At 54.1% G+C, this 57,671-nt stretch carries 48 protein-coding genes (2 of these 48 cut by a window edge); 28 read left to right on the forward strand and 20 right to left on the reverse strand.

Annotation, left to right across the window (positions count from 1 at the left end; genetic code table 11):
- The 9 genes from rlmN to I6L53_RS05920 form a co-directional block, all read left to right on the forward strand.
- A protein-coding gene (gene rlmN / locus I6L53_RS05880; protein ID WP_042317603.1) for a dual-specificity RNA methyltransferase RlmN crosses the window boundary here: on the forward strand, positions 1-1,123 show its 3' portion. Its footprint begins 44 nt before the window's first position; the window shows 1,123 of its 1,167 coding nt (coding positions 45-1,167); the start codon falls outside the window, past its left edge; the stop codon is at positions 1,121-1,123.
- 287 nt (positions 1,124-1,410) lie between these two features.
- Positions 1,411-2,403, forward strand: a complete 993-nt coding sequence (gene rodZ, locus I6L53_RS05885; protein ID WP_042317604.1) for a cytoskeleton protein RodZ — start codon at positions 1,411-1,413, stop codon at positions 2,401-2,403.
- A gap of 26 nt (positions 2,404-2,429) precedes the next feature.
- The gene (gene ispG, locus I6L53_RS05890) at positions 2,430-3,548 is read left to right on the forward strand and encodes a flavodoxin-dependent (E)-4-hydroxy-3-methylbut-2-enyl-diphosphate synthase (RefSeq protein ID WP_042317605.1); all 1,119 of its coding nucleotides are present in this window, start codon (positions 2,430-2,432) and stop codon (positions 3,546-3,548) included.
- A gap of 110 nt (positions 3,549-3,658) precedes the next feature.
- The gene (gene hisS / locus I6L53_RS05895; protein ID WP_042317606.1) at positions 3,659-4,933 is read left to right on the forward strand and encodes a histidine--tRNA ligase; all 1,275 of its coding nucleotides are present in this window, start codon (positions 3,659-3,661) and stop codon (positions 4,931-4,933) included.
- 13 nt (positions 4,934-4,946) lie between these two features.
- Positions 4,947-5,567 carry a YfgM family protein gene (locus tag I6L53_RS05900; protein ID WP_042317607.1) on the forward strand — a complete coding sequence of 207 codons (621 nt, stop codon included), beginning with the start codon at positions 4,947-4,949 and terminating at the stop codon, positions 5,565-5,567.
- 10 nt (positions 5,568-5,577) lie between these two features.
- Positions 5,578-6,756 (forward strand): outer membrane protein assembly factor BamB, encoded by a 1,179-nt coding sequence (bamB, locus tag I6L53_RS05905; RefSeq protein ID WP_042317608.1) that lies wholly within the window; start codon positions 5,578-5,580, stop codon positions 6,754-6,756.
- Between the two features lie 118 nt (positions 6,757-6,874).
- Positions 6,875-8,347: a ribosome biogenesis GTPase Der gene (gene der / locus I6L53_RS05910; protein WP_042317609.1), complete on the forward strand. Its 1,473-nt coding sequence runs from the start codon at positions 6,875-6,877 to the stop codon at positions 8,345-8,347.
- 132 nt (positions 8,348-8,479) lie between these two features.
- Positions 8,480-9,541 (forward strand): DUF2786 domain-containing protein, encoded by a 1,062-nt coding sequence (locus I6L53_RS05915; protein ID WP_042317610.1) that lies wholly within the window; start codon positions 8,480-8,482, stop codon positions 9,539-9,541.
- A gap of 42 nt (positions 9,542-9,583) precedes the next feature.
- Positions 9,584-9,805, forward strand: a complete 222-nt coding sequence (locus tag I6L53_RS05920; RefSeq protein WP_042317611.1) for a zinc ribbon domain-containing protein — start codon at positions 9,584-9,586, stop codon at positions 9,803-9,805.
- Between the two features lie 36 nt (positions 9,806-9,841).
- Here the strand turns inward: I6L53_RS05920 and xseA are convergent, their stop codons facing one another.
- Positions 9,842-11,206, reverse strand: a complete 1,365-nt coding sequence (gene xseA / locus I6L53_RS05925; RefSeq protein WP_042317612.1) for an exodeoxyribonuclease VII large subunit — start codon at positions 11,204-11,206, stop codon at positions 9,842-9,844.
- Between the two features lie 161 nt (positions 11,207-11,367).
- Here xseA and guaB point away from each other — a divergent pair, with 161 nt between their 5' ends.
- Complete coding sequence (guaB, locus tag I6L53_RS05930; protein ID WP_042317613.1) at positions 11,368-12,834, forward strand: IMP dehydrogenase; 1,467 nt, start codon at positions 11,368-11,370, stop codon at positions 12,832-12,834.
- Between the two features lie 68 nt (positions 12,835-12,902).
- A complete protein-coding gene (guaA, locus tag I6L53_RS05935; RefSeq protein ID WP_042317614.1) occupies positions 12,903-14,480 on the forward strand; it encodes a glutamine-hydrolyzing GMP synthase in 1,578 nt (525 codons plus the stop codon).
- Positions 14,481-14,592: 112 nt separating this feature from the next.
- On the opposite strand, the gene I6L53_RS05940 is transcribed toward guaA, so the two are convergent.
- Entirely contained in the window at positions 14,593-14,784 is a 192-nt protein-coding gene (locus I6L53_RS05940; RefSeq protein WP_012906630.1) for a YfgG family protein, read from the reverse strand.
- A 349-nt stretch (positions 14,785-15,133) separates the two neighbouring features.
- On the opposite strand from I6L53_RS05940, the gene I6L53_RS05945 reads away from it, so the two are divergent.
- The gene (locus I6L53_RS05945) at positions 15,134-17,380 is read left to right on the forward strand and encodes a bifunctional diguanylate cyclase/phosphodiesterase (protein ID WP_042317615.1); all 2,247 of its coding nucleotides are present in this window, start codon (positions 15,134-15,136) and stop codon (positions 17,378-17,380) included.
- A gap of 7 nt (positions 17,381-17,387) precedes the next feature.
- Here the strand turns inward: I6L53_RS05945 and ppx are convergent, their stop codons facing one another.
- The 4 genes from ppx to purM all read right to left on the reverse strand — a co-directional run bounded on the left by ppx (position 17,388) and on the right by purM (position 22,863).
- On the reverse strand, positions 17,388-18,929 hold the full coding sequence (gene ppx, locus I6L53_RS05950) for an exopolyphosphatase (protein WP_042317616.1): 1,542 nt from the start codon (positions 18,927-18,929) through the stop codon (positions 17,388-17,390).
- Positions 18,930-18,933: 4 nt separating this feature from the next.
- Positions 18,934-21,000, reverse strand: a complete 2,067-nt coding sequence (gene ppk1, locus I6L53_RS05955) for a polyphosphate kinase 1 (RefSeq protein ID WP_042317617.1) — start codon at positions 20,998-21,000, stop codon at positions 18,934-18,936.
- Positions 21,001-21,187: 187 nt separating this feature from the next.
- On the reverse strand, positions 21,188-21,826 hold the full coding sequence (purN, locus tag I6L53_RS05960; RefSeq protein ID WP_042317618.1) for a phosphoribosylglycinamide formyltransferase: 639 nt from the start codon (positions 21,824-21,826) through the stop codon (positions 21,188-21,190).
- Entirely contained in the window at positions 21,826-22,863 is a 1,038-nt protein-coding gene (gene purM, locus I6L53_RS05965; protein WP_042317693.1) for a phosphoribosylformylglycinamidine cyclo-ligase, read from the reverse strand. Before purM ends, purN begins: the two co-directional genes overlap by 1 nt.
- Before the next feature lie 262 nt (positions 22,864-23,125).
- Between purM and I6L53_RS05970 the strand changes: the two genes are divergently transcribed.
- The 4 genes from I6L53_RS05970 to I6L53_RS05985 all read left to right on the forward strand — a co-directional run bounded on the left by I6L53_RS05970 (position 23,126) and on the right by I6L53_RS05985 (position 27,545).
- Positions 23,126-24,556, forward strand: a complete 1,431-nt coding sequence (locus I6L53_RS05970; protein ID WP_042317619.1) for a 6-phospho-beta-glucosidase — start codon at positions 23,126-23,128, stop codon at positions 24,554-24,556.
- Between the two features lie 181 nt (positions 24,557-24,737).
- A complete protein-coding gene (gene upp / locus I6L53_RS05975; RefSeq protein WP_046484979.1) occupies positions 24,738-25,364 on the forward strand; it encodes a uracil phosphoribosyltransferase in 627 nt (208 codons plus the stop codon).
- Between the two features lie 95 nt (positions 25,365-25,459).
- Complete coding sequence (uraA, locus tag I6L53_RS05980) at positions 25,460-26,749, forward strand: uracil permease (RefSeq protein ID WP_042317621.1); 1,290 nt, start codon at positions 25,460-25,462, stop codon at positions 26,747-26,749.
- A 94-nt stretch (positions 26,750-26,843) separates the two neighbouring features.
- Positions 26,844-27,545 carry a DnaA inactivator Hda gene (locus I6L53_RS05985; protein ID WP_216525655.1) on the forward strand — a complete coding sequence of 234 codons (702 nt, stop codon included), beginning with the start codon at positions 26,844-26,846 and terminating at the stop codon, positions 27,543-27,545.
- An 89-nt stretch (positions 27,546-27,634) separates the two neighbouring features.
- On the opposite strand, the gene I6L53_RS05990 is transcribed toward I6L53_RS05985, so the two are convergent.
- From I6L53_RS05990 to celB, 3 genes are read right to left on the reverse strand one after another with little or no spacing between them, the layout of a single operon-like run.
- On the reverse strand, positions 27,635-29,068 hold the full coding sequence (locus I6L53_RS05990) for a leucyl aminopeptidase family protein (RefSeq protein WP_042317623.1): 1,434 nt from the start codon (positions 29,066-29,068) through the stop codon (positions 27,635-27,637).
- Positions 29,068-30,024: a glycosylasparaginase gene (locus tag I6L53_RS05995; RefSeq protein WP_042317624.1), complete on the reverse strand. Its 957-nt coding sequence runs from the start codon at positions 30,022-30,024 to the stop codon at positions 29,068-29,070. Before I6L53_RS05995 ends, I6L53_RS05990 begins: the two co-directional genes overlap by 1 nt.
- A 3-nt stretch (positions 30,025-30,027) precedes the next feature.
- Complete coding sequence (gene celB, locus I6L53_RS06000; RefSeq protein ID WP_042317625.1) at positions 30,028-31,347, reverse strand: PTS cellobiose transporter subunit IIC; 1,320 nt, start codon at positions 31,345-31,347, stop codon at positions 30,028-30,030.
- A gap of 157 nt (positions 31,348-31,504) precedes the next feature.
- Here celB and I6L53_RS06005 point away from each other — a divergent pair, with 157 nt between their 5' ends.
- Complete coding sequence (locus I6L53_RS06005; RefSeq protein ID WP_042317626.1) at positions 31,505-32,350, forward strand: helix-turn-helix domain-containing protein; 846 nt, start codon at positions 31,505-31,507, stop codon at positions 32,348-32,350.
- Here I6L53_RS06005 and arsC read toward each other — a convergent pair.
- Positions 32,347-32,706, reverse strand: a complete 360-nt coding sequence (gene arsC, locus I6L53_RS06010; protein WP_042317627.1) for an arsenate reductase (glutaredoxin) — start codon at positions 32,704-32,706, stop codon at positions 32,347-32,349. The two genes, I6L53_RS06005 and arsC, sit on opposite strands and share 4 nt — an antisense overlap.
- Positions 32,707-32,718: 12 nt before the next feature.
- Positions 32,719-34,182 carry a beta-barrel assembly-enhancing protease gene (gene bepA / locus I6L53_RS06015; protein WP_042317628.1) on the reverse strand — a complete coding sequence of 488 codons (1,464 nt, stop codon included), beginning with the start codon at positions 34,180-34,182 and terminating at the stop codon, positions 32,719-32,721.
- A gap of 222 nt (positions 34,183-34,404) precedes the next feature.
- On the opposite strand from bepA, the gene I6L53_RS06020 reads away from it, so the two are divergent.
- Positions 34,405-35,469: an AI-2E family transporter gene (locus I6L53_RS06020; RefSeq protein ID WP_042317629.1), complete on the forward strand. Its 1,065-nt coding sequence runs from the start codon at positions 34,405-34,407 to the stop codon at positions 35,467-35,469.
- Between the two features lie 139 nt (positions 35,470-35,608).
- Here I6L53_RS06020 and bcp read toward each other — a convergent pair whose 3' ends face one another.
- A complete protein-coding gene (gene bcp, locus I6L53_RS06025) occupies positions 35,609-36,079 on the reverse strand; it encodes a thioredoxin-dependent thiol peroxidase (RefSeq protein WP_012906615.1) in 471 nt (156 codons plus the stop codon).
- Positions 36,079-36,651: a glycine cleavage system transcriptional repressor gene (locus tag I6L53_RS06030; protein ID WP_042317630.1), complete on the reverse strand. Its 573-nt coding sequence runs from the start codon at positions 36,649-36,651 to the stop codon at positions 36,079-36,081. Before I6L53_RS06030 ends, bcp begins: the two co-directional genes overlap by 1 nt.
- A 145-nt stretch (positions 36,652-36,796) precedes the next feature.
- On the opposite strand from I6L53_RS06030, the gene dapA reads away from it, so the two are divergent.
- The 6 genes from dapA (at position 36,797) to ypfH (ending at position 43,340) form a co-directional block, all read left to right on the forward strand.
- Positions 36,797-37,675, forward strand: a complete 879-nt coding sequence (gene dapA / locus I6L53_RS06035) for a 4-hydroxy-tetrahydrodipicolinate synthase (protein ID WP_042317631.1) — start codon at positions 36,797-36,799, stop codon at positions 37,673-37,675.
- Positions 37,676-37,691: 16 nt separating this feature from the next.
- The gene (gene bamC / locus I6L53_RS06040) at positions 37,692-38,726 is read left to right on the forward strand and encodes an outer membrane protein assembly factor BamC (protein ID WP_042317632.1); all 1,035 of its coding nucleotides are present in this window, start codon (positions 37,692-37,694) and stop codon (positions 38,724-38,726) included.
- A gap of 112 nt (positions 38,727-38,838) precedes the next feature.
- Positions 38,839-39,552: a phosphoribosylaminoimidazolesuccinocarboxamide synthase gene (purC, locus tag I6L53_RS06045; RefSeq protein ID WP_042317633.1), complete on the forward strand. Its 714-nt coding sequence runs from the start codon at positions 38,839-38,841 to the stop codon at positions 39,550-39,552.
- Between the two features lie 125 nt (positions 39,553-39,677).
- A complete protein-coding gene (ypfJ, locus tag I6L53_RS06050; RefSeq protein WP_042317634.1) occupies positions 39,678-40,544 on the forward strand; it encodes a KPN_02809 family neutral zinc metallopeptidase in 867 nt (288 codons plus the stop codon).
- 14 nt (positions 40,545-40,558) lie between these two features.
- Complete coding sequence (locus I6L53_RS06055; protein ID WP_042317635.1) at positions 40,559-42,568, forward strand: tRNA(Met) cytidine acetyltransferase TmcA; 2,010 nt, start codon at positions 40,559-40,561, stop codon at positions 42,566-42,568.
- 73 nt (positions 42,569-42,641) lie between these two features.
- Positions 42,642-43,340 (forward strand): esterase, encoded by a 699-nt coding sequence (gene ypfH, locus I6L53_RS06060; RefSeq protein ID WP_042317636.1) that lies wholly within the window; start codon positions 42,642-42,644, stop codon positions 43,338-43,340.
- Positions 43,341-43,377: 37 nt separating this feature from the next.
- Here ypfH and I6L53_RS06065 read toward each other — a convergent pair whose 3' ends face one another.
- The 3 genes from I6L53_RS06065 to I6L53_RS06075 are packed head-to-tail and all read right to left on the reverse strand — an operon-like array spanning position 43,378 to position 45,092.
- A complete protein-coding gene (locus I6L53_RS06065; protein WP_012906607.1) occupies positions 43,378-43,578 on the reverse strand; it encodes a YpfN family protein in 201 nt (66 codons plus the stop codon).
- A 26-nt stretch (positions 43,579-43,604) separates the two neighbouring features.
- Entirely contained in the window at positions 43,605-44,732 is a 1,128-nt protein-coding gene (gene dapE, locus I6L53_RS06070) for a succinyl-diaminopimelate desuccinylase (protein WP_042317637.1), read from the reverse strand.
- Positions 44,733-44,735: 3 nt separating this feature from the next.
- Positions 44,736-45,092, reverse strand: coding sequence for an ArsC family reductase (locus I6L53_RS06075; RefSeq protein ID WP_042317638.1), 357 nt, complete (start codon positions 45,090-45,092; stop codon positions 44,736-44,738).
- Between the two features lie 389 nt (positions 45,093-45,481).
- Here I6L53_RS06075 and ypfM point away from each other — a divergent pair, with 389 nt between their 5' ends.
- A complete protein-coding gene (gene ypfM, locus I6L53_RS06080) occupies positions 45,482-45,541 on the forward strand; it encodes a protein YpfM (RefSeq protein WP_001386977.1) in 60 nt (19 codons plus the stop codon).
- 93 nt (positions 45,542-45,634) lie between these two features.
- Here the strand turns inward: ypfM and acrD are convergent, their stop codons facing one another.
- On the reverse strand, positions 45,635-48,748 hold the full coding sequence (gene acrD / locus I6L53_RS06085; protein WP_042317639.1) for a multidrug efflux RND transporter permease AcrD: 3,114 nt from the start codon (positions 48,746-48,748) through the stop codon (positions 45,635-45,637).
- A gap of 168 nt (positions 48,749-48,916) precedes the next feature.
- Positions 48,917-50,623, reverse strand: a complete 1,707-nt coding sequence (narQ, locus tag I6L53_RS06090; protein WP_042317640.1) for a nitrate/nitrite two-component system sensor histidine kinase NarQ — start codon at positions 50,621-50,623, stop codon at positions 48,917-48,919.
- Positions 50,624-50,835: 212 nt separating this feature from the next.
- On the opposite strand from narQ, the gene aegA reads away from it, so the two are divergent.
- From aegA to I6L53_RS06105, 3 genes are all read left to right on the forward strand, one after another.
- On the forward strand, positions 50,836-52,815 hold the full coding sequence (aegA, locus tag I6L53_RS06095; RefSeq protein WP_042317641.1) for a formate-dependent uric acid utilization protein AegA: 1,980 nt from the start codon (positions 50,836-50,838) through the stop codon (positions 52,813-52,815).
- A 55-nt stretch (positions 52,816-52,870) separates the two neighbouring features.
- Positions 52,871-53,446, forward strand: coding sequence for a GDP-mannose pyrophosphatase NudK (gene nudK / locus I6L53_RS06100; protein ID WP_042317642.1), 576 nt, complete (start codon positions 52,871-52,873; stop codon positions 53,444-53,446).
- Positions 53,447-53,571: 125 nt separating this feature from the next.
- On the forward strand, positions 53,572-54,612 hold the full coding sequence (locus I6L53_RS06105; protein ID WP_042317643.1) for a DUF1176 domain-containing protein: 1,041 nt from the start codon (positions 53,572-53,574) through the stop codon (positions 54,610-54,612).
- Between the two features lie 97 nt (positions 54,613-54,709).
- Here I6L53_RS06105 and tkt read toward each other — a convergent pair whose 3' ends face one another.
- Together tkt and tal are read right to left on the reverse strand one after the other, a co-directional pair.
- The gene (gene tkt, locus I6L53_RS06110; protein ID WP_042317644.1) at positions 54,710-56,704 is read right to left on the reverse strand and encodes a transketolase; all 1,995 of its coding nucleotides are present in this window, start codon (positions 56,702-56,704) and stop codon (positions 54,710-54,712) included.
- Between the two features lie 20 nt (positions 56,705-56,724).
- Positions 56,725-57,671, reverse strand: partial view of a transaldolase gene (gene tal / locus I6L53_RS06115; protein ID WP_042317645.1) — the 3' portion only. The gene runs 4 nt beyond the window's last position; 947 of the gene's 951 nt are visible here — the last part of the coding sequence; its start codon lies off the right edge, out of view; the stop codon is at positions 56,725-56,727.

Below are 57,671 nucleotides of genomic sequence, written 5' to 3' on the forward strand. Positions count from 1 at the left end.
TCCTGCAAAAAATGGCAAAATCAACCTGTTGGATCTGAATCGTCAGCAGATGCGTGAATTCTTTAAAGAGATGGGCGAGAAGCCGTTTCGCGCCGACCAGGTGATGAAATGGATGTATCACTATTGCAGCGACAATTTTGATGAGATGACTGACATCAACAAAGTGCTGCGTAACAAGCTCAAAGAGGTGGCGGAAATCCGCGCGCCGGAAGTCGTTGAAGAACAGCGCTCTTCGGATGGCACCATCAAATGGGCGATTGCGGTGGGCGATCAGCGCGTTGAAACGGTGTATATCCCGGAAGATGACCGTGCCACGCTGTGCGTCTCTTCACAGGTAGGTTGTGCGCTGGAGTGTAAATTCTGTTCAACTGCCCAGCAGGGCTTTAACCGTAACCTGCGCGTATCTGAAATTATTGGTCAGGTCTGGCGTGCGGCGAAAATTGTCGGCGCGGCGAAAATCACTGGCCAGCGTCCCATCACCAACGTGGTGATGATGGGGATGGGTGAACCGCTGCTCAATCTGACTAACGTCGTGCCAGCCATGGAAATCATGCTTGATGATTTCGGCTTCGGTCTGTCCAAGCGTCGCGTCACGCTGTCGACTTCCGGTGTGGTACCTGCACTCGACAAATTAGGTGACATGATTGACGTCGCGCTGGCGATCTCGCTGCATGCGCCGAATGACGAAATTCGTGACGAAATCGTGCCGATCAACAAAAAGTACAATATCGAAACCTTCCTGGGCGCGGTTCGCCGCTATCTGGAGAAATCCAATGCTAACCAGGGACGCGTCACCATTGAATACGTCATGCTGGATCATGTTAACGACGGCACAGAACATGCGCATCAGTTGGCGGATTTGCTGAAGGATACGCCTTGTAAGATAAACCTCATCCCATGGAACCCGTTCCCGGGGGCGCCTTATGGACGTAGCTCTAATAGCCGCATTGACCGTTTCTCTAAAGTGTTGATGAGCTATGGTTTTACCACCATTGTGCGTAAAACGCGGGGTGATGATATCGATGCCGCCTGCGGGCAACTGGCGGGAGATGTGATCGACCGTACTAAACGTACGCTGCGTAAGCGTATGCAGGGTGAGGCGATCGACGTTAAAACCGTTTGATGCAGAATGTGCTACAGCCTGATTTTTGTGCTGTGGCGCAATGTAATTTGCATGAGGGTCAGCGTCGTGCTTGTCTGGTCAATAATAACGGTGCGTTTTTGTCGACTTTAAGGCAGTATGTACGGCGCGACAATAGTTTAGCCCTCAGGCTTAAGCTGTTTTTGTTAAGAGTCAGCGGACGGGTTTATACTGTTTGACTCAGGTTGACTGACCAGATTTTCGCGGTGTGGGTGAGCATTATGACTCGCCGGCACCTGAACCCTAATTTTCACCAGCAGCTGTAGCGAATGAATACTGAAGCCACTCACGACCAACATGAAGCACAATCCACCGGCGTTCGCCTACGCAATGCCCGTGAACAACTCGGACTCAGCCAGCAGGCTGTCGCTGAGCGACTTTGCCTGAAGGTATCCACCGTACGCGACATTGAAGACGATAAGGCACCTGCCGATTTGGCTTCAACGTTCCTGCGCGGGTACATCCGCTCTTATGCGCGTCTGGTTCATATTCCTGAAGAAGAACTGCTACCGGCTCTGGAGAAGCAGGCACCGGTTCGGGCGGCAAAAGTTGCGCCGATGCAGAGCTTTTCGTTAGGCAAGCGCCGTAAAAAGCGTGATGGCTGGTTGATGACGTTTACCTGGCTGGTACTGTTTGTGGTGGTCGGGCTGACGGGCGCATGGTGGTGGCAAAACCACAAAGCGCAGCAGGAAGAGATCTCCACGATGGCCGATCAATCCTCTGCTGAGCTGAACGCCAACAGCGAAAATACGCAAAGTGTGCCGCTGGATACCAGCGCAACGGCAAGCCAGGACAACACGCCGGCGTCCACCGGTCCGGCAGAGACGACGCCAACGCCAGCGCCGACGACCGCACCTGCGGTTGACCCGCAACAGAATGCTGTGGTCGCCCCATCTCAGGCCAACATTGACACTGCAACAACTGCCCCTGCGACAACGGCAACACCGGACGGTGCGGCGCCGTTGCCAACCAATCAGGCGGGCGTGGAAGCGGCCGCCGATCCGAACGCACTGGTGATGAATTTTACCGCCGACTGCTGGCTGGAAGTGAGCGATGCAACGGGCAAAAAACTGTTCAGCGGGATGCAGCGTAAAGATGGTAATTTAAACCTCACCGGTCAGGCGCCTTACAAGCTTAAAATTGGCGCGCCGGCTGCGGTGCAGATCCAGTATCAAGGAAAACCTGTCGATCTGAGCCGTTTTATCAGAACTAACCAGGTTGCGCGTCTGACCCTAAATGCCGAACAATCACCGGCGCAGTAATAGACGGGTAACGCGGGAGATTTTTCATGCATAACCAGGCTCCAATTCAACGTAGAAAATCAACGCGTATTTACGTTGGTAATGTGCCGATTGGCGATGGTGCTCCTGTCGCCGTACAGTCGATGACCAACACGCGGACCACGGATGTGGAAGCGACGGTTAATCAGATCAAAGCGCTGGAACGCGTTGGCGCTGACATTGTTCGTGTCTCCGTACCCACGATGGATGCCGCGGAAGCCTTCAAACTGATCAAGCAACAGGTTTCCGTTCCGCTGGTCGCCGACATTCACTTCGACTACCGTATTGCGCTCAAAGTGGCGGAGTACGGCGTTGATTGCCTGCGTATTAACCCTGGCAATATCGGTAACGAAGAGCGTATCCGCATGGTAGTGGATTGTGCCCGTGACAAAAATATCCCGATTCGCATCGGTGTTAACGCCGGATCGCTGGAAAAAGATCTACAGGAAAAGTACGGCGAACCGACGCCGCAGGCTTTGCTGGAATCGGCAATGCGCCATGTGGATCATCTCGATCGTCTGAACTTTGATCAGTTCAAGGTCAGTGTTAAAGCGTCTGATGTTTTCCTTGCGGTGGAATCCTATCGTCTGCTGGCAAAGCAAATCGATCAACCGCTGCATTTAGGGATCACCGAAGCCGGCGGCGCGCGTAGCGGTGCGGTGAAATCCGCGATCGGTCTTGGCCTGCTGTTGTCTGAAGGGATTGGCGATACTTTGCGAGTTTCACTGGCAGCCGATCCGGTGGAAGAGATCAAGGTTGGCTTTGATATCCTCAAGTCGCTGCGCATCCGTGCTCGTGGGATCAACTTCATCGCCTGTCCGACCTGTTCGCGCCAGGAGTTTGACGTGATCGGTACGGTTAACGCGCTGGAGCAGCGTCTGGAAGACATCATTACGCCAATGGATGTCTCCATCATCGGTTGCGTGGTTAATGGTCCGGGTGAAGCGCTGGTGTCCACGCTGGGTGTGACCGGCGGCAACAAGAAAAGTGGTCTCTATGAAGATGGCGTTCGCAAAGATCGTCTGGATAATAGCGATATGATTGACCAGCTTGAAGCCCGCATTCGTGCCAAAGCGACGATGCTCGACGAAGCACAGCGTATTAACGTGCAGCAGGTTGAAAAATAATAACGTGATGGGAAGCGGCGTGCTTCCCGTGTATGATTGAACCCGCATGGCTCCCGTATCGCTCGGGGAAGCGCTGAGGGTTCATTTTTATATTCAGAAAGAGAATAAACGTGGCAAAAAACATTCAAGCCATTCGCGGCATGAACGATTATCTGCCTGGCGAAACCGCCATCTGGCAGCGCATTGAAGGCACACTCAAAAACGTGCTCGGCAGCTACGGTTACAGTGAAATCCGCTTGCCGATTGTAGAGCAGACCCCGTTATTCAAACGCGCGATCGGCGAAGTGACCGACGTGGTTGAAAAAGAGATGTACACCTTTGAGGACCGCAATGGCGATAGCCTGACGCTGCGTCCGGAAGGGACGGCGGGCTGTGTACGCGCCGGCATCGAGCATGGTCTTCTGTACAATCAGGAACAGCGTCTGTGGTACATCGGGCCGATGTTCCGCCACGAACGTCCGCAGAAAGGGCGCTACCGTCAGTTCCATCAGTTGGGCGCTGAAGTCTTTGGTCTGCAAGGACCGGACATTGATGCCGAACTGATCATGCTAACCGCGCGCTGGTGGCGTGAACTGGGTATCGCCGGGCATGTCAATCTGGAACTGAACTCCATTGGTTCCCTGGACGCGCGTGCAAACTATCGCGATGCGCTGGTGGCGTTCCTCGAACAACACATTGAGAAACTGGACGAAGATTGTAAACGTCGCATGTACTCCAATCCGCTGCGCGTACTGGATTCAAAAAATCCGGACGTACAGGCGCTGCTCAACGATGCTCCTCAGCTTGGCGACTACCTGGATGACGACTCCCGCGAGCACTTTGCGGGTCTGTGTAAACTGCTGGAAGCCGCAGGCATTGCCTACACCGTTAACCAGCGTCTGGTGCGCGGTCTCGACTACTACAACCGCACCGTATTTGAATGGGTCACCAACAGCCTGGGTTCACAAGGTACGGTCTGCGCGGGCGGCCGTTATGACGGGCTGGTAGAGCAACTCGGCGGTCGCGCGACCCCGGGGGTAGGCTTTGCAATGGGTCTGGAACGACTTGTTTTACTGGTTCAGGCAGTTAATCCGGAATTTAAAGCCGATTCTGTTGTCGATATATACCTGGTCGCTTCAGGCGCGGATACGCAGTCTGCGGCAATGACACTGGCTGAGCGCGTACGTGATGAAATCCCTGGCGTGAAGCTAATGACAAACCACGGTGGCGGCAACTTTAAGAAACAGTTTGCCCGAGCTGATAAATGGGGCGCCCGCGTTGCACTGGTGCTTGGCGAGTCCGAAGTGGCTGCTGGTACCGTTGTAGTGAAGGATTTGCGCTCCGGTGAGCAAACCGAGGTGGCACAGGACAGCGTTGCCGCTCATTTGCGCACGTTAATGGCTTAAGGAGAAGGACTGCGTGGAAATTTACGAGAACGAAAACGACCAGGTCGATGCGATTAAACGCTTCTTTGCCGAAAACGGCAAAGCCCTGGCTGTTGGGGTTATTTTAGGTGTTGGGGCGCTGGTGGGCTGGCGCTACTGGAACAGTCATCAGACTGAGTCCGCGCGCTCTGCTTCTCTGGCATATCAAACCGTGGTGAGTTCGCTCAGTGCGGGTAAAGCGGAAGACTTGTCTGCAGCGGAGAAGTTTGCCGCAGACAATAAGAACACCTACGGCGCGTTAGCGTCGATGGAACTGGCGCAGCAGTTTGTCGATCAGAATCAACTTGAGAAAGCCGCAGCCCAGCTTCAGCAGGGACTGGCCGCCACGAGTGATGAGAATCTTAAGGCGGTGATCACACTGCGTCTTGCTCGCGTTCAGGTTCAACTCAAGCAAGCGGATACGGCGCTGAAAACCCTTGAAAGCGTTAAGGGTGAAGGATGGGCAGCGATTGTTGCCGATCTGCGCGGCGAAGCGCTGCTGAGCAAAGGTGATAAACAAGGTGCGCGTAGTGCATGGGAAGCGGGCGTGAAAAGTAACGCCTCCCCGGCACTGAGCGAAATGATGCAGATGAAAATCAATAATTTGTCCATCTGAGAGGGACCCGATGCAATTGCGTAAATTACTTCTGCCAGGGCTGCTTTCCGTTACCCTGTTGAGCGGCTGTTCACTGTTTAGTGGCGAAGAAGACGTTGTTAAAATGTCCCCATTACCGGTGGTTGAAAATCAATTTACCCCGTCTACGGCCTGGAGCACTTCTGTAGGCAACGGTATCGGTGATTTCTATTCCAACCTCCACCCGGCATATGCCGATAACGTGGTCTACGCTGCCGATCGCGCTGGCGTGGTAAAAGCGTTGAATGCGGATGACGGTAAAGAAGTCTGGTCGGTAAACCTGGGCGAGAAAGATGGTTGGTTCTCACGCGCGCCGGCGCTGTTGTCTGGCGGCGTAACGGTTGCTGGCGGTCACGTTTATCTTGGCAGTGAAAAAGCACAGGTTTATGCGCTGAATACGGCCGATGGTACGGTTGCATGGCAAACCAAAGTGGCGGGTGAAGCGCTCTCTCGTCCGGTGGTCAGTGACGGCATGGTGTTGATTCACACCAGCAATGGTCAACTGCAGGCACTGAATGAAGCCGATGGCGCGATTAAGTGGACCGTGAACCTGGATATGCCATCTCTGTCGCTGCGCGGTGAATCTGCGCCGGCAACCGCCTTTGGTGCGGCCATTGTCGGTGGCGATAACGGTCGCGTAAGTGCCGTGTTGATGCAACAAGGCCAGATGATTTGGCAGCAGCGTATTTCTCAGGCCACCGGCTCAACCGAGATCGACCGTCTGAGCGATGTGGACACTACCCCGGTTATCGTCAATGGCGTCGTTTACGCCCTGGCTTATAATGGTAACCTGACCGCGCTGGATCTGCGCAGTGGTCAGATCATGTGGAAACGTGAACTGGGCTCGGTGAATGATTTTATTGTCGACGGCAACCGTATCTACCTGGTGGATCAGAATGACCGCGTACTGGCGCTGACCACCGATGGTGGCGTAACGCTGTGGACGCAGAGCGATCTGCTGCACCGTCTGTTGACTTCCCCGGCGTTGTACAATGGCAACCTGGTGGTGGGTGACAGCGAAGGTTATTTGCACTGGCTTAACGTCGAAGACGGTCGTTTTGTGGCTCAGCAGAAAGTTGACAGCTCCGGCTTCCTGACCGAACCGGTCTCTGCCGATGGCAAACTGCTGATCCAGGCCAAAGACGGTACCGTGTACGCCATTACACGCTGATCGTCCTGGTCGTACGCTTTAAAAAACGGCTCCTGGTGCAGGGGCCGTTTTCCTGTTTTTAACAACAGCGTAGAAATTACGTCTGTTGTCTGATGATTTTTTAAATGAGGCTTTAAACATGGTACCTGTGGTCGCGCTTGTCGGGCGCCCTAACGTCGGAAAATCCACGTTATTTAACCGTCTAACTCGCACCCGAGATGCGCTGGTAGCGGATTTCCCGGGTCTGACTCGTGACCGTAAGTACGGTCGTGCGGAGATTGAAGGTCGTGAGTTTATCTGCATCGATACCGGCGGTATTGATGGCACCGAAGATGGTGTAGAAACGCGTATGGCGGAACAATCGCTGCTGGCGATTGAAGAGGCGGATGTGGTGCTGTTTATGGTGGATGCGCGCGCCGGCCTGATGCCTGCCGATGAAGCTATTGCCCAGCATTTACGCTCCCGCGAAAAACCGACGTTCCTGGTTGCCAACAAAACGGACGGACTCGATCCGGATCAGGCCATCGTTGATTTCTACTCCCTGGGTTTGGGTGAAATTCACCCGATTGCCGCGTCGCATGGCCGTGGCGTGCTCAGCCTGCTGGAACACGTTCTGCTGCCGTGGATGGACGATGTCGCGCCGCAGGAAGAGGTCGATGAAGACGCCGAATACTGGGCGCAGTTCGAAGCCGATGAGAACGGTGAAGAAGAGCCGGAGGATGACTTCAATCCGCAGGATCTGCCGATCAAACTGGCGATTGTCGGTCGTCCGAACGTCGGTAAGTCCACACTGACTAACCGTATCCTGGGTGAAGACCGTGTGGTGGTTTACGACATGCCGGGCACGACCCGCGACAGCATTTATATTCCGATGGAGCGAGATGAGCGTGAGTATGTTCTCATCGATACCGCCGGGGTGCGTAAGCGTGGCAAGATCACCGATGCGGTGGAAAAATTCTCAGTTATCAAAACATTGCAGGCAATTGAAGATGCTAACGTGGTGATGCTGGTGATTGATGCTCGCGAAGGCATCTCTGACCAGGATCTGTCGCTGCTGGGCTTTATCCTCAATAGTGGGCGCTCACTTGTTATCGTGGTGAACAAGTGGGACGGACTGACTCAGGAAGTGAAAGAGCAGGTGAAAGAGACGCTGGACTTCCGTCTGGGCTTTATCGACTTCGCGCGCGTGCATTTTATCTCTGCGCTACACGGCAGCGGTGTCGGCAACCTGTTTGAATCCGTCCGCGAAGCCTATGACAGCTCAACCCGTCGCGTTAGCACGGCGATGCTGACCCGTATCATGACCATGGCGGTGGAAGATCACCAGCCGCCGCTGGTCCGTGGTCGCCGCGTGAAGCTGAAATACGCTCATGCGGGAGGCTATAACCCGCCGATTGTGGTGATTCACGGCAACCAGGTCAAAGATCTGCCGGATTCCTATAAGCGCTACCTGATGAACTACTTCCGTAAATCGCTGGAAGTGATGGGGACGCCGATTCGCATTCAGTTTAAAGAGGGCGAGAACCCGTATGCCAACAAGCGCAATACGTTGACCCCGACCCAGATGCGTAAGCGTAAGCGTCTGATTAAACACATTAAGAAGAGTAAGTAATAACTTACCTGCCTGGCAGGTAACCCCCAAAAAGCCCGCATTCGTCGGGCTTTTTGGTGTCATTCCGTCTACCGTTTATATTCTGGTAACGTTACTCAGGCGCACGGACGCCCGTCTTTAGAAGATCGTCTGATGACCGATAAAGCAAAGCAAATCGAGAAAATCCGCAAACTACTGGCTCTTGCCGCACAGTCCTCTAATGACGGTGAATCTGCAAATGCGTTCAGTCGCGCCCGTCGCTATATGGCGATTTATGGGCTGACGATGGAAGACATTTACAGTAGCGGAGGGGCATCAACCGACAGTTCCGCAGAATCAGAACGCTATCGTCGGGATGCAGAAACCGCCAGGCAGGAGGCGGCAAACGAGCGCCGGGCGCGGCAGGAAGCAGAGCAGAAGCACCGGGAATACCAGACTGAGCAAAATAAGCGTGCGGCGGAAGAGAAAAAGCGCTACGACGAGGCGTATTTTCGCCAACAGGCCGAGCAAAAAGCGCAGGAGCAGAGGCGGCAGGCAGATGCACACGTCCGTCAGGACGCCGCTGCACAGCAGGCGAAAACAACGGCGGCACGGCCTGGCAAAACGTCATTGTATGACAAACTAAAGGCAGAGAAATTCGGTTTTGGTATTCTCGCTATGATTGCTGCGCTGGTGATCTTTGGCCTGAATAACTCCTCGCCGACGCCAGCGGATACGGCATTAGCCAACAGGCCAGCGACGACTGCCGTCGTGACGCCAGCGCCCGTACCGCCTCCTGCACGGGTGCCTGCATCTTCACAGACAACGGAGTATCAGCCTCAGACTGAACCCGTCCAGAAACCTGCGCCCGTCACGCCAGTCACGCCGCCGCGCCCTGCTGCGGTGAACATTATTGAATACTCGGCGAAAAGCCGGGCGGTATACTCCTGTCTGGCTGACGGTACGGAGAAGTACAATGGCGGGGGTAATGTCAGTTACAAGATGCAGACCTTTTTCTTTGTCAGCCCCTCTGAGATTGCTTTTGGTAAAAATAAATCCGGAATCCGGGTCGTGACCGCCGAGGGAAACGGGATGTACAAACTTGAAAATGGTGACGAAGTCGCGGTTGATGTTTTTGGGGCGATTGAACGTTACTGGAACCCGAAGATGACCTTTACCTGTTTCACGTCAGAAAAGGCATTGGGTCAGTATCTTCAGGACAGAGCGCCCCGGTAATTGGCATCCTCTTCAGCAGAAGAGGAGCGTGAAGGAGGTAGTATGGAACTGATGTGTCCTGTTTGTCATAACCCGCTGGAACGTAATGGCGAAGCGGCCCATTGCGCGACCTGTCATACAGACTTTGTCGTCGAAGCGCGGTGTCCGGACTGCCACAAACCGCTCCAGGTGTTAAAAGCCTGCGGGGCGGTGGATTATTTTTGTCAGAACGGCCACGGATTGATTTCAAAAAAACGCGTTGAGTTTACACTGCCTGATGCGTGAACTGATGCGCTCAGTCTCTGGCAGGGGCTGAGCCACTTACTTGTGGGTGCGTTTCTTCACCGGTTTGATATCGGTGACCTGACTTTCCACCCAGCCGTCTTCCAGTCGGGTGGTCATCACATCACCGGTCTTCACCTGTTTCACTTTTTTCAGCACCTTGCCATCGGTGGCGGTAGAAACACTGTAACCACGCGCCAGGGTCGAGAGTGGGCTGACTGCTTCCAGATGCGTTACCGCGTTGCCAAAACGTTCACGCGTGGCGCTCAGACGTGAACGTACATTCTCCGCCAGACGATATTCCAGTTGCTGAATGCGGGTTTGCGCCCGATGAATACGCGGCTGAGGGCTTTGCTGGTTCAGGCGCTGTAACAGGCGAGCCTGGCGTTGACTGGTGCGCTTCAACTGGCTGTCGATGGCCACATTCATACGCTGATGCAATCTTTCCAGCGCCGTCTGCTGACGGGCGAGACGCAATTGCGGGTGCTGTTGTTGCAGACGGTGATAAATCTGGGTGAATCGGCGACTGCGGTTCGCGAGAAAATAATCCATCGCCATACCGAGACGCTGCTGGGCGGACAGGATCTGGCGCAGCAACTCCTGCTGATTTCGGCTGACCATTTCAGCCGCAGCAGAAGGCGTCGGCGCACGCAGGTCGGCAATAAAATCGGCAATAGTCACGTCCGTTTCGTGGCCGACGGCGCTGACGACAGGGATCATGCTGGCAAAAATAGCCCGGGCGACGCGTTCGTCGTTAAAGCTCCATAAATCTTCCAGTGAACCACCGCCCCGCCCGACAATCAGAACATCGCACTCCTGGCGCGCATTCGCCAGTTCAATAGCACGGACAATCTGCCCCGGCGCATCGTCGCCCTGGACGGCGGTCGGATAGATAATGACCGGTAAAGAGGGATCGCGACGTTTCAGGACATGGAGAATATCGTGCAGTGCGGCCCCGGTCTTCGAGGTGATCACGCCCACGCAGTGGGCGGGAGAGGGGAGGGCTTGCTTGTGTTGCTGATCAAAAAGCCCTTCAGCCTGCAGTTTGACTTTTAGCTGCTCATACTTTTGCTGGAGCAGTCCTTCGCCGGCCGGCTGCATGCTTTCGACGATAATCTGGTAGTCACCGCGCGGCTCGTACAGGGTGATATTGGCGCGAACCAGCACCTGTTGACCATGCTGGGGGCGAAAAGTTACCCGACGGTTGCTATTGCGGAACATCGCACAGCGCACCTGCGCAGTGTCATCTTTGAGCGTGAAGTACCAGTGCCCCGATGACGGCTGCGAGAAATTGGAGATCTCACCGCTAATCCAGACCTGCCCCATCTCCTGTTCAAGCAGCAGACGAACCGTCTGATTCAGGCGGCTAACAGTAAAAATTGCGGAGGTCTGAGAGGATAACATGTGAGCGGGATCAAATTCTAAATCAGCAGGTTATTCAATCGATAGTAACCCGCCTGAGCAGGAGCGCAAGCATTATTTGCAAAAAAGTGTGGATGCAACCGATTACGCTCTGTATAATGCCACGGCAATATTTATCCACCCCCAGGTTAGAGATATTGCCCATGCTACGTATTGCTAAAGAAGCTTTGACGTTTGACGACGTCCTCCTCGTTCCCGCTCACTCCACCGTTCTGCCGAATACTGCCGACCTCAGCACGCAGTTGACGAAAACTATTCGTCTGAACATTCCTATGCTCTCCGCAGCAATGGACACCGTGACTGAAGCGCGCCTCGCAATTGCGCTGGCCCAGGAAGGTGGCATCGGTTTTATCCATAAAAACATGTCGATTGAGCGTCAGGCGGAAGAAGTTCGCCGCGTGAAAAAACATGAATCTGGCGTGGTAACCGACCCGCAAACCGTTCTGCCCACCACGACCCTGCGTGAAGTGAAAGAACTGACCGAACGCAATGGTTTTGCCGGCTACCCGGTGGTAACGCAAGACAATGAACTGGTTGGGATCATCACCGGTCGTGACGTGCGTTTTGTGACCGATCTGAGCCAACCTGTCAGCGTTTACATGACGCCGAAAGAGCGTCTGGTCACTGTTCGCGAAGGCGAAGCCCGCGATGTTGTGTTGGCAAAAATGCACGAAAAACGCGTTGAGAAAGCGCTGGTTGTTGATGACAGTTTCCACCTGCTCGGCATGATCACCGTGAAAGACTTCCAGAAAGCCGAACGTAAACCGAACTCCTGTAAAGATGAGCATGGCCGCCTGCGCGTTGGCGCTGCGGTTGGTGCGGGCGCCGGTAACGAAGAGCGTGTTGATGCGCTGGTCGCGGCCGGAGTTGATGTGCTGCTGATCGACTCTTCTCATGGTCATTCAGAAGGTGTTTTACAGCGCATCCGTGAAACTCGTGCTAAATATCCGGACCTGCAGATCATTGGCGGTAATGTGGCAACCGGTGCGGGCGCACGTGCCCTGGCGGAAGCGGGTGTGAGCGCGGTGAAAGTGGGTATCGGCCCCGGCTCTATCTGTACGACCCGTATCGTGACTGGCGTGGGTGTTCCGCAGATCACCGCGGTGTCTGATGCCGTTGGAGCGCTGGAAGGCCTGGGTATTCCGGTTATTGCTGACGGTGGTATCCGTTTCTCTGGTGATATCGCCAAAGCCATCGCCGCAGGCGCAAGCGCGGTAATGGTAGGCTCCATGCTGGCAGGTACCGAAGAATCCCCGGGTGAAATCGAACTCTATCAGGGCCGTTCTTACAAATCCTACCGCGGCATGGGCTCTCTGGGCGCGATGTCCAAAGGCTCTTCTGACCGTTACTTCCAGAGCGATAACGCCGCCGACAAACTGGTACCGGAAGGTATCGAAGGCCGTGTTGCCTATAAAGGCCGCCTGAAAGAGATCATTCACCAGCAGATGGGCGGCCTGCGCTCCTGTATGGGGCTGACCGGCTGTGGTACTATCAATGAATTGCGTACTAAAGCGGAATTCGTACGTATCAGTGGTGCGGGTATTCAGGAAAGCCACGTTCACGACGTGACCATCACCAAAGAGTCCCCGAACTATCGTATGGGCTCCTGATTTTCTTCGCCCGACCTTGTGTCGGGCGATTTATTTAACCTGTTTCACTTGCCTCGGAATTAGCGTCAATGACAGACAATATTCACAAGCATCGCATTCTCATCCTTGATTTCGGATCGCAGTACACACAACTGGTTGCACGCCGCGTGCGTGAACTGGGCGTTTACTGCGAACTGTGGGCATGGGATGTGACTGAAGCACAGATTCGCGAGTTTAATCCTAGCGGTATCATTCTTTCCGGTGGCCCGGAAAGCACCACCGAAGAAAACAGCCCGCGTGCGCCGCAATACGTTTTCGAAGCCGGTGTTCCGGTCTTCGGCGTATGCTACGGCATGCAGACGATGGCTATGCAGTTGGGCGGTCATGTTGAAGGTTCGACTGAGCGTGAATTTGGTTACGCGCAGGTTGAAGTGGTGACCGACAGCGCGCTGGTTCGTGGTATCGAAGACTCGCTGACCGCTGACGGCAAACCGCTGCTGGACGTGTGGATGAGTCACGGCGATAAAGTGACGGCGATCCCGTCCGACTTTGTCACCGTTGCCAGTACCGAAAGCTGCCCGTTTGCCATCATGGCGAACGAAGAAAAACGCTTCTACGGCGTTCAGTTCCACCCGGAAGTGACTCACACCCGTCAGGGGATGCGCATGCTGGAGCGTTTTGTCCGTGACATTTGCCAGTGTGAAGCTCTGTGGACGCCAGCAAAAATCATCGATGACGCCGTTGAGCGTATCCGCCAACAGGTTGGCGATGACAAAGTGATCCTCGGCCTTTCTGGCGGTGTGGATTCTTCTGTCACTGCGATGCTGTTGCACCGTGCGATCGGTAAAAACCTGACCTGTGTTTTCGTTGATAACGGTCTGCTGCGTCTGAATGAAGCCGAACAGGTGATGGACATGTTCGGTGACCACTTTGGTCTGAACATTGTTCACGTTCCGGCTGAAGACCGTTTTCTGACTGCGCTGAAAGGCGAAAACGATCCCGAAGCGAAGCGTAAAATCATTGGCCGTGTCTTTGTTGAAGTCTTCGACGAAGAAGCGCTGAAGCTGGAAGATGTTAAATGGCTGGCGCAGGGCACTATCTATCCGGATGTTATTGAATCCGCCGCCTCTGCGACTGGCAAAGCGCACGTCATCAAATCTCACCATAACGTAGGCGGTCTGCCGAAAGAGATGAAGATGGGCCTGGTTGAGCCGCTGAAAGAGCTGTTTAAAGACGAAGTGCGTAAAATTGGTCTGGAACTGGGCCTGCCGTACGACATGCTCTACCGCCACCCGTTCCCGGGGCCAGGTCTGGGCGTACGCGTGCTGGGCGAAGTGAAGAAAGAGTACTGCGACCTGCTGCGTCGTGCGGATGCTATCTTCATTGAAGAACTGCACAAAGCTGACCTGTATAACAAGGTGAGTCAGGCGTTCACCGTGTTCCTGCCGGTTCGCTCTGTTGGCGTGATGGGCGATGGTCGTAAATACGACTGGGTGGTTTCTCTGCGCGCGGTCGAAACTATCGACTTTATGACGGCGCACTGGGCGCACCTGCCGTATGACTTCCTGGGGCGCGTGTCTAACCGTATCATCAACGAAGTGAATGGTATTTCACGCGTTGTATATGATATCAGCGGTAAGCCGCCAGCCACGATCGAGTGGGAGTAAATGTCCCTTCTCGTCGCTGACGTGTAGTCAATCAAACCCTCTGTTTATACAGGGGGTTTTTGTTTTATCCGCGCGTAAAAATACCAGATGGTTTCCGTCTGGAATAAAAGGATTAACGTTGAGCAGGCGTTTCGACAGAGAGGCTTGACTGTTGCGCGTCTTTTTTGTCCTGATGATGATGCCAGGCACCGATAGAAGAGTAGACAAAGCGTCCAAAAAAGAAGATAAAGCTGATAAGCAATACGATACGGGTCATGCGACTGTTAAATCGATGTCGTTTTCGCATACTGGTTGCCTGACTCACAAAAGGTTCCTTAAGGGATGCCCGTTCGGGCGACCAGTACATTAAGGCACACTGTGTCGAATGGGTCAATTCCTGATTATGTAAAATTGCGTCAGTTGATTCATATTCTGGTGTTATGGAAATTAATTACATTATTTGCATTAATAATGTGAAAATGATAACGCGGTGAAATAAAGGTAATAATTGATTAATGGGGGGCAAATTATTTGATATACGTCAAAAATTACTTCCCGTTGATAACTAAAATCGGTGCAACATGTATGGTGAGTTTTCACCTTAATTTTGAAGTCAGGTGGGATGCCTGTCTGATACACCCTCTTCAGGATTCTGAGGGTTCCGCTGAGCATCTATGCGACTGAATAAAAGTTATATTGCAATCAGAGATAAGTGGTGGGGACTTCCTCTGGTTTTGCCTTCCCTGTTCTTACCACTTGTGAGCCATACGAATACCTATGCGCATTTGGCTACCGGGGACGTCATCCTTTTTTACTTACCGTTATCACTCATGATGAGCCTGATGATTTTTTTCGGTTGGGCTGCATTACCCGGAATTGTTCTGGCGATTTTTATCCGCAAATATCCCCAGATTGGGTTGGTGGAAACACTACCTATAATTGTACATTTTCTTATTGCTATCGTGCTCAGTTGGGCTGGTTACCGTGTCTTCACGCCCCGGCGTAATAACATCTCACATGGCGACGCGCAGCTGGTCTTTCCCCGCATTTTTTGGCAGGTCTTTTGTCCTGCAACGTTATTTCTGGTGCTTTTTCAGTTTGCAGCCTTTGTGGGGATGTATGAAAGTAAGCTGAGCTTAATGGGAGTAACACCGTTTAACATCAACGCATTAATAAACTACCAGGGTATTCTGGTGGGAAACTTGATTGGTGTACCGCTCTTCTACTTTATTATTCGCGTTATTCGTAACCCATTGCATTTGCGCAGCTATTATTCACAGTTGAAATTACAGTTTGATGCCAAAGCCTCGCAGAAAGAGGTCATTATTTGGTTGCTGGTATTGTCCGCATTAATGTCTCTGCTTTGTATGCCATTGAATGAAAATAGTTCAATATTCAGTACAAACTATACAATGTCGTTATTACTCCCGGTTATGTTATGGGGGGCGATGCGTTATGGTTATCGTTTCATATCGCTGCTGTGGGCTCCGGTTTTAATTATTGCGATTCATAATTACAGAAGTTTTACGCCCTATTATTCAGGTTACGATGTGCAACTGGCGATTACCTCTTCCAGTTTTCTGGTTTTTTCTTTTATTGTGAATTACATGGCGGTACTGGCGACGCGCCAGCGGATTGTGAGCAGTCGGGCCCGCCGTCTTGCGTTTCTTGACCCGGTGGTCCATCTTCCCAATCTTCGCGCACTCAATCGCGCACTGAGAAGCGCGCCCTGGTCAGCACTGTGTTTTCTGCGCGTTCCTGAACTGGAATTTCTTGTTAAAAATTATGGCATTATGCTGCGTATTCAGTACAAGCAGCAAATCTCCCACTGGATAGCCAAAAAGCTGGGGCCAGATGAACATGTTTATCAAATGTCCGGGCCTGATCTGCTGCTGCGTTTAAATACAGAGTCGCATCAGCAACGCATTGAAGAGCTGGATGAACATATCAAGACATTCCGGTTTATCTGGGATGGTATGACGTTTTTGCCGCAGGTTGGGATGAGCTATTGTTACGTGCGTTCCCCGGTAAACCACATCTACTTGTTGTTGGGCGAGCTAAGCACCATTGCTGAGTTGTCCATCATGACCAACACGCCAGAGAATCTGGAGCGTCGTGGTGCCATGAACATGCAACGCAATCTGAGAGATAAAGTTGCGATGATGAACCGGTTACAGCATGCGCTGGAACATGACCGTTTTTGTCTGATGGCGCAGCCAATTGAAGGGATTCGCGGTGATGTTTATCATGAGATTTTATTGCGATTGCTGGATGATGACGGTGGCATGATTAACCCTGACTCCTTCCTGCCCGTCGCGCATGAGTTTGGTCTTTCCTCGAGAATCGATCTCTGGGTCATTGAACACACGTTACGCTTTATGGCAGAGAATCGTGCCCAGATGCCCGCCCGTCGCTTTGCGCTTAATCTGTCGGCATCCTCTGTCTGTCGGGCTAAGTTTGCGCAGGACATCAGTAAACTTCTGAGCAAATACCAGATCGAAGCGTGGCAGTTGATTTTTGAAGTGACGGAAAGCCAGGCGTTGATGAATGCCGGACAGGCCGAAATCACACTGCAGAACCTGCAACAGTTGGGCTGCCAAATTGCCATCGATGACTTCGGTACGGGGTATGCCAGCTATGCAAGGCTAAAAAACGTTAACGCCAATATTCTGAAGATTGACGGCAGCTTCATCCGCAATATCGTCTCGAATAGCCTCGACTATCAGATCGTGGCTTCGATCTGCCATCTGGCGCGAATGAAGAAAATGCAGGTGGTTGCTGAATTTGTCGAAACTGAGGAGATTCGTCGGGCGGCAATTTCGCTGGGGATTGACTATATGCAGGGATATTTAATCGGTGTGCCGCAACCGTTAGGCGAGACGCTGAAAGAGCAGGTGCCAGTCACAGTCACTGGCACCTGAGTGCGTTTCACGCAGCGATTTCCGGTGAACGTTCTTCTTCAATTTTCAGACGCCATCCGGTCACGGCTTCCCAGTACTGTTGTTCTTTTTCCAGATCGAGCAAAACCAGCGCGTTCTGGCTGAACCAGTCATGAGGGAAACGCAGGGTCCAGTGGTTATCGTCAGCGATCAGCGTTAGCGTAGGCGGCGTGGTTGTGGCCTGACGCTGGTTGTTCAGCAGCACGCCAAGACGCAGAAGTTGAATAAGCGGGAGGAACTGCTTCTTCTTAAACAACGTAAAGCGGGGGAGATCGTCCAGCTTAACCGCTTTACGATGGTAGCGAACCAGCGTGGCCATCATGGTTTGCTGCTCCTGATTAAAGCCTGGCAGATCGCTGTTTTGCAGAATATACGCCGAGTGGCGGTGCAGACCACTGTGATTGATGTTCAGCCCAACCTCATGCAGCATCGCCGCCCATTTCAGCAGTGCCTCGAGCTGCGGATGGGCCAGCTTCGGCTGCTGTGCCTGCCATTGATCGTACATCTTCATGGTGGTTTCCAGCACGCGTCGAGCCTGCTCACTGTCGATGTTGTACTGGTTCGCCAGGCTGCTGGCAGTACGGCTGCGAACATCCTGATGACGGAAGCGACCTTCCATTTCGTACAACACGCCTTCGCGTAGCGCGCCGTCGGAAAGACGTAACTCGCGGATCGCCAGCGCATCAAAGACACCGCACAAAATCGCCAGACCCGGGACAAAGACCGCTTTTCGCTCTTCAGATAAGCCCGGCAGGCTCAGCGCGTCGAAACTCCGATGTTGCAGCAGCTCGGCAACCAGCCTGTCCAGACGTTCTGGCGTAATGAAGCCGTCTTTCTCACCCATTGCCAGGAGCACTTCATGTGCGGCTTTGATGGTTCCGGAGGCTCCTAATGCGACGTTCCAGCCCTGAATGCGGAACTGCCAGGTCAACGTTTCAAGCTTCTGCGCCGCCGCCATTCTGGCGCGCTGGAAGTTCTCCTGACTAATGACCCCGCCGGGGAAATAGACCTGAGCAAAACTGACGCAGCCCATACGACGGCTTTCAACCAGCTTCGGTTCGAAGTTCTCGCCAATGACCAGTTCCGTCGAGCCGCCGCCAATGTCGATGACCAGCTTACGGCCTTTCTCCGGTTGCGTATGCTCAACACCCATGAAGATCAGGCGCGCTTCTTCATTGCCGGAGATGATTTCGATTGGATAGGGGATCACCTTTTCCGCGCGTTTGAGAAAATCGGTGGCATTTTGCGCCTGACGAAGCGTATGTGTCCCGACAATACACACGCTGGAGGGGGCGAACCCCTGAAGGCGTTCAGCAAACAGCGACAGGCAGCTTAATCCGCGCTCCATCGCCTCTTCGCTCAGCATGTTGTCCTGGCCGAGGCCATCCGCCAGATGCACGCGCTGCTTAAGGCGACCGATAATCTGCATGGCGCCATCCACCACACGGGCAATCACCATGTGAAAACTGTTTGAACCGAGGTCGACCGCCGCAAACTCCTGCGGTCGTGGTGTCTTATCATGTATTGGCATAGCGTTAGTCAGATTGTTCGAGTGATTTGATATAGTCGTAAATAGCCAATTGCGACTGTACTTTGCGGCGGTTTCCACGCGGCACGTAGCGATTACTCAGTTCTTTATCGATGTAGCGGGCTTTTACCGTATCGCTGAACAGGATGTCAATAATATCCAGTACCCGCTGCTTCAGGCGTGGGTCGAGCAGCGGTGTCGCCACCTCAATGCGGTAGTCGATATTACGCGTCATCCAGTCGGCGGAGGAGAGATAGACCTGCTTATCGCCGCCGTTCTCGAAGATGTAGACCCGGTCATGCTCAAGATAACGGTCCACAATACTGATGACGCGGATATTATCGCTAATACCTTCCAGATTCGGAATGAGTGAGCACATGCCGCGAATCAACAGATTCACCGCCACACCGGAACTGGATGCGGCATACAGTCGATCGACCAGCCCTTTATCCACCAGATTATTCAGTTTCAGTGTGATGCCGGAAGGCAGTCCCTGCTGGGCGTTGGCGATTTCACGATCAATCATCTCATACAGCAGGCGGCGCGAGTTTTGCGGGGAGACCAGCAGATAATCGAACGTCACCGGGCGATACGGGTTCTCGATAAAATTGAATACCCGGCGGACTTCGTTGGTGATTCGCGCATCGGCGGTCAGCAGCGAATAGTCGGTATACAGGCGGGCGGTTTTTTCGTTGAAGTTACCGGTGCCGATATGAGCATACCGCACGACCTCTTCGCCTTCTTTACGCGAAATCAGGAACAGCTTGGCGTGAATTTTTAAGCCAGGCGCAGAGAAGATCACGTGAACGCCAGCTTCCGTCAGACGCTTCGCCCAGTGGATGTTAGCCTCTTCGTCAAAACGCGCCTGCAGTTCCACTACCACGGTGACTTTTTTACCGTTATGGGCGGCGTGGATCATGGCGTCGATAATGCGTGAGTCCTTCGCGACGCGGTAGATATTGATTTTGATCGCCAGTACGCTGGGGTCAAACGACGCCTGACGCAACAGTTCCAGTACGTGTTCAAAGGTGTGATACGGGTAGTAGAGCAGCACATCGCGCTCGCGAATGGCGTCAAATCCGTTGCGGAATTTCTCTTTATCGAACCAGATATGGCGCAGGCGCGGGAGCGGCTTATTCACCAGATTTGCTTTGCCCACATTGGGGAAATTAATAAAATCTTTAAAGTTGTGATAGCGCCCACCGGGAACGATAGAGTCATAGCGTGAAATCGTTAGCTTCTCGCGCAGCACTTCGACCAGGGCATTAGGCATGTCACGCTGATAGACAAAGCGCACCGGCTCGGCGGTCAGACGCTGTTTCAGGCTGGAGGACATCAACTCCATCAGGCTGGATTCCATCTCGTGCACCAGATCGTACTCGGCGTCACGGGTCATCTTCATGGAGTAGGCGTTCAGCGCGTCATAATCAAAAAAGCCTTTAAAGATATCGTCCAGGCAGTAGCGCAGAATGTTGTCCAGCAGGATCATCGGTTTGCGACGACGCGGCGCTTCCGGCGGCAAATTCACAAACCGGGGCACCTTGTCAGACGGAATTTCCAGCAGCGCATAGCGAATCGTGTCGCCGCGAATAATTTCGACTGCCAGATAGGTGTAGTCATCCTTCAGGAACTGCACCAGATCCGTTTCACGGTTAATTAAAATCGGGGTAATGTGCTGGCGCAGATACTGTTTGAAGTAGTGGCGCAACCAGCTTTGTTGATTGACCGACAGCTGACGCTCGTTAATCAGGAAGATCTGATTACGTGCCATCTCCAGCAGCAGTTCGTTATACAGGCCATCGAATTCCTGGTCAGCTTTCAGCACGCGGGACTGGATTTTGCCTAACAGGTGGCGAGAATGCGAATTTGAACCCTGTTCTTCGCTGATGATGATGCGGCGTTTGAGCTCTGCGAAGCGAACTTTGTAGAATTCATCCAGGTTATTGGAATAGATGCCTAAGAAACGCATCCTTTCAATCAGCGGGTTTGATTTATCCGCGGCTTCCTGGAGCACACGTTCGTTGAACGCTAACCAGCTCAGCTCTTTCTCGATGTATAGCTTTTCCTGACCCATTAATACTTATACTCCGTTTTATTCACGGGACACTGCCTGGTTATTATGGCGAGCATTGCGCTCAGATGTCCAACTGTGCCAGAAAAGTATGACAATAAACCGTCCGATCGCAAAGAGGAAGGGGGGCTGGAGGTTTGAAGAGAATAGCAAGCCGGATAAGGGATGACGTCCACTATCCGGCACAGTTTTATTCGTCGGCAGCGTAGCCTTGTGGTGGCAGACGAACACCGTCCAGCCAGGCGGCGTTATCATGCATTTTCAGGCGACCGTCCACAAACCAACTGACCACCAGCGGATAAATGGCGTGTTCCTGTACCTGAACGCGAGCGGTGATTTCATCTTCGTCATCGCCTTCAAAGACCGGAACTTTGGACTGCAAAATGACCGGCCCGCCGTCGAGTTCGTCAGTCACAAAGTGGACCGAAGTGCCATGCTCCTCATCGCCATTTTCCAGTGCCTGGCGGTGGGTGTGCAAACCAGGGTATTTGGGCAGCAGGGAAGGGTGAATATTCAGCAGTCGCCCGTTGTAGTGTGCGACGAACGCCGGGCTCAGAATGCGCATAAAACCGGCCAGTACGACCACGTCAGGCGCATAAGCGTCGATCTCAAGGATCAGTTCACGGTCAAACGCTTCGCGGCTGGAAAACTGGTCAGCCGTCAGCGTATGGGCAGGGATTGCCGCTTTTCTGGCTCGCTCAAGGCCGAACGCATCGGCCTTGTTGCTGAATACTGCCCGAAGGGTGCCGTTGATTTTCTTCTCTTTGCAGGCATCAATAATCGCCTGCAAATTGCTTCCGTTACCGGAAATAAGCACCACAATATTCATTATTCAATAACCACACGCTGCGCGGAGTCAGACGCTTTGATGACGCCGATTTTCCACGCGTCTTCACCTTTCGCCTTCAGCAGGGCAAGGGCGTTGTCCACTTCTGCCGCTGGCAGGGCAATGACCATGCCGACACCGCAGTTAAAGGTACGATACATTTCATGCTGGCTGACGTTACCGGCCTTCTGCAGCCAGTTAAAGACCGCTGGCCACTGCCAGGAAGACTCATCGATCACCGCCTGCGTGTTGTCCGGCAGGACGCGCGGAATGTTTTCCCAGAAGCCGCCGCCGGTCAGGTGTGCGATGGCATGTACATCAGCTTTCTCAATCAGTTCCAGAATCGATTTCACGTAGATACGGGTCGGCGCCAGCAGGTGGTCGGCCAGTGGCTTGCCTTCCAGATCCGTCGTTTCCGGATCGCAATCGCTGACTTCTACAATTTTACGCACCAGTGAGTAACCGTTAGAGTGCGGGCCGCTTGAACCCAGGGCAATCAGCACATCGCCATCGGTCACTTTGGAACCGTCAATGATTTCTGATTTTTCTACCACGCCGACGCAGAAACCCGCGACGTCATAATCTTCACCGTGGTACATCCCTGGCATTTCCGCGGTTTCCCCACCGACCAGCGCACAGCCGGACTGCAGACAACCTTCTGCGATCCCCTGAATCACACTGGCTGCGGTATCCACATCCAGTTTGCCGGTGGCATAGTAGTCGAGGAAAAACAGCGGTTCAGCACCCTGAACCACCAGGTCGTTGACGCACATCGCCACGAGATCGATACCGATGGTATCGTGACGTTTCAGATCCATCGCCAGACGCAGTTTTGTCCCTACGCCATCAGTGCCGGAAACCAGTACTGGTTCACGATATTTTTGCGGCAATGCGCACAGCGCACCGAAGCCACCCAGACCACCCATGACTTCCGGGCGGCGAGTTTTCTTCACTACGCCTTTGATTCGATCCACCAGAGCATTACCCGCGTCAATATCAACACCGGCATCTTTGTAGCTAAGAGAGGTTTTATCGGTCACTGCCTGGTTCCCCACGTTTTCTTACGGTAAAAGTAAAATTCGGCGCAATTCTAACAGGGAAAGCAAACGTTTGCGAGCCTGTGTTACATCCGTTTTTATCTGTCGAGTTTTGCAGCATTTTCTTCGCAATGCTTCGTTTTTATGACCTGAGCCACGAAAATGAAACCGGGTTCAGTTTCCTCCTTGAAAGCATGGATGGGATTGCTCAGTATCTTACTGAAACCGGTTTCTGTTTTGCCATTGCGAATCAACGAGGGAAACTATGTCTGGATTTAATGCGAATTTCATGTGGGGTGGGGCGGTTGCCGCTCACCAACTAGAAGGCGGCTGGCAGGAAGGAGGAAAAGGGGTTAGCGTTGCCGATGTGATGACGGCAGGAGCTCACGGTGTGGCGCGCGAAATCACCGATGGCGTTCTGCCAGGAAAAAATTACCCTAACCACGAAGCGATCGATTTCTATCACCGCTACAAAGAGGACATCAGGCTGTTCGCGGAAATGGGCTTTAAATGTTTTCGCACTTCCATTGCCTGGACGCGTATTTTCCCGCTTGGGGATGAAGCACAGCCAAACGAGGCCGGACTGAAATTTTATGATGATTTGTTTGATGAATGCCTGAAGTATGGCATTGAACCGGTGATTACCCTGTCGCATTTTGAAATGCCCTATCATCTGGTGACGGAGTATGGCGGCTGGCGCAATCGGAAGCTGATCGACTTTTTTGTCCGCTTTGCAAAAGTGGTCTTCACGCGCTATCAGCACAAAGTGAAGTACTGGATGACGTTTAATGAGATCAACAACCAGGCCAATTTCCATGAAGACTTTGCGCCGTTTACTAACTCCGGCCTGAAGTATCAGCCTGGCGAAGATCGTGAACCCGTGATGTACCAGGCCGCGCATTACGAGTTAGTGGCCAGTGCGCTGGCGGTGAAAGCCGCACGCGACATTAATCCGTCGTTACAGATCGGCTGCATGATCGCCATGTGTCCTGTCTACCCACTGACCTGCGCGCCGGACGATATGATGATGGCGATGAATGCCATGCACCGTCGCTACTGGTTTACCGATGTGCATGTCCGGGGAAAATATCCGCAGCATATCCTCAACTATTTTGCGCGCCGCGAGTTTGACCTCGATATTACAGAGGAAGACCGCGTTGCCCTGTCTGAAGGCTGTGTGGATTACATCGGCTTCAGCTACTACATGTCATTTGCCACTAAAGCGACGGACGATAATCCGCAGCTCGATTACGACGAGAGCAAAAGCCTGGTTTCCAACCCCTACGTACAGAAATCGGACTGGGGCTGGCAGATTGATCCGGTGGGGCTGCGCTATTCGCTGAACTGGTTCTGGGATCACTATCAGCTCCCGCTGTTTATCGTTGAGAACGGCTTTGGCGCGATCGATGTCCAACAGCCTGACGGCACTGTTGATGACAGCTATCGGATTGAATATCTGGCGGCGCATATTCGTGAGATGAAAAAAGCGGTAGAAGAGGATGGCGTGGATCTAATGGGTTACACCCCATGGGGATGCATCGACCTGGTCTCGGCGGGAACGGGAGAGATGAAAAAACGCTACGGATTTATCTATGTTGATAAAAATAATGACGGTAGCGGGACGCTGGCCCGGCGGCCCAAAAAATCTTTCGCCTGGTATCAGCAGGTGATAAAAAGCAACGGTGAATCCCTCTGATTTCAGCCACTTGATACACTGCCCCGCACGGAATGCGGGGCATGTTTTATACTCATCACCCAAACGTATACCACTTTGCTTGATCCAGGTCATGCATACGTTATGTTGCGTCAGAGAGGAAAAGCGGTATAATCCGGCGATTTTTTTGTGGTTGCCACTCGTCTGAGGAAAGGAGAAGAGTATGAAGATCGTGGAAGTCAAACACCCACTCGTCAAACACAAGCTAGGTCTGATGCGTGAAAACGATATCAGCACCAAACGCTTTCGTGAACTCGCCTCGGAAGTAGGCAGTCTGCTGACTTACGAAGCGACTGCGGGCCTGGAAACTGAAAAAGTGACCATTGAAGGCTGGAATGGTCCGGTCGAAGTCGATCAAATTAAAGGCAAAAAAATTACCGTCGTGCCTATCCTGCGTGCAGGTTTGGGGATGATGGACGGCGTGCTGGAAAACGTACCGAGCGCACGTATCAGCGTGGTCGGCATGTACCGTAACGAAGAGACCCTGGAGCCGGTTCCGTATTTCCAGAAGTTGGTTTCTCATATTGACGAGCGCATGGCGCTGATCGTCGACCCCATGCTGGCGACCGGGGGTTCCGTTATCGCAACCATCGATCTGCTGAAAAAAGCGGGCTGCAGCAGCATCAAAGTGCTGGTGCTGGTGGCGGCGCCGGAAGGCATCGCCGCGCTGGAAAAAGCGCATCCGGATGTGGAACTGTACACCGCATCGATCGACCAGGGCTTAAACGAGCACGGATACATTATTCCGGGGCTTGGTGATGCCGGCGATAAGATTTTTGGTACCAAGTAAGTGAATAACTAATAAATAGCCGACTTTAAGAGTCGGCTTTTTTTTGAATAAAACAACTCAACGACTCATAACAAACACACTCAGAGGAAAACACTATGACGCGCCGTGCTATCGGGGTGAGTGAAAGACCGCCGCTTTTACAGACAATCCCGCTTAGTTTGCAACACCTGTTCGCCATGTTTGGCGCAACCGTGCTGGTGCCAGTTCTGTTTCATATTAACCCGGCCACCGTTCTGTTATTCAACGGGATCGGGACATTGCTCTATCTCTTTATCTGTAAAGGAAAAATCCCGGCCTATTTAGGCTCAAGCTTCGCCTTTATCTCACCGGTTTTGCTGTTGCTGCCGTTGGGATATGAAGTGGCGTTGGGCGGTTTCATCATGTGTGGCGTGCTGTTCTGCCTGGTGTCTTTCATTGTGAAGAAAGCCGGTACGGGCTGGCTGGACGTTATGTTTCCTCCTGCTGCCATGGGCGCAATCGTTGCCGTCATTGGTCTGGAGCTGGCAGGTGTTGCCGCCGGTATGGCCGGACTGCTGCCAGCGGAAGGACAAACTGCGGATTCTAAGACCATCATTATCTCGATGGTGACGCTGGCGGTGACCGTGTTCGGCTCGGTGCTGTTCCGTGGTTTCCTCGCGATCATCCCTATCCTGATTGGGGTACTGGCAGGTTATGCGTTGTCGTTTGCGATGGGCGTGGTCGATACCACACCGATTGCCGAGGCGCACTGGTTTGCACTGCCGACCTTCTACACCCCTCGCTTTGAGTGGTTCGCTATTCTGACCATTCTGCCTGCGGCGCTGGTGGTGATTGCCGAACACGTTGGTCACCTGGTGGTGACAGCGAATATCGTCAAAAAAGATCTGGTTCGCGATCCAGGCCTGCATCGCTCGATGTTTGCCAACGGTCTGTCGACGGTGATTTCCGGCTTCTTTGGCTCCACCCCGAACACCACCTACGGTGAGAACATTGGCGTGATGGCAATCACGCGTGTTTACAGTACCTGGGTGATCGGCGGAGCGGCGATTTTTGCCATCCTGCTCTCCTGCGTCGGCAAACTGGCGGCGGCGATTCAGATCATCCCACTGCCGGTGATGGGCGGGGTATCATTGCTGCTGTATGGGGTGATCGGCGCGTCCGGTATTCGCGTGTTGATTGAATCGAAAGTGGATTACAACAAGGCGCAGAACCTGATCCTGACCTCCGTGATCCTGATCATCGGCGTCAGCGGTGCGAAGGTGCACATTGGCGCGGCGGAACTGAAAGGGATGGCGCTGGCGACAATCGTTGGGATCGCGCTGAGCCTGATCTTCAAGCTAATCTCTGTCCTTCGCCCGGAAGAAGTGGTGCTGGACGCGAAAGATGCGGATACGCCGCAGCAGTAAAAGGGATCCGGGCAGTGATGCTGCCCGGTTTCTAACACGACAGAATTCTGTGGTAAACTCATCGCGATTGAATGAAATCTGGATTGAGGTCTCTCTGAACACACCGGCACAGCTCTCTTTGCCACTTTATCTTCCTGACGACGAAACTTTCGCAAGTTTCTGGCCGGGGGATAACGCCTCTTTACTGGCTGCACTGCAAAACGTGCTGCGCCAGGAACATAGCGGATACATCTATCTTTGGTCACGTGAAGGCGCGGGTCGTAGTCATTTGCTGCACGCCGCCTGTGCTGAACTGTCTCAGCGTGGCGATGCGGTAGGCTATGTACCACTGGACAAACGCACCTGGTTTGTACCGGAAGTGCTCGACGGGATGGAACATCTGTCGTTAGTTTGCATCGACAATATCGAATGCGTCGCCGGAGATGAACTGTGGGAGATGGCTATTTTTGATCTCTACAATCGCATTCTGGAATCCGGAAAAACGCGGTTGCTGATCACTGGCGATCGACCGCCGCGTCAGTTAAAACTGGGGTTACCCGATCTGGCCTCGCGTCTGGACTGGGGACAAATCTACAAGCTGCAACCGCTGTCGGATGAAGACAAACTGCAGGCACTGCAGCTGCGCGCCCGACTGCGTGGATTTGAACTCCCGGAAGACGTGGGGCGTTTCTTGCTTAAGCGACTCGACAGAGAAATGCGCACGCTGTTTATGACGCTCGATCAGCTTGATCACGCGTCTATCACCGCGCAGCGCAAATTAACCATCCCATTCGTGAAAGAGATCCTGAAGCTGTAGCCGGAATACAAGGTTACGTATCACAGTAGGCCTGATAAGCGCAGCGCCATCAGGCATCCGCTGTCGAACAAATGCCGTAACGCCGGGGCTTACTTCTCAACTGCCAGCTCGTTAAACAAATGCTGCATCAGCAGTGGAATGGGTCTACCCGATGCCACGCTTCTCCCTCCTTCGCGCCACAACGCGGTACCGCTGATGTCCAGATGGGCCCACGGGATTGTCGGCGGACAGAAATGATGCAGCAGCCAGGCCGCAGAGGCGCTGATCGCGGCATTATTCGTGGGCGTATTACAGAGATCGGCAATGGCGCTTTCAGTCTGTTTCCGCAAGCGCGCATCAAGCGGTAAAGACCACACCTCATCGCCGCATTCTTTCCCTGCCCGGGGAAGTTGATCCCGCAGCAACTCATCCTGTGTCATCAACCCGCTCAACTCATACCCCAGTGCTTTCACCACCGCGCCGGTTAAGGTTGCCATATCAATGATATAACGCGCCTGTGGATGGCGTTGGCTGGTCCAGGCGATGGCGTCAGCGAGTACCAGTCGCCCTTCGGCATCGGTATTATTAATCTCCACCGTCATGCCATTGCAGGCGCGCGCCACATTGCCCGGTTGCATCGCACTCGGTCCGATGGCATTTTCTGCCAGCGCCAGTACGCCCATCATGCGCACCGGCAAATTTAACTCTGCTGCGGTAAGCAGCAGGCCCAACACATTTGCCGCACCGCACATATCGTATTTCATGGTGTACATGCCAGCGCCTTCTTTCAGCCAAAGTCCGCCTGTATCGAAGGTGATACCCTTTCCGACATAACAGCGAACGGCGCCGTCCGCTGCGCCATCGTAATGAATGGCAACCAGACGCGGCGGGCATGCCGCGCCTTTGCCAACCGCATGTAACAATCCAAGGCCCTGCTCAACAATCTGCTGCTCATTCAGCACTTCGCAACGCAGAGTGGGGAAAGCGGTGCAAAGCGCTTGCGCCTGGTCCGCGACAAACTGCGGCGTACAGCGATCGGACGGGATGTCGGCAAGACGACGGGCGGCGGCCATTCCGTTGGCAATGGCCTGTTGTTGACGAAAAATTTTCTCTAAAGCTTCCTGTTGCCCGGGTAAACAAAGCGCGTCGATGTGTGAGAGTCGCACTGTCGCGTTGTCTGCTGTTTTCAGTTGTAGATCATCAAGGCGATAGATCTGATTGAACAGAAAACGCAGAACCTGAAGCAGCACGGTCTCGTGAATTTCACGGACATCAATAATCACGTGGGCACTGACCGGCGCGGCGAACAGGGGACGCAGGGCATTCAGCAAGCCGTCAGTCAGGCTATCCTGCCACAGCGCTGGCGGAATGAGGGTAATGCGTTTGAAAGGGGCGCAGCCAAAACAGGCATCCGCCAGGTTACCCGTTGCACGCATTTCGTTTATCAATGCGATATCCGGTAACGGGTGGCTTGTGGATCGTGCGATCAGGTGCGCGTTGGGTTGCGCCTCTGAGAGGGAATGAATCAACTGATAGGTAATCATTATTCTTCCTCTATTGGCGCACGGATCCGTGCCGCATAGGCCTGCATCCATGCTTCATCGACAGGCTGGTAGTGGGTCTTTTCATGCCGACGTTCAGCGAGATAAACGGTGAGCGGGTGGTTGGCTGTGGCAACGGTAAACGAGAAGGTTTTGATATTGGTCGCCGCGCCAAACTCTCCCCGATTATTCATACAAACGACAGACAAATCGCCCACCCGACCAAAGCGGGACATCAGGTTGTCCTCAAGTTCAAAAACTACCGAATCCGCCGCCTGTTGTGGCGTCGCACCCTGCGCCATACGGCGAACAATTTCGTAGCTGGTACAACCCTTCATCAGATCTTCGCCAACGCCGGTCGCGGTTGCTGCGCCGATTTGACTATCACAGTAGAAACCGGAGCCGATAATGGGTGAATCACCCAGGCGACCGCGTTTTTTCATAAACAGGCCGCTGGTGGAGGTCGCCACGCTCATTGAACCCTGCGTATCCAGCCCGATGATTCCGACGGTATCGTGGCCGTCATAAGGACTCAGCCCCTTGTCCAGCGTTTCGCGACAGCGCTTGCGATAGTGCTGGACGGCGCGGTCGGTAAGCATGGTTTTTTCAGCAAATCCCTGGCTTAGCGCCCACTCGCGAGCGCCCTGACCAACAAGCAGGCTGTTATAGCGCTGGCGGCTCAGGGCGTGCGCGACGCGTACTGGATTGGCGATATCCACGAGATTTCCCACGGCCCCGAACGCCAGCGTGTCGCCATCCATGAACGCGGCATCCAGTTCCACCTCACCATTTTCTGTTGGCAGTCCACCGTAACCAACGGACTTGTATAATGGAAAGTCCTCAACCGCGGCAACGGCATCCACCACCGCCCTGGCAGTTGGGTGTCCTGCTGCCAGGGCGGTAGCAGCCTCCGTAACGCCTTCAAGCGCCATTCGCCAGGTAGCGATAATTCCCCACATGTTTTACTCCTGTTTAACGGGTGTGCTCTCGTTTTGTGCCAGTGTGGTGATTTCCGCCGCGCGATACTGTTTATCGACTATGCGCATGAATGGCAGATAGAGCATTGCGCCAATCAATAAATTAATGATTTGCATGACGCTGCCGCTGAGATGGCCGGTGACGATAAAACCACTAATGACCGGCGGCAGTGTCCATGGGATGAACACCCCGGTAGTGACGGCGACAGCACCAATTTTCATTGCCACGTACTGGATGGTAACTAGCACCAGAGGCACCAGGTTGAACGGTATTAGCATGATGGGGTTCATGATAACGGGCAGGCCGAACAGAATCGGTTCGTTAATATTGAAAATCGATGCCCCGGCCCCCAGCCGGGCCACTTCCCGCATGTTTTTACTGCGAGCAAAAATCAGCATCGCGATGACCAGCGATAAGGTCGCGCCAGCCCCACCCATCCAGATCATGTCAAAAAACTGCTCAGTGATAATATGCGGCGGCGTGACGCCCGCCTGAATTGCGGCGATGTTATCCGTTTGATTCTCCATCCACAGCGGACGAATAATGCCATTGATCATCGACCCTGAGTTGATGCCCACCGACCATAAAATGGTGATGCTGAATACGGTCATCAACGCGCCGAAATAGGAGGTGCCATAATGGCGAACCGGCGTTGCAACCACCTCATAGATAAACCGGTGGATAGTCTGGTAGTGAGTATTTTCAAACAGGATGCGAATGAACAGCACCAGAATCATCACCATCAGAGCGGGGATCAGCGCGGCAAATGATTCCTGGACGGCGGGTGGAACCCCTTCGGGCATCTTGATAACCAGATTTTTACGTTTCAGCCAGCAGAATAATTCCGTCCACAGCAACGAGCCAATCATCGCAACGAACAGCCCTTTGCTGCCGATCCACTCTACTGGCATCACGGTGATGCCGCCGTTATCCGCGACTTTGATAAACGGGGTGAGGATCAGAAAGCAGACCAGTGCCAGGATACCGCAAGAAATACGATCTTCACCGTAGTGTTCTGCCAGTCGGTAGGCGACCAGAAAGCTGATAAACAACGACATTGTTGAGAACACCGCGTTGAACGGGATCTCTATAATGCTGCTCCAGCTTTCGCCAAACGCACCAGACATAAATTGCTGATAGGTCTGGTTCGGAAAAGAGGAGATAACCAGCAAAATGGAGCCGACGATAATAAACGGCATAAAGGAAACATAAGCGCTGCGGATCGCGCCAAGGTGACGTTGTTGCGCCGTTCTTGCTGCTAGCGGCATCAGTTTTGCTTCAAGAAATCCCAGAACATTGTTCATTGTGAACTCCGTACAAGATCGGCTGAGGGTAGTTGTGTTATGCCAATGGATTATCAGTGAAGGGCGCGAGCCGAAAGGTGAATCTGGTCACAATGTGTTCGCTTTATAAATATAAATCTCATATGATTAGTTATGTTATCGGAACAGGGATCTGGCGATGGAAATAAAACTGCATGCCAATGCCACTACCACACCTCGTACCCGGCGTTACCTGCAACAGTCTGATAAAAGCGACAGGGAGCTGGCTGCAGAGTTAGGGATCTCGGTCACTACCGTCAGGCGCTGGCGTCAACGTGATCAGACGATCGATCGGAAAACCACGCCGAAATCGATACACAAAGTAATGAGACAAGAACAAATTGCGCTGGTTAACGGGCTGCGGGATGCCACAGGCGCACCGTTAGATGAACTTCTGTTGCTGGTCAATGAGGGGCTGGGAATTCGCGTCTCTCGTGCGACGCTAAACCGTTATCTTAAACCGGCGATGGTGCAGCGTCAGGGGGCGTCCTTACAGGGGAAAAAAGCACTGAAGGCCGGGTATTTTCCACATTTACTGGAGGTTCGCCATCTCCCGCTCTCATTGCATATGGAGGATGGCGGGGAGCATCACCTGATTTGGGCTCGCGAACCGGTGAGCGGCTGGTGTTATGCGCGTTTGTATGCGGGGATATCATCGCCTCTGGTCATCAAATGGCTGGACGAGCTACTGGCATCCTGTCCTGCTGATATACAATCTATTGAGACTTTCTTTTCCGATGCCATCCGTACTGACATGGATCAGATACTCATGGCGCGAGGGATAACGCACAAAATAAACCGGAACGTACAGAATGCGATTCAGGTCAATCTTCCGCTGGCGGCAATCGTTCCGCGAGTAAAGGATGTATCAGCCAGTCGGCTACTGATAGAGATGTGTGAAAGTTATAATACTGGCAAGGCGCAAAAAAAACTGGGGGAGATGACGCCGCAGGCTTTTCTTGAAGCACTACGGCGTAGTGATTAGCCGATAATGTCCAGCACCTGCTCCGGCGGGCGGCCAATGCGCGCCTGACCGTTCGCAACGACAATTGGGCGCTCCATCAGTTTCGGGTTTTCCACCATTGCCTGAATCAGTTCTTCTTCGCTCAGACTGCTGTCTGCCAGGTTGAGCGATGAGTAGAGATCTTCTTTCCGGCGCATCAGTTCCCGGGCGCTGGACATACCCAGCATCTTCAACAGTTGACGCAGCGTTGCGGCATCTGCGGGTGTCTCCAGGTAAAGCACCACTTCCGGCTCCACCCCGTGCGATTGCAACAGGTTCAGCGTTTCGCGGCTCTTGGAGCAACGTGGGTTATGGTAGATTTTTACGGCCTTTGACATGGTGAGTCCTTTTTACATTTTCGTGTACGGCTTGAAGCGTTCCTGCAACTGGCGCAACTGATCGATGCGCGCATCGTAACGTGCCTGCTGCTGGCTACCCAGTTTCACCTGTGAACTGGCGCTGCTCAGTAACGAGATGGCCTGATCGAGACGGCCCGCCAGCGCATACCCTTCCGCACGGGCGGCCAGTTCCTGATCGCGGTTATACAGCGCCGCTTCCGCCTGCGCCAGCAGATCCCAGCCGTTGGTGTCGTCTTTGTTAGTAAACGTATAGCGGTTGAGGATGGTCGCCGCTTCTTGTGGCTGACCTCCCTGCAGCAGGGCGTTCGCAAGGTTGAGTTGCAGAACCGGGTTGACGCGTAAATCACGCGCCTTTTTCAGTCGGGCAATGGCGTCGTTGGTTTTCTTCTGTCCGAGATCAATGTCGGTTGCCAGATCCAGATACCAGGCGTTATTCGGTTCTGCGGACAGCAGCGGCTGCAGCGCTTTACGAGCGTCGTCGTATTTACTGGCTTCCATCGCCTGCAGCGCACGACCATACTGTGCCGCGCGTTGTTGTCGGACATTCCCTTTTGCCCACTCGTCCAGCATGTCGCTGGTCAGTTGGTTGCGCCCGGAGTTATACATTCCTAACGTTCGTGCTTTCGCCAGATAGAAGTCTTCGGAGGATTGCACGACCACCGGACGCATCTGGTTTGCACGGTTGCGGGTATCCGAGAGGCGGCTTTCCGGCAGGGGGTGAGTCAGCAAAATTTCAGGTGGGCGAGAGGAGTAACGCGCCTGGTCGAGCAGTTTTTCCAGGAAAGTCGGCATTGCCTGCGGATCGAATCCGGAACGTTGTAAAACCTGAATGCCGATACGGTCTGCTTCCTGTTCATTCTGCTGTGTAAAGCTAATCATCCCCTGACGACTTCCCGCCAGCGTACCGGTGAGTGCGGCCATCCCGGCCTGTGGGCTGGCCATTGCTAATAAAATGGAGCCTAATGCGCCGACCCAGGTCAGCGGCGCGCTGCGTTTTTGATCTTCCATGGCACGCGCCAGGTGGCGCTGGGTGACGTGCGAGATTTCGTGCGCCATGACGGAGGCAAGCTGACTTTCGTTATCGGAATAACGAAACAGTGCGGAGTGCAACACGACATTTCCGCCAAAAAAGGCGAAGGCGTTAATTTCATCGTTATTGATCAAAAAGAAATGGAAAGGCGTCTTCACCGAATCGGCGTGCGAAACCAGACGCATCCCTAAGCCATTAATGTACTGAACCAGTAGCGGATCGTTAATCAGCGGCGCGCTACCGCGCAACTGGCGTACATAATAATCACCCATCTGCATTTCCTGCCCGATGGAGAGCGTACTGGCAGCCGAGGTTCCCATGTCCGGCAAGTTGTCCGAGGAGTCCGCGAACGCGGGAGCCACCTGACCCAGGGTCAGCGCGGCAATGAGGGTCGCCACCAGGTTTTTCTTGAACTGCCTGAACATAACCTCTGTCCTGTTTTCTTTGAGATAGTCATTTGACCGATGCTGGGCTGTATCGTTCCGTTCAGCCGACACAGGCAGTGTAGCGGCGAAATTTGTCGATGAATACCCTGCACAAATGACTTTTCAGTTTCCAGAATCAGCAATAAAAAGCGAAGTCTTTTTTGTGACATTTCGATACAATTCGGGATCGCAATCCCGCTATTGAGGTTCAGGGAAGGTTTTATGCTCGAAATGTTGATGCAATGGTATCGCCGTCGCTTTAGCGACCCAGAGGCGATAGCCTTGCTGGTTATTCTGGTTGCCGGGTTTGGTATTCTTTTCTTTTTTAGCGGATTACTGGCACCGCTGCTGGTCGCCATTGTGCTGGCTTATCTGCTGGAATGGCCAACGGTGCGCCTCGAAGCCATCGGCTGCTCGCGTCGCTGGGCAACCTCTCTCGTGCTGATCGTGTTTGTCGGCATTCTATTGTTAATGGCCTTTGTGGTGATGCCGGTGGCATGGCAACAGGGGATCTTACTGATTCGCGACATGCCCGGCATGTTGAACAAACTGTCAGACTTTGCCGCTACGCTGCCGCGTCGTTATCCGGCCTTAATGGATGCGGGCATCATCGATGCCATGGCGGAAAATATGCGTACCCGTATGCTGACAATGGGCGATTCGGTGGTGAAATATTCGCTGGCCTCTCTGGTTGGCTTGCTGACTCTGGCCGTTTATCTGGTGCTGGTGCCGCTGATGGTCTTCTTCCTCGTCAAAGACAAAGAGCAGATGCTGAATGCCGTGCGCCGCGTGCTGCCGCGTAATCGCGGTCTGGCGGGGCAAGTCTGGAAGGAGATGAACCAGCAAATTACCAACTATATTCGCGGTAAAGTACTGGAGATGATGGTGGTGGGGGTGGCGACCTGGCTTGGCTTCTTGCTGTTTGGTCTGAACTACTCGTTGCTGCTGGCTGTGTTGGTAGGGTTTTCTGTACTCATTCCCTATATTGGCGCTTTTGTGGTGACCATCCCAGTGGTTGGCGTTGCACTGTTCCAGTTTGGTCTGGGGACCGAATTCTGGAGCTGTTTTGCCGTCTATTTGATTATTCAGGCGCTGGACGGCAACCTGCTGGTGCCGGTGCTGTTTTCTGAAGCGGTGAATCTGCATCCGCTGGTGATAATTCTGTCGGTGGTGATCTTTGGCGGACTGTGGGGATTTTGGGGTGTTTTCTTCGCCATTCCATTGGCGACCTTAATCAAAGCCGTGGTGCATGCCTGGCCGGATGCGCAGGTTGTTGACGAGTCGTAATGTGCTCTGGGTGAAGGATAAGCGGTTGGCGCGAAATAAAAAAGCGTGCGTGAAAGGGACGTTTGAACAGACAGCGGATTACCCGGCCTACAAACTGTAGGCCGGACAGGGGGGCAGCCGTTATCCGGCAGCGCAATAATCAGGCGTTTTCTTTCAGCCAGTTCAGCACCACATCGTGGTGATTGCTGGTTTTGAAATCATCGAAAACGTGTTCAACCTTGCCGTCAGCATCAATCAGGAAGCTGATGCGATGGATCCCGTCATAGGTTTTCCCCATAAAGGATTTCTCGCCCCAGACGCCAAACTGCTCGCAGACCTGATGATCCTCGTCGGATAGCAGGGTAAAGTTAAGCAGCTCTTTTTCGGCAAAACGGGAAAGCTTTTCAGGTTTGTCAGTACTGATACCCAGCACGTCCACACCTGCTTTTTTCAGCTCATCCATGTTATCTCGCAGGCCACAGGCCTGAACGGTACAGCCTGGCGTCATGGCTTTCGGATAGAAATAGACCAGCACACGCTGTCCCTGGAAGTCGGTCAAATTTACTTGTTCTCCGTCTTGATCCGGCAAGCTAAATTTCGGTGCGATGTCACCGGCTTTCAGTGGATTCATTACTTAACTCCATCCTGTTCATCATGTTGTGAATAATTAACAACGTTAATACTGCCTTGTGCATTGAGTTCTGTACATAGTGCTTTAAAGTCCTGCTCAATATTTGCGGCATCGTCCGACGCTGGACTGTGGGCGGTAATCTGGATGTATAACTGCGCCGCCTTATCATTTTCAGCAGGTTGCGTGCGCGACACCAGTTCCGCAATGTTCATTCGATGGCTGTCAAACAGCGCCGTAAATCGTTCAATTAAATGTGGCGAATCCGGCACATCGACCTGCACCCATACCGTTGCCGGCATTGGCGGGCGGGGATGCGCCGTCGTACGTTTCATCACAATCAGTAAATCCAGCTCTGCACCTTTCAACGGCAGGGTCGATTCGATCAGGGTGATGGCATTCCAGCTCCCCGACAGCAGCATGATAAACGTAAACTCATCGCCCAGCATGGCCAGGCGACTGTCTTCAATATTACAGCCGCAACTGCTGACATGACGGGTGATCGTGTTCACAATTCCCGGGCGATCGGCACCCAGCGCAGTAATAACCAGGTAATGTTGCGATGAAGGTGTCAAACCTGTTCTTCCTTTGAGAGGTGGGGTAATCATAAGGAAAGCATAAAAAAAACCTGCATACAACAATCAGAAGGGCTCTCGTCGCTTGCTTTTATTGTCGTACCAAACGTAACATTGAGTCACTTGTTTGCACAGAGGATGGCCCATGTTCACGGGAAGTATTGTCGCGCTTGTTACACCGATGGATGAAAAAGGTAATGTCTGCCGGTCAAGCCTGAAAAAACTGATTGATTATCATGTCGCCAGCGGCACCTCGGCGATCGTTTCTGTAGGCACCACCGGTGAGTCTGCCACGCTGAGTCATGACGAACATGGCGATGTGGTGATGATGACGCTGGAGCTGGCTGATGGACGTATCCCGGTGATTGCCGGAACGGGCGCAAACGCGACCGCAGAAGCCATTAGTCTGACGCAGCGTTTCAATGACAGCGGAATTGTCGGCTGTCTGACGGTGACGCCTTACTACAACCGTCCGACTCAGGAAGGTCTGTTCCAGCATTTCAAAGCCATCGCTGAACATACTGACCTGCCACAAATTCTGTATAATGTGCCATCCCGCACTGGTTGCGATATGCTGCCGGAAACCGTTGGCCGTCTGGCGGAATTAAAAAATATTGTCGCAATTAAAGAGGCGACAGGGAACTTAAGTCGGGTTCACCAGATCAAAGAGCTGGTTTCAGATGATTTTCTGCTGCTCAGCGGCGATGACGCGACGGCGATGGATTTTATGCAGCTAGGCGGTCATGGCGTGATTTCCGTGACGTCTAACGTTGCGGCGCGTGATATGGCGGAAATGTGCAAACTGGCGGCGGAAGGGCACTTTGCCGAGGCGCGTGCCATTAACCAGCGTCTGATGCCGTTACATAACAAACTGTTTGTCGAACCCAACCCTATCCCGGTTAAATGGGCATGTAAGGCGTTGGGCCTTGTGGCGACCGATACGCTGCGCTTGCCGATGACACCGATCACGGACAATGGTCGTGAAATTGTCAAAGCGGCGCTCAAGCATGCCGGTTTGCTGTAAAGTTTAGGGAGATTTGATGGCTTACTCAGTACAAAAGTCGCGCCTGGCCAGGGTTGCGGGTGTTTCGCTTGTTTTGCTGCTCGCGGCCTGTAGTTCTGACTCGCGCTACAAGCGCCAGGTGAGTGGTGATGAATCCTATCTGGAAGCCGCGCCGCTTGCTGAACTTCATGCGCCTGCCGGTATGATTTTGCCGGTGACCACGAGCGACTACAACATTCCGGTCACCAACGGCAGTGGTGCCGTAGGGAAAGCGCTGGATATCCGTCCGCCGGCACAGCCGCTGGCGCTGGTCTCCGGGGCCCGGACCCAGTTCGCGGGCGATACCGCAACGCTGCTGGTGGAAAATGGGCGTGGAAATACGCTGTGGCCGCAGGTGGTCAGCGTGATTCAGTCTAAAAACTACACGATTGAAAAACGTGATGATGCCAGCCAGACGCTGACGACCGGTTGGATTGACTGGAACCGTCTGGACGAAGACGAGCAGTATCGTGGCCGTTATCAAATCTCGGTTAAACCGCAGGGCTATCAGCAGGCGGTGATGGTGAAACTGGTGAACCTTGAACAGGCGGGTAAGCCGGTTGCGGATGCCGCTTCGCTGCAGCGTTACAGCACTGAGATGATGAACGTGATTTCTGCGGGACTCGATAAGACCGCGACTGACGCCGCGAATGCCGCGCAGAATCGTTCTACCGCCACCATGGACGTGCAGAGTGCCGCCGATGACACCGGTTTACCGATGCTGGTGGTGCGTGGTCCGTTTAACGCGGTTTGGCAGCGCCTCCCGGCAGTCCTGGAGAAAGTCGGGATGAAAGTGACCGACAGCACCCGTTCGCAGGGGAGCCTGGCAGTAACCTACAAACCGCTGTCCGATAGCGGCTGGCAGGAACTGGGCGCTCGCGATCCAGGGCTCTCTTCCGGTGACTACAAACTGCAGGTCGGTGATTTAGACAACCGCAGCAGCTTGCAGTTTATCGATCCGAAGGGGCATACCCTGACGCAGAGCCAGAACGACGCGCTGGTTGCTATCTTCCAGGCAGCGTTTAGCAAGTAAAAATACAGGGCTGGAGAAATCCGGCCCTTTTTATTTTCGTGCTACGCAAACGTGTGCGTGGCATAATATTTCCGGTTTTGAATACAAATGATCACACCCAGGAGTAATGAAGATGCAAAAGCAAGCTGAGTTGTATCGTGGTAAAGCGAAGACCGTATACAGCACGGAAAACCCGGACCTGTTGGTGCTCGAATTCCGCAATGATACGTCAGCAGGGGATGGCGCACGCATTGAGCAGTTTGATCGTAAAGGCATGGTGAATAACAAGTTCAACCATTTCATCATGACCAAACTGGCCGAAGCGGGTATCCCGACGCAGATGGAGCGACTGCTTTCCGATACCGAATGTCTGGTGAAAAAGCTGGAAATGGTACCGGTCGAGTGCGTGGTGCGTAACCGTGCGGCAGGCTCTCTGGTTAAACGTCTGGGTATCGAAGAGGGCATCGAACTGAATCCGCCGCTATTCGACCTGTTCCTGAAAAACGATGCAATGCATGACCCGATGGTCAACGATTCCTACTGCGAAACCTTTGGTTGGGTAAGCAAAGAGAATCTGGCACGAATGAAAGAGCTGACCTATAAAGCGAATGACGTGCTGAAAAAACTGTTCGATGACGCGGGGCTGATCCTCGTCGACTTCAAACTGGAGTTCGGTCTGTACAAAGGCGAAGTGGTTCTCGGGGATGAATTCTCTCCGGACGGCAGCCGTCTGTGGGATAAAGAGACCCTCGATAAAATGGACAAAGACCGCTTCCGTCAGAGCCTGGGTGGCCTGATTGAAGCCTATGAAACGGTGGCACGTCGTCTGGGTGTGAATCTCGACTAACTCGCCTTTCGGGCCGGGGAGCGTTCTCCGGCCTGCGCTGTGCACTTCAATCGCGCTTTCCTGTGGTAATCTTCCGCTGAACCGCCTACGATCATCATCATAACGAATATATTGTTGAGGTGAGTATGCGCTGGCAAGGGCGTCGTGAAAGTGACAATGTGGAAGACAGGCGCAGCAACTCGGGTGGCGGGCCTTCGCTGGGCGGGCCAGGGTTTCGTCTGCCGAGCGGCAAAGGCGGGATTATTCTGCTCATTGTCGTGCTGGTTGCCGGGTATTACGGCGTCGACTTAACGGGACTGATGACGGGACAACCGGTCTCACCGCAGCAGTCCCAGCGGTCCATTAGCCCGAATGAAGACGAAGCGGCAAAATTTACGTCGGTGATTCTGGCGACAACAGAAGACTCCTGGGGCCAACAGTTTGAAAAAATGGGCCGCACCTACCAACCGCCAAAACTCGTGATGTACCGTGGGGCAACGCGCACCGGTTGCGGTACCGGACAATCCATTATGGGGCCGTTTTACTGCCCGGCGGATGGTACGGTCTATATCGATCTCTCCTTCTACGATGACATGAAAGAAAAACTGGGCGCGGAAGGGGATTTCGCTCAGGGCTATGTGATTGCTCACGAAGTGGGACATCACGTCCAGAAGTTGCTGGGTATTGAACCGAAAGTCCGTCAGATGCAGCAGAATGCCTCGCAGGCGGAAGTAAACCAACTCTCTGTGCGCATGGAACTGCAGGCGGACTGCTTTGCTGGCGTCTGGGGAAACAGCATGCAGCAGCAGGGTGTTCTTGAGTCCGGCGATCTGGAAGAGGCGCTGAATGCCGCCGAAGCGATTGGCGACGATCGTCTCCAGCAGCAAAGTCAGGGCCGCGTCGTTCCGGACAGCTTCACCCACGGAACGTCGGAGCAACGTTATAGCTGGTTTAAGCGTGGTTTTGATAGCGGTAACCCGGCGCAATGTAATACCTTTGGCAAAGGTTTTTAACTTCTGAGGCAGGGATGTCTGGTTATACCGCGCTGAATGCGTTAACCGCGCAAATGACCCGGGAAGGGATTCGTCGCTTACTGGTGCTGAGCGGTGAGGCCTCCTGGTGTCATGAGCAGGCGCAGTGCCTGCGTGATACGTTGCCCGGCGACTGGCTATGGGTTTCTCCCGATGCGTCCGTTGAACCCAACTGCACGCCGCTGGCGCTGCAAACGCTTTTGGGGCGCGAATTTCGTCATGCTGTCTTCGACGCTCTGACGGGGTTTGATGCGGCGGCTTTTGCCGCGCTAAGCGGAACGCTGCGGGCGGGCAGTTGGCTGGTGTTACTCGCGCCGCCGCTGGCGCGCTGGCATCAGTGTCCTGATGCGGATTCGCTGCGCTGGAGTGACTGCGCGCAACCTATTTCGACTCCCCATTTTATCCATCACATCCGTCGACTCATTGCGGCGGATGAGCAAACGCTGTGCTGGACGCAGTCTCAACCGTTTTGTGTACCGTATTTTCCTGAACGTCCCCACTGGCAGTCCGCAACCGGCGCGCCTTTACCTGAACAGGCGGCTATTCTGGCGCAGTTGCTACAGATGCCTGAAGGGATCGCCACGGTAACCGCCGCGCGTGGACGCGGTAAATCGGCGCTGGCGGGGCAGTTGATTTCCCGCATCAAGGGCCGTGCCATCGTGACTGCGCCGGCAAAAGCGGCAACGGACGTGCTGGCACAGTTTGCTGGCGACAACTTCTGTTTTATGGCACCTGATGCGCTGCTGAGTGCGGAGGTACGCGCCGACTGGCTGGTGGTCGATGAAGCTGCGGCGATCCCCGCGCCGCTCCTTGAACGCCTTGTTTCTCGTTTCCCTCGCACCCTGCTGACCACAACGGTACAGGGGTACGAAGGCACCGGACGCGGCTTTCTGTTGAAATTCTGCGGCCGCTTCCCGGAATTACAGCGCTATGAACTTCAGCAGCCCGTCCGCTGGGCGCAGGGCTGCCCGCTGGAGAAATGGGTCAGCGACGCGCTGGTATTTGATGATGACCGCTTTGCGGTCACGCCGCAGGGCAGCATTACGATTGTCCCTTTCGAACAGGATGCCTGGCTCACGCGGCCGGAAATGCCTCTGGCGGTCTATCGGCTGCTTTCCGGAGCGCATTACCGCACTTCTCCACTGGATCTCCGTCGAATGATGGATGCACCCGGCCAACATTTCTTCAACGCTACCTGTGATGGACAAATTGTCGGCGCGCTCTGGCTGGTTGAGGAAGGCGGTCTTGCACCCGAACTCAGCCAGGCCGTCTGGGCGGGATTTCGACGACCACGAGGAAACCTTGTTGCGCAGTCGCTGGCGGCGCATGGCGGCGATCCGCTGGCGGCGACCTTGATCGGTCGTCGGATCAGCCGTATTGCCGTCCATCCGGGCCGACAGCGCGAGGGCATTGGACAACAACTGATCGCGCAGGCCCATACGGCAAACTGTGACTACCTTTCCGTTAGCTTTGGCTACACGCCTGAGCTGTGGCGATTCTGGGAACGCTGTGGTTTCATCCTGGTGCGCGTAGGGAATCACAAGGAGGCCAGCAGCGGCTGCTATACCGCAATGGCACTCCTGGCGCTGAACGCGGCAGGAAGACGCCTGGCGGAGTATGAACATCACCGCTTACGTCGGGATGCCGATATTCTTGCGCGGTGGAATGGGGAAGCGATCCCGGTTGAGCCGCTGAAAGCGACTACGCTTAATGAAGATGACTTGCTGACGCTGGCGGGATTTGCCTTCGCACACCGTCCGTTACTGACCTCTCTTGGCGGTCTGAGCCGCCTGCTTGCGACCAGCACTCTGCCATTACCGGCGCTGCGGGGCAGCCTGCAAGCGCGGCGTAACGATACTGAGCTTTGTCATATGTTGCACCTTTCCGGGCGTAAAGCACTGCTGAAACGTCAGCGAGAAGAGGCGGCGCAGGCGTTAACCGCGCGGGATCCCGAGCGGACGGAACATGACCGCAATCGCATTCTGCAATGGCAATTTTTTCACTAACTCCTTCAATTTTCTGGCATGGTCATTGCGATTGAGCAGCGTAGAATTAACGACATCAGTTAAGGAGATCGCCATGAAACATGACCATTTTGTTGTTCAAAGTCCGGCCCAACCTGCTCAACAGCTGTTGCTGCTGTTTCATGGCGTGGGCGATAACCCCGTCGCAATGGGCGAGATCGGCTCGTGGTTTGCCCCTCTCTTCCCGGACGCGCTGGTGGTGAGTATCGGCGGCGTTGAGCCGAGCGGTCCGGCATCCGGGCGTCAGTGGTTTTCAGTGCAAGGGGTGACGGAAGAGAATCGCCAGGCGCGGATTGACGCGATCATGCCGGTGTTTATCGAAACTGTACGCTACTGGCAAAAACAGAGTGGCGTAGGGGCAAATGCCACGGCGCTGATTGGTTTCTCTCAGGGGGCGATTATGGCGCTGGAGAGCATCAAAGCCGAGCCGGGCCTTGCCTCGCGGGTGATTGCGTTTAACGGACGCTACGCCAGCCTGCCGGAAACCGCGTCGACCGCCACGACGATCCATCTGATCCACGGTGGTGAAGATCGGGTGATTGAACTTTCGCATGCGGTGGCCGCACAGGACGCGCTGTTAAGTGCGGGTGGGGATGTCACGCTGGATATCGTGGACGATCTTGGTCACGCGATAGACGATCGCAGCATGCAGTTTGCTCTCGATCATTTGCGTTATACCGTGCCGAAGCACTATTTTGATGAAGCGCTCAGCGGCAGTACGCCAAACGATGATGACGTGATTGAAATGATCTAAAAGACAAGGCCGGACAGGGATCCCTTCCGGCCTTTGGTTATTTCTTCGGTTGGTCTTTCTTCGGCCAATCGTCATCGTCATCCCACTTATCGTTAAAGTCACGATGTGGGGGAAGTTCTGGCTTATTGGCGAGGAATTTTTTGTGGTCGACGCGTTTGAGATCCTTGATCACGTTCAGCAGTACACCTACCAAAAACACCAGCACCAGAATCCACCAATATTTTGCCAACCAGTCCATGCGTGTTACCTCTTGCAGGAACCTCGTCAGGCGACGAGTTGTTCCATTATTCGTTGATACATACGGGCAAGCAGTTGCAGGTCAGCAGCGTTCACGCATTCATTGATTTTATGAATAGTGGCATTCACCGGACCGAGCTCCACGACCTGCGCCCCCATGCGAGCGATAAAGCGTCCATCAGACGTACCGCCCGTGGTCAGTAACTGCGGTTTAATTTCATTATAGTGCTCGATGGCGTTCACGACCGCATCCACCAGCTTTCCGCGATCGGTCAGGAACGGCTGGCCAGAGAGCCACCAGTCCACCGTATAGCGCAGCTGATGTTTTTCGAGCAGCGCATGCACCCGCGCTTTGATCATCTCGTCGGTCAGTTCGGTACTGAAACGGAAGTTGAACTGCACGAACAGTTCCCCGGGGATGACGTTATTGCTACCGGTGCCTGCCTGGACGTTGGCAATTTGCATACTGGTGGCCGGGAAAAATTCATTGCCCTGATCCCACTCAATGCTTACCAGCTCATTGAGCATTGGCGCAGCGCGGTGTACCGGGTTATCTGCCAGATGCGGATAGGCAACGTGCCCCTGCACACCATGAATGGTCAGGTTGCAGGTCAGCGAGCCGCGACGACCGTTCTTCACCACGTCACCAACCACTTCGGTGCTTGAGGGTTCGCCGACCAGACAGTAATCCAGGCGCTCATTACGCGCCATCAGCGCCTCGACAACCTTGACGGTGCCATTTTTTGCGCTCGCCTCTTCATCCGAGGTGATGAGAAACGCCAGACGCCCTTTATGGTTCGGGTGCTGAGCGACAAAACGCTCTGCCGCCACGACCATGGCTGCCAGCGAACCTTTCATATCCGCCGCGCCGCGACCGAACAACATCCCGTCGCGAATGGTTGGCTCGAAAGGCGGGTTGATCCAGCGATCGGCATCGCCCGCTGGCACAACGTCGGTGTGACCGGCAAACGCCAGCGTCTCACCCTGTCCGCGCCATGCCCAAAAATTCTGTGTATCCGCAAAATCCATACGCTCAACGGTAAAACCGATCGCACGCAGGCGTTCAATCATCAACGCCTGACATCCCGCATCATCCGGGCTCAGGGAAGGGCGGCGAATAAGCTGCTGTGTCAGCTCAATAACCGGGCACGACATAGACTACACCTCGTCAAAAAACTGCTGATAACTGGATTCACTAAAACCCAGCAGCATAGGCTTCCCGGGCGCGCAGAGCAATGGGCGTTTGATGATCGCCGGCATTTCAGTCATTAATGCGGCGGCAGACGCTGCGTCGGTGATGTGACTGCGCGTGGCTTCGTCCAGCTTGCGCCACGTTGTTCCACGCGTGTTGAGAAGCGACTCCCAACCTAATTCATTGATAAATGAAGTGAGAAGGGCGTTATCCAGACCATCGACACGGTAATCGTGAAAACGGTAATCAATGTCACGCGCTTCCAGCCAGCGGCGGGCCTTTTTAATGGTGTCGCAATTTTTAATACCGAAGAGGGTAACCATTTGCATCCTTATTAACGTAAATTGACTATATAGTCATCAATATCGTTACGTCCGATAATACATATTGTCATTTAATCGTGATCGGTAAATATAACATTGTTGAAGTAATGTGAATAATAATTCCTGAATTCGTCGGAATTTTCTTCTTAATCTAAATTCGGAATTTCTACCTTGCAGTCACCTGTTTTTTAATCGAAATTGAAGAAGTACCAGATAAGGTATGATTGTTTCGAATTATTGCTGTATGTCACATAAAATTTATGGGTAGCGCGCCATAGTGATGACATCACACCACACCCCGGAGGATGTAATCACAGCAATTGGTTAAATTGTCTTCACCAGGAGATAATATTTTTGTAGAATGTCCATAATAAAAAGCAGAGGTTGTTATGATTGAACGCGAACTGGGGAACTGGAAAGATTTTATTGAAGTTATGCTTCGCAAATAAATTTCTGGAAGGATGACCAAATAACAGAACATACCGTGTGAGATTCATCACACAGAAAGGGCGACCCGTTGGCAGGTCGCCTTTTTTTATCTCTTATTCCGGGCGCGGTTTCAGTGGGAAGCGACGACGGACCAGGACGAAGAACAGCGGCACGAAATAGATCGCCAGCACCGTTGCCGAGATCATTCCGCCCATGACGCCCGTCCCGACGGCATGTTGACCACCAGAACCTGCCCCGCTGCTGATGGCCATCGGCAGCACGCCGAAGATAAATGCCAGCGAGGTCATCAGGATCGGACGTAAGCGCTGCCGACAGGCGTGCAGCGTTGCATCCAGCAGATCGTGTCCTTTCTCATTCATCTCATTGGCAAATTCAACGATCAGAATGGCGTTTTTCGCTGAGAGACCAATGACCGTCAGTAGCCCGACCTGAAAATAGACATCGTTTTCCAGGCCGCGCATCCAGGTGGCGAGCAGCGCGCCGATGACCCCCAACGGCACTACCAGCATAACCGAGAACGGTACCGACCAGCTTTCATACAGCGCGGCCAGGCACAGGAATACCACCAACAGTGAAATGGCATACAGGGCCGGCGCCTGCGCCCCGGAGAGTCGCTCCTGATAGGACATGGCCGTCCATTCCAGACCAAACCCGGTTGGCAACTGACGTACCAGCGATTCCATCACATCCATCGCCGTTCCGGTACTCACGCCAGGCGCGGCTTCACCGACAATCTCGACGGCAGAATAGCCGTTGTAGCGCTCCAGACGCGGAGAACCGGTCTCCCAGCGTGAGGTGGCGAAAGCGGAAAAAGGCACCATGCCGCCGCTGTTATTGCGTACGTACCACAGATTAATATCGTCTGGCAGCATGCGGTATTTTGCTCCCGCCTGGACATAAACCTTTTTCACGCGGCCACGGTCCATAAAGTCGTTGACGTAGCTCGACCCCCAGGCGGTCTGCAAGGTATCGTTAATGTCGTCAATGGATACGCCAAGTGCCTGTGCTTTGCGTTGGTCGACATCAATTTGCAACTGAGGGCTGTCGTCCAGACCGTTGTGGCGAACGCGGGTGAGGGCGCTATCCTGCGACGCCAGACGAATCAGCTGGTCGCGTGCGGCCATTAAGGCGTCATGACCGGCACCGGCGTGATCCTGCAGTTCCATGTCAAAGCCTGCGGAACTGCCGAGACCGCTGATGGCTGGCGGACTGCTGGCGAACACGCGCGCCTCTTTGATTTTGTTAAAGGCCTTCGTCGCACGTTCGATAATGGCAAACGAGGTGCCGGTGGTGGCGTCGCGCTCGCTCCAGTCTTTCAGACGCACGAACATGCGCGCCACGTTCTGACCGTTGCCTCCCGGTCCGGAACCGACAGTCGCAAAGACGGACTGGACGTTATCTTTTTCGTGGGTGGAGTAATATTTCTCGACCTGCTGCACCACTTTTAAGGTTTGCTGCTGCGTGGAGCCACTCGGCAATTGAATCGACGTAGTAAACATGCCGCGGTCCTCCAGCGGCAGGAACGAGGTTGGCAGACGCAGGAACAGGACGACCATCGCGCCAAGCAGCAACACATAGATCAGGATCCAGCGCAGGCTACGATGCAGAATTTTAGCAACGCCTTTTTCGTAACGCTCGGCATTGCGGTTGAAGGTGCGGTTGAACCAGCCGAAGAAACCGGTTTGCCCGTGATGCTCGCCTTTGTGCAGCGGTTTAAGCAAGGTGGCGCACAGGGCAGGAGTCAGGATCATTGCCACCAGAACGGAAAGTACCATTGCCGCTACAATGGTGATGGAAAACTGACGGTAGATCGCTCCGGTGGTTCCGCCAAAGAAGGCCATCGGCACAAAGACGGCTGACAGTACCATCGCGATACCGACCAGCGCGCCCTGAATTTGCCCCATCGATTTTCGCGTCGCCTCGCGCGGCGTGAGACCTTCCTCACTCATAATACGCTCGACGTTTTCCACGACCACGATGGCGTCATCCACCAGCAGGCCAATCGCCAGTACCATCGCAAACATGGTCAGGGTGTTGATGCTGTAACCGAAGGCGTAGAGTACCGAGAAGGTGCCCATCAGCACCACCGGTACGGCAATGGTGGGGATCAGTGTGGCGCGGAAATTTTGTAAGAACAGATACATCACGAGGAATACCAGCGCGATGGCTTCCAGCAACGTTTTTACTACGTCTTCAATAGAGGCTTTAACGAAGGAGGTGGTTTCATAAGCCACCTTGTACTCCAGACCGTGCGGGAAGTATTGCGCCAGCTCATCCAGGCGCTTAATCACCTGCGTCGCGGTAGCCATTTCGTTGGCGCCCGATGCCAGTTTCACCCCAAGCCCGGACGCCGCATTGCCATTGAAGCGGCTGAGATAGTCATACTTCTCCGCACCCATTTCGACGGTGGCGACATCGCCCAGAGTCACTTCCGAACCATCCTGATTGACGCGCAGCGTAATGGCGCGAAACTGTTCTGGCGTTTGCAGCAGCGACTGGGCGTTAATGGTGGCGTTCAGCGCCTGAGTATCAATGGAAGGGGTTCCGCCCAACTGCCCGACGGCGATCTGCGCGTTTTGCGACTTAATGGCGTCGGTGACATCTTTCGCGGTCATCTGGAAACTGTTGAGCTTTGCCGGATCCAGCCAGATGCGCATGGAATATTGAGATCCGTAGGCATCGATATCGCCGACGCCGTTCACCCGGCTGAGGGGATCCTGAATATTACTGGCGACGTAGTCCGCAATGTCCTGCTTATCCATCGAACCGTCGGTGGAGACGAAAGCAATCGTCAGGATGTTGGTATCCCCGGTCTTACGTACCGTGACGCCCTGGTTCTGTACCGCCTGCGGCAGTTTACGCATCGCTGACTGTAGTTGGTTCTGGACCTGCTGTACGGCTTCATCTGGATCGGTGCCTGCAACGAAGCTCAGCGTTACCGACGCTTGTCCGGTACCGCTGCTTTGCGATGACATGTACATCAGATTATCGAGGCCGGTCATGTTCTGTTCAATGACCTGGGTGACGGTGTTTTCCAGCGTCTGCGCGGAGGCGCCTGGATAGTTCGCGGTGATGCGCACGTTTGGCGGCGCCAGATCCGGATATTGTTCCACTGGCAAAGAGAAAATAGCCAGGGTACCTGTCAGACACAACAGGATAGCCAGCACCCAGGCAAATATGGGGCGATCGATAAAGAAATTCGCCATCAGAAAGAGGACCTCATTATTCTACATATCTTTATAGGTATGACTTGCTTCACTGTAGCGGGAAGGTACGAGTCAAACGTGGAGAAAAAAAGGAGATAATGTAAATTATCATGCCTGATTACAGCGTTTGTCAGCTTCCCGCACGCGCACGTCCGGTTTTGTGCGAATTTATGTCAGATGGCTCGCGTCCTCTTCTGGCTCCGTCGAGCGAAAGCTAATGCTCACTAACGTCCCGCCGCCGGAAGGCTGCGAGAAACTTAACGTACCGCCAAGACGTTCCGCACGCTCGCGCATAATATTCAGGCCATAATGCCCTGCCGGTTCGCTAGGTTCGCCGATACCCACTCCGTTATCACGGATATACACCGTGTGATCACCATCCGGGGCGGTCACACAGCTGACGGCAATCTCGCTGGCATTGGCGTGCTTCATCGCGTTGAGCACGGCTTCACGGATAATCTGCAACAAATGGACCTGCATCTGCGCATCGAGCGCCAGCGTCGGCAGCCGGCAGTCCAGTGTGAGTTTAGCAGTGGTCTGCCCCTGCAGCGTTTCGAGCATCTCATGCAATGCAGAAGGTAAATCGGCCTGCTGTAACGTCAGGCGGAAGGTGGTTAGCAGTTCACGCAACTGACGATAGGCATCGTTCAGCGCCCGCGAGAAGTCGTCCATGATAGCCTGCGCCGGGGCGTTATCCTCCGGAATAGCGCGTTTGAGCAGCGTCGACTGAATGCGCAGATACGAGAGCACCTGCGCCAGCGAATCATGTAATTCGCGGGCAATGGTGGCGCGTTCCTCCATAAGTAACAGTTGCTGGAAGTGTTTCTGCGCGTGATTGAAGTACAGACCGCGTCCGAGCATTGTCGACACGCTGTTTAACAGCGGGATCGCGCTGGCAACATGCTGGCTCTGCCAGTGCAGTTCGCCATAGACCGTCTCCTGCATGGTCACCGGCAGGATTTGCATAGGCAGATCGGCCTGCTTTTCGCCCTCACTGATGCGCCAGTTTTCACCGACGGTAAGTTCAAGGAATTGTGCCGCTTCGTTATCACGGACAATCTGCAAAATATGGCGGAAGCAGTGCACATCAATCTGACTGGTATTCAGCGCCTGAGAGCACTGGTACAGCACTTCCAGACGACGTTTGGCTTCATGGAGATCGTGGGTTTTTTCTTCGACCTTCGCTTCCAGCGAGCGATACAACTTGTGCAGTTCGCTCGACATTTGATTAAAGGTTTTTGCCAGCAGCCCCAGTTCATTGGGAAGGTGTGTATCCAGCGGTGGTGAGTCAAACTGACCGTGTTCAATGCGCTGGCTCGCCATGACTAACTGATTCAGCGGGCGTACAACCTGATGACGAATACGTCGCAGGGTGAAGAAGACGAGGGTAAAGATCCCGAAGCCACCGGCCAGCGAGATCCCCACCACCAGCATCACTTTGCGTTCGGCATAGTGCTGTAATGCCAGCACGAAGAGATCGATCTTATCGACGTAGGCGTTAATGTTGTCCTGATACCACTGCAGGTCGCCATCAACCAGGCGGCGGTTCATTTCCAGCCAGTTGGCATGTAACTGTGCGTAGCGGCCTTTCACTGCCTGAGGCACATACCAGGCATTCAGATTGTCTAATGCCGATGAGTTTAAAGCTTGCTGAAACAACTGGCGATGGGCGTTTAATTGCGGGCTCTGGCTTTGCAGATCGTACCCCAGACGATAGCTCTGCATGCGTAATGAACCCGCCACGTTAATAGCCTCGGCATCCCGCAGGCTGCTTGCCAGCGTCAGTAACGCAACGCCGGTCGAGAGAATCGAGAGCAGGACAATGTAAAAAAAGGCCCGGGCCAGACTGGCCGAGACGGGGCGTTTGACGATCACACGCGTAATTTCCTTTAAAAGTGCTTACGGTAAAAATCTCTCGCAGATCTGAAACGTAATTTCACTCTGGCTGAAATAAATTGATCTGCCACAGGTTCTGTAGAAATAGTTGTGCTTCCTGGGCAAATGAACATTGCCGACGTGTGGTCAGTCGGTTAATAACAACACTTATATAAAGAATAAGGTTTTTACAACCAAAAAAGAAGGTCGCCATGAACCGTTTTATTATGGCCAACAGCCAACAGTGCCTGGGATGCCATGCCTGTGAAGTGGCTTGCGTTTTGGCCCACAATGAAGAGCAACACGTCCTTAGCCAACGTCACTACCAGCCGCGGATCACTGTCATTAAGCATCAGCATCAGCGAAGTGCGGTGACCTGCCACCATTGCGAAGATGCCCCTTGCGCCCGCAGTTGTCCGAACGGGGCGATAAGCCACATCAACGACAGCGTGCAGGTCAATCAACAGCGGTGTATCGGCTGTAAATCCTGCGTCGTGGCCTGTCCGTTTGGCACCATGCAGATAGTCCTGACGCCTGTCGCGAAAGACCAGGTTAAAGCGACGGCGCATAAATGCGACCTCTGTCAGGGGCGGGAAAATGGACCGGCGTGTGTGGAGAACTGTCCTGCTGACGCGCTGCAACTGGTGACAGAAGGGGCGTTAACCCGACTGGCAAAAGCGCGACGTTTACGTACCGCCCGACAGGAGAATCAGCCCTGGCATGCGGATGTGACGGCGTCGGCCTCCCACGGGATGAGCAAGATTGAGCAAATGCGCGCGACGCCTGCACGCGGTGAGCCGGATAAACTGGCTATCGACGCACGAAAAGCCAGCTTTGACGAAATCTATCTGCCGTTTCGTACGGCTCAGGCAGAACAGGAGGCTTCACGCTGCCTGAAGTGCGGTGAGCACAGCATTTGCGAATGGACCTGCCCGCTTCATAACCACATCCCTCAGTGGATTGAACTGGTGAAAGCCGGGAACATTGATGCGGCGGTGGAGTTGTCTCACCAGACGAACTGCCTGCCGGAAATTACCGGGCGCGTCTGTCCACAGGACCGGCTGTGCGAAGGTGCCTGTACGGTGCGTGACGAACATGGCGCGGTGACGATCGGTAACATTGAACGTTACATCTCCGACCGCGCGCTGGGTAAAGGCTGGCGGCCGGATCTGAGCCATGTCCAGAAGGTCGACAAGCGCGTGGCAATTATTGGCGCCGGTCCGGCAGGACTTGCCTGCGCCGACGTGCTGACGCGTCACGGCGTCAGCGCTACCGTTTTTGACCGCCACCCGGAAATCGGCGGGCTGCTGACCTTTGGCATCCCGGCCTTCAAACTGGATAAATCACTGCTGGCGCGCCGTCGGGAAATCTTCAGCGCAATGGGGATCCATTTTGAGCTGAACTGCGAAGTGGGCAGGGACGTGAAAATGGAGGCGCTGCTGGAAGATTACGACGCCGTATTTGTCGGCGTCGGAACCTATCGTTCGATGAAAGCCGACCTGCCCAACGAAGATGCGCCGGGCGTGTACGACGCGCTGCCGTTCCTGATCGCCAATACCAAACAGGTGATGGGGCTGGACGAACATCCCGAAGAACCGTACATCGACACCGCCGGACTCAACGTGGTGGTATTGGGCGGGGGTGACACGGCGATGGACTGTGTCCGTACCGCGCTGCGTCATGGTGCAAGCCAGGCCACCTGCGCCTACCGCCGCGATGAAGCCAACATGCCGGGGTCAAAGAAAGAGGTCAAAAACGCGCGTGAGGAAGGGGCTAACTTTGAGTTCAACGTGCAGCCAGTCGATCTGGAACTGAGCGCGGAAGGTCGCGTCTGCGGTATCCGTTTCCTGCGCACGCAACTGGGCGAACCCGATGCCCAGGGACGCCGCCGTCCGGTGCCGATCGCAGGCAGCGAGTTTGTGATGCCGGCAGACGCTGTGATTATGGCGTTTGGTTTCCATCCACACGGGATGCCGTGGCTGGAGACCCATGGTGTGCAGGTGGATAGCTGGGGACGCATCGCGGCGAATGTCGAGAGCGCGTACCGTTACCAGACCAGTAATCCGAAGATCTTTGCCGGTGGCGATGCCGTTCGCGGTGCCGATCTGGTGGTCACCGCAATGGCGGAAGGACGCCATGCCGCGCAGGGGATCATCGACTGGCTGGGCGTTAATTCGGTTAAATCTCACTAACCAAATCCGGCTTCGCGGCGTAGTATGATTTCTCTTCTTACGCTGTGGAGCCGGTATGTCGCAAAAAATCACCCTCGTTAAAGACAAAATCCTATCTGATAACTATTTCATTCTGCGCAATATTACCTACGATCTGACCCGCGCGAACGGCGAAATTATCCGCCACAAACGAGAAGTGTACGATCGCGGTAATGGGGCAACGATCCTGCTGTACAACGCAGAGAAAAAGACCGTGGTGTTGATTCGTCAGTTCCGCGTGGCGACATGGGTAAATGGCAACGAAAGCGGGCAGTTGATTGAGACCTGCGCCGGATTACTGGACAACGATGAACCGGAAGCCTGCATTCGCAAAGAGGCCATTGAAGAGACGGGCTATGAAGTGGGTGAGGTGCGCAAACTCTTTGAGCTGTACATGTCTCCCGGCGGCGTGACGGAACTGATTCACTTTTTTATCGCCGAATACAGCGAAAGTCAGCGCGCTAATGCTGGCGGCGGCGTCGAAGATGAAGATATCGCCGTGCTGGAATTGCCGTTTACCCAGGCGCTGGAAATGATTAAAACCGGTGAGATACGAGACGGTAAGACCGTGTTATTGCTCAACTATTTGCAATCCTCGCATTTAATGGATTGATAAATAAGGGTTATATTTCTTTACGAATTATTGAATCTATCCGACAAATCCGATTGAGCATGGTCAACAGCACAACGAAGATACGACCTGTGTTGTTCGTTTGACTTCTGGGGTTATTACCGTCCATGCGCTATCGCGTTATTTTCCTTTTCCTGCTCGGTCTGATTCCGGTCCGGTTGCTGTGGGCCGCTCCCGCGCAACAGGCCTTTTCTGACTGGCAGGTGACCTGTAATAACCAGAATTTCTGCGTAGCGCGTAATACCGGTGAACACGGTGGGCTGGTGATGACCCTGAGCCGCAGCGCCGGCGCGCATACCGATGCTGTTTTGCGCCTCGACCTGGGGGGATTGACCGCGCCAGCCAATGAAGCGGACATTGCGCCACGACTGCTGCTGGACGGTAGACCGCTGGCGCTGAGCGCAGACCACTGGCGAATAACGCCGTGGCACCTGATGACAGATGATACAGCGACCATTGCAGAATTTCTGATGACGATTCAGGACGGGAAAGCGATCACCCTGCAAAAGGGCAATCAGACACTTTCGCTGGCCGGGCTGAAAGCGGCGCTCCTGTTTATCGACGCGCAGCAAAAGCGGGTGGGCAGTGAAACGGCGTGGATTGAAAAAGGTGACGATCCGCCGCTCAGCGTTCCGCCAGCCCCTGCGCTGAAAGGCGTGGCCGTTGTTAACCCGACGCCAACACCGCTCTCTCTCGACGAACGCAACGACCTTCTCGATTACGGTAACTGGCGAATGAACAGCATTCAGTGTTCACTCGATCCTTCACGCCGCGAAGTGCGGGTGACCGCCCTTACTGATGACAAAGCCTTGCTGATGATTGCCTGCGAAGCCGGGGCGTATAACACGATCGATCTGGCGTGGATCGTGTCGCGTAAAAAACCGTTGGCCTCACACGCTGTGCGGCTGCGTTTACCGTTCAACAGCGGCGCGGAAAGCAATGACATGGAGTTGATGAATGCCGTGTTTGATGAGAAGTCGCGCGAACTGGTCACCCTGGCAAAGGGGCGGGGACTAACGGACTGCGGCATCCAGACGCGCTGGCGTTTTGACGGCCAGCGTTTTCGTCTGGTGCGTTATGCCGAAGAGCCGAGTTGTGATGGCTGGCATGGGCCAGATGCCTGGCCCACCTTATGGATCACGCGTTAATTTTCTGTCGGATGGCGACTGCGTCTTATCCGACCTACGAAAAGCGATCTGTAGGCCGGATAAGACGCGTTAGCGTCGTCATCCGGCGTTGCATACATCAGGCGTTCAAAACCTTGTGTGCTTTCTCGACAATGTTCTCAACCGTAAAGCCGAAGTAAGGGAACAACTTCTCTGCCGGTGCAGATTCACCGTAACCGGTCATTCCGACAATCGCCCCTTTTAACCCCACATATTTGTACCAGTAATCGGCAATACCCGCTTCGACCGCGACGCGTGCGCTGACGTTCGACGGCAGAACCGACTCGCGGTATGCCTCGTCCTGGGCATCGAAAATATCCGTTGAGGGCAGGGAAACCACGCGGACATTACGCCCTTCACCGGTGAGTTTCTCCGCCGCCAGCAGGGTAATCTCCATTTCTGACCCGGTGGCGATCAGGATGATATCCGGCTTACCGCCGCCATCTTTCAGTACATACCCGCCGCGAGCGATCTCTTTCACCTGTTCCGGCGTGCGTTCAACCTGTGCCAGGTTCTGTCGTGACAGGATCAGCGCCGTTGGGCCATCATGGCGCTCGACTGCCAGCTTCCAGCCTACTGCCGCTTCAACCTGATCGCACGGTCGCCAGGTGCTGAAATTGGGCGTCAGACGCAGGCTAGCCAACTGTTCCACCGCCTGGTGCGTTGGGCCATCTTCCCCCAGACCGATGGAGTCATGGGTATACACCATAATTTGCCGCGCCTTCATCAGCGCCGCCATGCGCGCCGCATTACGCGCATATTCAACGAACATCAGGAAGGTGGCGGTATAGGGTACGAATCCGCCGTGATGGGCGATGCCATTGGCGATGGCGGTCATGCCAAATTCACGCACGCCATAGTGAATGTAATTGCCTGCAAGATCTTCTTTCAGTGAGGTCGAACCTTTCCAGATCGTCAGGTTGCTCGGCGCAAGATCCGCCGAACCGCCTAACAGTTCTGGCAGGAGCGGACCGTAGACGTTTAGGGCATTTTGCGATGCCTTGCGGGTGGCGATTTTGGCAGGATTGGCCTGAAGCTCATTGATATATTTCTGCGTGGTCTTTTCCCACGCTTCTGGCAAACCGCCCGTCATGCGGCGCGTGAACTCGGCGGCCAGCGCCGGATGCGCTTTCTGGTAAGCGGCGAACTTTTCATTCCAGTGTTGCTGGGCTTTCTCGCCTTTTTCACGGGCGTCCCAGGCGCGATAAATCTCTTTCGGGATCTCAAACGCCGGATGGTGCCAGCCCAGTTTTTGCCGCGTCAGCGCCACTTCTTCTTCACCCAGCGCTGCACCGTGGGATTCCTCTTTTCCCGCTTTGTTCGGCGAGCCAAAGCCGATCACTGTCCGGCAGATAATCAGCGAGGGTTTGTCCTTCACGCTCTGTGCTTCCTGAATCGCTTTTTTCACTGCTTCCGGGTCATGACCATCGATTTCGTGGACGACATGCCAGTGGTAGGCCTCAAAGCGTTTGGCCGTGTCATCGGTAAACCAGCCGTCGGTTTCACCATCAATGGAGATACCGTTGTGATCGTAAAAGCCGATTAGCTTGCCGAGTCCCAGCGTTCCCGCCAGCGAGCATACCTCATGCGAGATGCCTTCCATCAGGCAGCCGTCACCCATAAACACATACGTGAAATGATCGACAATCTCATGCTCCGGCTGGTTGAACTGCGCCGCCAGAGTGCGCTCGGCAATAGCTAAACCGACGGCGTTGGCCAACCCCTGACCCAGCGGTCCGGTTGTGGTTTCCACGCCTGGCGTATAGCCGATCTCCGGGTGCCCCGGCGTTCTGGAATGCAACTGGCGGAAGTTTTTCAGCTCTTCAATCGGCAGATCGTAACCTGTCAGGTGCAGCAAGCTATAGAGCAGCATTGAGGCATGACCGTTAGAGAGAATAAAACGGTCACGATCGTACCAGTGCGGATCGGTTGGGTTGTGGCGGAGAAAATCGTTCCACAGAACTTCGGCGATATCCGCCATTCCCATCGGCGCGCCGGGGTGGCCGGAATTGGCTTTCTGAACAGCGTCCATACTGAGCGCACGAATGGCATTAGCAAGGTCTTTACGGGACATAGAACACTCCGTGGCAAGATTTAGAGTTTGGCAGCAAGCAGGTCTTCCAGTTTGCGTTGGTCAACGGCGAACAGACGGATACCGTCAGAGAGTTTTTCGACCGCCATCGCATCCTGGTTATGCTCCCAGCGGAATTCAGCTTCGCTCATGGGCGCGGGGCGATGGAAGGTTTGTGAAGACGGCACCAGCTTGCGCACAACCGGTTCTTCTTTTTCCTGCAGTTCTTTCAGGAGGTTGGGGGCAATCGTCAGGCGATCGCAGCCGGCGAGCGCGAGGATCTGTTCAGTGCGGCGGAAACTGGCACCCATGACAATCGTGTCATAACGATGCTGTTTGAAGTAATCGTAGATATTGCGTACTGACTTCACCCCCGGATCTTCCTCAACAACGTACGGATCCATGGGGCTGCGTGCCTGATACCAGTCATAAATACGCCCGACAAACGGGGAGATCAAAAAGACGCCCGCTTCGGCGCAGGCGCGCGCCTGGGCAAAGGAAAACAGTAGCGTCAGGTTGCAGTTAATGCCCTCTTTTTCCAGCGCTTCTGCCGCGCGAATGCCTTCCCATGTGGAGGCCAGTTTAATCAGTATGCGGGATTTATCGATTCCCTGCTGCTGGTACAACTCCACCAGGTGGCGGGCTTTTTCAATGCTCTTTTGTTGATCGAAGGAGAGGCGGGCATCCACTTCGGTCGACACGCGTCCCGGAATGCTTTTAAGAATTTCCGCACCAAAATTCACCGCCAGCTTGTCACAGGCTTCGGCAACCTGCTGTTCCTGGGTTTTTCCCTGTTTCTTCCCCCACTGGAGAGCATCGTCAATCAGATGGGCGTAATGCGCCAGTCCGGCAGCCTTCAGCAGCAGAGAGGGATTCGTGGTGGCATCCTGGGGTTGGTAATGACGAATAGACTCAATATCGCCGCTGTCGGCCACAACAGTGGTGAATTGTTTGATGCCGTCTAACTGAT

Origin of the sequence: Citrobacter farmeri (genome assembly GCF_019048065.1) — a bacterium.
Lineage (GTDB): Bacteria > Pseudomonadota > Gammaproteobacteria > Enterobacterales > Enterobacteriaceae > Citrobacter_A > Citrobacter_A farmeri.

Bases quoted from the DNA above. Each gene is read 5' to 3' on its own strand.
- ppx (WP_042317616.1), bottom strand. From the start codon at position 18,929: ATGCCAATACATGATAAGACACCACGACCGCAGGAGTTTGCGGCGGTC.
- I6L53_RS06005 (WP_042317626.1), top strand. From the start codon at position 31,505: ATGGAAATAAAACTGCATGCCAATGCCACTACCACACCTCGTACCCGG.
- uraA (WP_042317621.1), top strand. From the start codon at position 25,460: ATGACGCGCCGTGCTATCGGGGTGAGTGAAAGACCGCCGCTTTTACAG.
- I6L53_RS05990 (WP_042317623.1), bottom strand. From the start codon at position 29,068: ATGATTACCTATCAGTTGATTCATTCCCTCTCAGAGGCGCAACCCAAC.
- upp (WP_046484979.1), top strand. From the start codon at position 24,738: ATGAAGATCGTGGAAGTCAAACACCCACTCGTCAAACACAAGCTAGGT.
- dapA (WP_042317631.1), top strand. From the start codon at position 36,797: ATGTTCACGGGAAGTATTGTCGCGCTTGTTACACCGATGGATGAAAAA.
- ppk1 (WP_042317617.1), bottom strand. From the start codon at position 21,000: ATGGGTCAGGAAAAGCTATACATCGAGAAAGAGCTGAGCTGGTTAGCG.
- rodZ (WP_042317604.1), top strand. From the start codon at position 1,411: ATGAATACTGAAGCCACTCACGACCAACATGAAGCACAATCCACCGGC.
- bamB (WP_042317608.1), top strand. From the start codon at position 5,578: ATGCAATTGCGTAAATTACTTCTGCCAGGGCTGCTTTCCGTTACCCTG.
- der (WP_042317609.1), top strand. From the start codon at position 6,875: ATGGTACCTGTGGTCGCGCTTGTCGGGCGCCCTAACGTCGGAAAATCC.
- bepA (WP_042317628.1), bottom strand. From the start codon at position 34,182: ATGTTCAGGCAGTTCAAGAAAAACCTGGTGGCGACCCTCATTGCCGCG.
- ypfJ (WP_042317634.1), top strand. From the start codon at position 39,678: ATGCGCTGGCAAGGGCGTCGTGAAAGTGACAATGTGGAAGACAGGCGC.
- I6L53_RS06020 (WP_042317629.1), top strand. From the start codon at position 34,405: ATGCTCGAAATGTTGATGCAATGGTATCGCCGTCGCTTTAGCGACCCA.
- purC (WP_042317633.1), top strand. From the start codon at position 38,839: ATGCAAAAGCAAGCTGAGTTGTATCGTGGTAAAGCGAAGACCGTATAC.
- celB (WP_042317625.1), bottom strand. From the start codon at position 31,347: ATGAACAATGTTCTGGGATTTCTTGAAGCAAAACTGATGCCGCTAGCA.
- I6L53_RS05995 (WP_042317624.1), bottom strand. From the start codon at position 30,024: ATGTGGGGAATTATCGCTACCTGGCGAATGGCGCTTGAAGGCGTTACG.
- tkt (WP_042317644.1), bottom strand. From the start codon at position 56,704: ATGTCCCGTAAAGACCTTGCTAATGCCATTCGTGCGCTCAGTATGGAC.
- xseA (WP_042317612.1), bottom strand. From the start codon at position 11,206: ATGTTATCCTCTCAGACCTCCGCAATTTTTACTGTTAGCCGCCTGAAT.
- bcp (WP_012906615.1), bottom strand. From the start codon at position 36,079: ATGAATCCACTGAAAGCCGGTGACATCGCACCGAAATTTAGCTTGCCG.
- I6L53_RS06075 (WP_042317638.1), bottom strand. From the start codon at position 45,092: ATGGTTACCCTCTTCGGTATTAAAAATTGCGACACCATTAAAAAGGCC.
- purN (WP_042317618.1), bottom strand. From the start codon at position 21,826: ATGAATATTGTGGTGCTTATTTCCGGTAACGGAAGCAATTTGCAGGCG.
- dapE (WP_042317637.1), bottom strand. From the start codon at position 44,732: ATGTCGTGCCCGGTTATTGAGCTGACACAGCAGCTTATTCGCCGCCCT.
- aegA (WP_042317641.1), top strand. From the start codon at position 50,836: ATGAACCGTTTTATTATGGCCAACAGCCAACAGTGCCTGGGATGCCAT.
- guaB (WP_042317613.1), top strand. From the start codon at position 11,368: ATGCTACGTATTGCTAAAGAAGCTTTGACGTTTGACGACGTCCTCCTC.
- I6L53_RS05915 (WP_042317610.1), top strand. From the start codon at position 8,480: ATGACCGATAAAGCAAAGCAAATCGAGAAAATCCGCAAACTACTGGCT.
- ispG (WP_042317605.1), top strand. From the start codon at position 2,430: ATGCATAACCAGGCTCCAATTCAACGTAGAAAATCAACGCGTATTTAC.
- I6L53_RS05920 (WP_042317611.1), top strand. From the start codon at position 9,584: ATGGAACTGATGTGTCCTGTTTGTCATAACCCGCTGGAACGTAATGGC.
- acrD (WP_042317639.1), bottom strand. From the start codon at position 48,748: ATGGCGAATTTCTTTATCGATCGCCCCATATTTGCCTGGGTGCTGGCT.
- nudK (WP_042317642.1), top strand. From the start codon at position 52,871: ATGTCGCAAAAAATCACCCTCGTTAAAGACAAAATCCTATCTGATAAC.
- I6L53_RS05970 (WP_042317619.1), top strand. From the start codon at position 23,126: ATGTCTGGATTTAATGCGAATTTCATGTGGGGTGGGGCGGTTGCCGCT.
- I6L53_RS06055 (WP_042317635.1), top strand. From the start codon at position 40,559: ATGTCTGGTTATACCGCGCTGAATGCGTTAACCGCGCAAATGACCCGG.
- I6L53_RS05945 (WP_042317615.1), top strand. From the start codon at position 15,134: ATGCGACTGAATAAAAGTTATATTGCAATCAGAGATAAGTGGTGGGGA.
- I6L53_RS06065 (WP_012906607.1), bottom strand. From the start codon at position 43,578: ATGGACTGGTTGGCAAAATATTGGTGGATTCTGGTGCTGGTGTTTTTG.
- guaA (WP_042317614.1), top strand. From the start codon at position 12,903: ATGACAGACAATATTCACAAGCATCGCATTCTCATCCTTGATTTCGGA.
- I6L53_RS06105 (WP_042317643.1), top strand. From the start codon at position 53,572: ATGCGCTATCGCGTTATTTTCCTTTTCCTGCTCGGTCTGATTCCGGTC.
- ypfH (WP_042317636.1), top strand. From the start codon at position 42,642: ATGAAACATGACCATTTTGTTGTTCAAAGTCCGGCCCAACCTGCTCAA.
- bamC (WP_042317632.1), top strand. From the start codon at position 37,692: ATGGCTTACTCAGTACAAAAGTCGCGCCTGGCCAGGGTTGCGGGTGTT.
- arsC (WP_042317627.1), bottom strand. From the start codon at position 32,706: ATGTCAAAGGCCGTAAAAATCTACCATAACCCACGTTGCTCCAAGAGC.